This is a genomic window from Brevibacillus agri, from assembly GCF_004117055.1.
Lineage (GTDB): Bacteria > Bacillota > Bacilli > Brevibacillales > Brevibacillaceae > Brevibacillus > Brevibacillus agri.
This window is the reverse complement of record NZ_CP026363.1, coordinates 400001-457380: the sequence shown is the minus strand read 5'-3', so window position 1 is coordinate 457380 and position 57380 is coordinate 400001. Positions and strand designations below refer to the sequence as shown.

54 protein-coding genes, 10 tRNA genes and 1 pseudogene (2 of these 65 running past the window's edge) are annotated in these 57380 nt (G+C 52.9%); 59 read left to right on the top strand and 6 right to left on the bottom strand.

From position 1 onward, the window contains the following. From metG to spoVG, 11 genes are all read left to right on the top strand, one after another. Positions 1–991 carry the final stretch of a methionine--tRNA ligase gene (gene metG / locus BA6348_RS02405; RefSeq protein ID WP_122952826.1) on the top strand. The gene continues 1034 nt to the left of window position 1, outside the view, so the window shows 991 of its 2025 coding nt (coding positions 1035–2025); the start codon falls outside the window, past its left edge; the stop codon is at positions 989–991. Positions 992–1018: 27 nt separating this feature from the next. After that, complete coding sequence (locus BA6348_RS02400) at positions 1019–1789, top strand: TatD family hydrolase (protein WP_005830491.1); 771 nt, start codon at positions 1019–1021, stop codon at positions 1787–1789. A 369-nt stretch (positions 1790–2158) separates the two neighbouring features. After that, positions 2159–3256 (top strand): resuscitation-promoting factor, encoded by a 1098-nt coding sequence (locus BA6348_RS02395; protein ID WP_025848801.1) that lies wholly within the window; start codon positions 2159–2161, stop codon positions 3254–3256. A 177-nt stretch (positions 3257–3433) separates the two neighbouring features. Then, complete coding sequence (rnmV, locus tag BA6348_RS02390) at positions 3434–3982, top strand: ribonuclease M5 (RefSeq protein WP_025848799.1); 549 nt, start codon at positions 3434–3436, stop codon at positions 3980–3982. 3 nt (positions 3983–3985) lie between these two features. Continuing rightward, positions 3986–4882: a 16S rRNA (adenine(1518)-N(6)/adenine(1519)-N(6))-dimethyltransferase RsmA gene (gene rsmA, locus BA6348_RS02385; protein WP_005830486.1), complete on the top strand. Its 897-nt coding sequence runs from the start codon at positions 3986–3988 to the stop codon at positions 4880–4882. A 289-nt stretch (positions 4883–5171) separates the two neighbouring features. Next, positions 5172–5444 (top strand): biofilm formation stimulator Veg, encoded by a 273-nt coding sequence (gene veg / locus BA6348_RS02380; RefSeq protein WP_005830485.1) that lies wholly within the window; start codon positions 5172–5174, stop codon positions 5442–5444. Positions 5445–5563: 119 nt separating this feature from the next. Beyond that, positions 5564–5743, top strand: coding sequence for a small, acid-soluble spore protein, alpha/beta type (locus BA6348_RS02375; protein ID WP_005830483.1), 180 nt, complete (start codon positions 5564–5566; stop codon positions 5741–5743). 233 nt (positions 5744–5976) lie between these two features. Then, positions 5977–6855, top strand: coding sequence for a 4-(cytidine 5'-diphospho)-2-C-methyl-D-erythritol kinase (gene ispE, locus BA6348_RS02370; RefSeq protein ID WP_025848795.1), 879 nt, complete (start codon positions 5977–5979; stop codon positions 6853–6855). A 55-nt stretch (positions 6856–6910) separates the two neighbouring features. Continuing rightward, positions 6911–7744, top strand: coding sequence for a pur operon repressor (purR, locus tag BA6348_RS02365; protein WP_007776362.1), 834 nt, complete (start codon positions 6911–6913; stop codon positions 7742–7744). Positions 7745–7750: 6 nt separating this feature from the next. Then, on the top strand, positions 7751–8134 hold the full coding sequence (locus BA6348_RS02360; protein WP_005828663.1) for a RidA family protein: 384 nt from the start codon (positions 7751–7753) through the stop codon (positions 8132–8134). A gap of 227 nt (positions 8135–8361) precedes the next feature. Continuing rightward, complete coding sequence (spoVG, locus tag BA6348_RS02355; protein WP_005828662.1) at positions 8362–8649, top strand: septation regulator SpoVG; 288 nt, start codon at positions 8362–8364, stop codon at positions 8647–8649. 30 nt (positions 8650–8679) lie between these two features. Here the strand turns inward: spoVG and BA6348_RS02350 are convergent, their stop codons facing one another. Next, positions 8680–9717 carry a CobW family GTP-binding protein gene (locus tag BA6348_RS02350; RefSeq protein ID WP_025848792.1) on the bottom strand — a complete coding sequence of 346 codons (1038 nt, stop codon included), beginning with the start codon at positions 9715–9717 and terminating at the stop codon, positions 8680–8682. Positions 9718–9912: 195 nt separating this feature from the next. On the opposite strand from BA6348_RS02350, the gene glmU reads away from it, so the two are divergent. From glmU to BA6348_RS02290, 12 genes are all read left to right on the top strand, one after another. Continuing rightward, positions 9913–11298 carry a bifunctional UDP-N-acetylglucosamine diphosphorylase/glucosamine-1-phosphate N-acetyltransferase GlmU gene (gene glmU, locus BA6348_RS02345; protein ID WP_005828658.1) on the top strand — a complete coding sequence of 462 codons (1386 nt, stop codon included), beginning with the start codon at positions 9913–9915 and terminating at the stop codon, positions 11296–11298. 22 nt (positions 11299–11320) lie between these two features. Beyond that, the gene (locus tag BA6348_RS02340; RefSeq protein WP_005828656.1) at positions 11321–12271 is read left to right on the top strand and encodes a ribose-phosphate diphosphokinase; all 951 of its coding nucleotides are present in this window, start codon (positions 11321–11323) and stop codon (positions 12269–12271) included. A gap of 91 nt (positions 12272–12362) precedes the next feature. Continuing rightward, positions 12363–12968 carry a 50S ribosomal protein L25 gene (locus BA6348_RS02335; protein WP_007776371.1) on the top strand — a complete coding sequence of 202 codons (606 nt, stop codon included), beginning with the start codon at positions 12363–12365 and terminating at the stop codon, positions 12966–12968. A 112-nt stretch (positions 12969–13080) separates the two neighbouring features. Further along, a complete protein-coding gene (gene pth / locus BA6348_RS02330; protein WP_005828653.1) occupies positions 13081–13650 on the top strand; it encodes an aminoacyl-tRNA hydrolase in 570 nt (189 codons plus the stop codon). Between the two features lie 106 nt (positions 13651–13756). Continuing rightward, positions 13757–13987 (top strand): anti-sigma-F factor Fin, encoded by a 231-nt coding sequence (locus BA6348_RS02325; RefSeq protein ID WP_007776375.1) that lies wholly within the window; start codon positions 13757–13759, stop codon positions 13985–13987. A 154-nt stretch (positions 13988–14141) separates the two neighbouring features. Beyond that, a complete protein-coding gene (gene mfd / locus BA6348_RS02320) occupies positions 14142–17690 on the top strand; it encodes a transcription-repair coupling factor (protein ID WP_005828649.1) in 3549 nt (1182 codons plus the stop codon). Between the two features lie 37 nt (positions 17691–17727). After that, complete coding sequence (locus BA6348_RS02315; RefSeq protein ID WP_005828647.1) at positions 17728–18804, top strand: peptidylprolyl isomerase; 1077 nt, start codon at positions 17728–17730, stop codon at positions 18802–18804. A 238-nt stretch (positions 18805–19042) separates the two neighbouring features. Then, entirely contained in the window at positions 19043–19585 is a 543-nt protein-coding gene (gene spoVT, locus BA6348_RS02310) for a stage V sporulation protein T (protein ID WP_005828646.1), read from the top strand. A gap of 162 nt (positions 19586–19747) precedes the next feature. Next, positions 19748–21382, top strand: coding sequence for a putative polysaccharide biosynthesis protein (locus BA6348_RS02305; RefSeq protein WP_122952825.1), 1635 nt, complete (start codon positions 19748–19750; stop codon positions 21380–21382). Between the two features lie 23 nt (positions 21383–21405). Beyond that, complete coding sequence (gene yabN / locus BA6348_RS02300) at positions 21406–22893, top strand: bifunctional methyltransferase/pyrophosphohydrolase YabN (RefSeq protein WP_122952824.1); 1488 nt, start codon at positions 21406–21408, stop codon at positions 22891–22893. A gap of 2 nt (positions 22894–22895) precedes the next feature. Continuing rightward, complete coding sequence (locus BA6348_RS02295; RefSeq protein WP_122952823.1) at positions 22896–23192, top strand: RNA-binding S4 domain-containing protein; 297 nt, start codon at positions 22896–22898, stop codon at positions 23190–23192. A 124-nt stretch (positions 23193–23316) separates the two neighbouring features. Beyond that, a complete protein-coding gene (locus tag BA6348_RS02290) occupies positions 23317–25476 on the top strand; it encodes a GDYXXLXY domain-containing protein (RefSeq protein WP_242507437.1) in 2160 nt (719 codons plus the stop codon). 31 nt (positions 25477–25507) lie between these two features. Here the strand turns inward: BA6348_RS02290 and BA6348_RS02285 are convergent, their stop codons facing one another. After that, a complete protein-coding gene (locus BA6348_RS02285) occupies positions 25508–26797 on the bottom strand; it encodes an MFS transporter (RefSeq protein ID WP_026556968.1) in 1290 nt (429 codons plus the stop codon). A gap of 107 nt (positions 26798–26904) precedes the next feature. On the opposite strand from BA6348_RS02285, the gene BA6348_RS02280 reads away from it, so the two are divergent. The 15 genes from BA6348_RS02280 to BA6348_RS02210 all read left to right on the top strand — a co-directional run bounded on the left by BA6348_RS02280 (position 26905) and on the right by BA6348_RS02210 (position 43212). Then, positions 26905–28695, top strand: a complete 1791-nt coding sequence (locus BA6348_RS02280) for an SgrR family transcriptional regulator (RefSeq protein ID WP_122952822.1) — start codon at positions 26905–26907, stop codon at positions 28693–28695. A gap of 164 nt (positions 28696–28859) precedes the next feature. Then, positions 28860–30884 (top strand): copper amine oxidase N-terminal domain-containing protein, encoded by a 2025-nt coding sequence (locus tag BA6348_RS02275; protein ID WP_122952821.1) that lies wholly within the window; start codon positions 28860–28862, stop codon positions 30882–30884. Between the two features lie 103 nt (positions 30885–30987). Beyond that, on the top strand, positions 30988–31272 hold the full coding sequence (yabP, locus tag BA6348_RS02270; RefSeq protein WP_005828636.1) for a sporulation protein YabP: 285 nt from the start codon (positions 30988–30990) through the stop codon (positions 31270–31272). Next, a complete protein-coding gene (gene yabQ, locus BA6348_RS02265) occupies positions 31269–31841 on the top strand; it encodes a spore cortex biosynthesis protein YabQ (RefSeq protein WP_005828634.1) in 573 nt (190 codons plus the stop codon). The genes yabP and yabQ overlap by 4 nt, the downstream gene beginning before the upstream one ends. 17 nt (positions 31842–31858) lie before the next feature. Further along, complete coding sequence (locus tag BA6348_RS02260; protein WP_005828633.1) at positions 31859–32167, top strand: FtsB family cell division protein; 309 nt, start codon at positions 31859–31861, stop codon at positions 32165–32167. Between the two features lie 43 nt (positions 32168–32210). Then, positions 32211–32576 (top strand): S1 RNA-binding domain-containing protein, encoded by a 366-nt coding sequence (locus tag BA6348_RS02255; protein ID WP_005828631.1) that lies wholly within the window; start codon positions 32211–32213, stop codon positions 32574–32576. Between the two features lie 292 nt (positions 32577–32868). Next, positions 32869–35343 (top strand): stage II sporulation protein E, encoded by a 2475-nt coding sequence (gene spoIIE, locus BA6348_RS02250; protein WP_026556966.1) that lies wholly within the window; start codon positions 32869–32871, stop codon positions 35341–35343. A 64-nt stretch (positions 35344–35407) separates the two neighbouring features. Continuing rightward, positions 35408–36169 carry a vWA domain-containing protein gene (locus BA6348_RS02245; RefSeq protein WP_005828628.1) on the top strand — a complete coding sequence of 254 codons (762 nt, stop codon included), beginning with the start codon at positions 35408–35410 and terminating at the stop codon, positions 36167–36169. Continuing rightward, positions 36159–37097 (top strand): serine/threonine protein kinase, encoded by a 939-nt coding sequence (locus tag BA6348_RS02240; protein WP_025848767.1) that lies wholly within the window; start codon positions 36159–36161, stop codon positions 37095–37097. Before BA6348_RS02245 ends, BA6348_RS02240 begins: the two co-directional genes overlap by 11 nt. Before the next feature lie 15 nt (positions 37098–37112). Beyond that, complete coding sequence (locus BA6348_RS02235; RefSeq protein WP_005828626.1) at positions 37113–37859, top strand: threonine/serine exporter family protein; 747 nt, start codon at positions 37113–37115, stop codon at positions 37857–37859. 5 nt (positions 37860–37864) lie between these two features. Then, on the top strand, positions 37865–38317 hold the full coding sequence (locus BA6348_RS02230; RefSeq protein ID WP_025848765.1) for a threonine/serine exporter family protein: 453 nt from the start codon (positions 37865–37867) through the stop codon (positions 38315–38317). After that, positions 38289–39716 (top strand): tRNA lysidine(34) synthetase TilS, encoded by a 1428-nt coding sequence (tilS, locus tag BA6348_RS02225; protein WP_005828623.1) that lies wholly within the window; start codon positions 38289–38291, stop codon positions 39714–39716. Before BA6348_RS02230 ends, tilS begins: the two co-directional genes overlap by 29 nt. After that, on the top strand, positions 39713–40252 hold the full coding sequence (hpt, locus tag BA6348_RS02220) for a hypoxanthine phosphoribosyltransferase (protein ID WP_005828622.1): 540 nt from the start codon (positions 39713–39715) through the stop codon (positions 40250–40252). Before tilS ends, hpt begins: the two co-directional genes overlap by 4 nt. Positions 40253–40321: 69 nt before the next feature. Beyond that, positions 40322–42247 carry an ATP-dependent zinc metalloprotease FtsH gene (ftsH, locus tag BA6348_RS02215; RefSeq protein ID WP_005828620.1) on the top strand — a complete coding sequence of 642 codons (1926 nt, stop codon included), beginning with the start codon at positions 40322–40324 and terminating at the stop codon, positions 42245–42247. Between the two features lie 95 nt (positions 42248–42342). Next, complete coding sequence (locus BA6348_RS02210) at positions 42343–43212, top strand: Cof-type HAD-IIB family hydrolase (protein ID WP_005828619.1); 870 nt, start codon at positions 42343–42345, stop codon at positions 43210–43212. A gap of 133 nt (positions 43213–43345) precedes the next feature. Here BA6348_RS02210 and BA6348_RS26480 read toward each other — a convergent pair whose 3' ends face one another. Continuing rightward, positions 43346–43936, bottom strand: a complete 591-nt coding sequence (locus BA6348_RS26480) for a hypothetical protein (RefSeq protein WP_165328971.1) — start codon at positions 43934–43936, stop codon at positions 43346–43348. Positions 43937–43983: 47 nt separating this feature from the next. Between BA6348_RS26480 and BA6348_RS26475 the strand changes: the two are divergent. The 4 genes and pseudogenes from BA6348_RS26475 to nadA all read left to right on the top strand — a co-directional run. Then, positions 43984–44517, top strand: a pseudogene (locus tag BA6348_RS26475) (helix-turn-helix domain-containing protein); the annotation flags it as partial. Positions 44518–44556: 39 nt separating this feature from the next. Next, positions 44557–45360: an ABC transporter substrate-binding protein gene (locus BA6348_RS02200; RefSeq protein ID WP_122952819.1), complete on the top strand. Its 804-nt coding sequence runs from the start codon at positions 44557–44559 to the stop codon at positions 45358–45360. Between the two features lie 41 nt (positions 45361–45401). Then, positions 45402–46157 (top strand): alpha/beta hydrolase, encoded by a 756-nt coding sequence (locus BA6348_RS02195; RefSeq protein ID WP_122952818.1) that lies wholly within the window; start codon positions 45402–45404, stop codon positions 46155–46157. Between the two features lie 135 nt (positions 46158–46292). Further along, positions 46293–47237 carry a quinolinate synthase NadA gene (gene nadA, locus BA6348_RS02190; RefSeq protein WP_007776421.1) on the top strand — a complete coding sequence of 315 codons (945 nt, stop codon included), beginning with the start codon at positions 46293–46295 and terminating at the stop codon, positions 47235–47237. 205 nt (positions 47238–47442) lie between these two features. On the opposite strand, the gene BA6348_RS02185 is transcribed toward nadA, so the two are convergent. Further along, the gene (locus BA6348_RS02185) at positions 47443–47934 is read right to left on the bottom strand and encodes a PCYCGC domain-containing protein (RefSeq protein WP_026556962.1); all 492 of its coding nucleotides are present in this window, start codon (positions 47932–47934) and stop codon (positions 47443–47445) included. A gap of 193 nt (positions 47935–48127) precedes the next feature. On the opposite strand from BA6348_RS02185, the gene BA6348_RS02180 reads away from it, so the two are divergent. From BA6348_RS02180 to BA6348_RS02150, 7 genes are all read left to right on the top strand, one after another. Next, the gene (locus BA6348_RS02180; protein ID WP_122952817.1) at positions 48128–49135 is read left to right on the top strand and encodes a metal ABC transporter substrate-binding protein; all 1008 of its coding nucleotides are present in this window, start codon (positions 48128–48130) and stop codon (positions 49133–49135) included. A gap of 180 nt (positions 49136–49315) precedes the next feature. Further along, positions 49316–50086 carry a metal ABC transporter ATP-binding protein gene (locus tag BA6348_RS02175; RefSeq protein ID WP_005828605.1) on the top strand — a complete coding sequence of 257 codons (771 nt, stop codon included), beginning with the start codon at positions 49316–49318 and terminating at the stop codon, positions 50084–50086. Positions 50087–50123: 37 nt separating this feature from the next. Continuing rightward, positions 50124–50963, top strand: coding sequence for a metal ABC transporter permease (locus BA6348_RS02170; RefSeq protein ID WP_005828603.1), 840 nt, complete (start codon positions 50124–50126; stop codon positions 50961–50963). Positions 50964–51001: 38 nt separating this feature from the next. After that, positions 51002–51427 carry a Fur family transcriptional regulator gene (locus tag BA6348_RS02165; RefSeq protein WP_122952816.1) on the top strand — a complete coding sequence of 142 codons (426 nt, stop codon included), beginning with the start codon at positions 51002–51004 and terminating at the stop codon, positions 51425–51427. A 216-nt stretch (positions 51428–51643) separates the two neighbouring features. Continuing rightward, positions 51644–53266: an L-aspartate oxidase gene (nadB, locus tag BA6348_RS02160; protein WP_005828599.1), complete on the top strand. Its 1623-nt coding sequence runs from the start codon at positions 51644–51646 to the stop codon at positions 53264–53266. Next, on the top strand, positions 53256–54101 hold the full coding sequence (gene nadC / locus BA6348_RS02155; RefSeq protein WP_005828597.1) for a carboxylating nicotinate-nucleotide diphosphorylase: 846 nt from the start codon (positions 53256–53258) through the stop codon (positions 54099–54101). Before nadB ends, nadC begins: the two co-directional genes overlap by 11 nt. A gap of 12 nt (positions 54102–54113) precedes the next feature. After that, entirely contained in the window at positions 54114–54878 is a 765-nt protein-coding gene (locus BA6348_RS02150) for a type III pantothenate kinase (protein ID WP_122952815.1), read from the top strand. 59 nt (positions 54879–54937) lie between these two features. Here BA6348_RS02150 and BA6348_RS02145 read toward each other — a convergent pair whose 3' ends face one another. Beyond that, complete coding sequence (locus BA6348_RS02145; RefSeq protein WP_242507436.1) at positions 54938–55366, bottom strand: GNAT family N-acetyltransferase; 429 nt, start codon at positions 55364–55366, stop codon at positions 54938–54940. Between the two features lie 210 nt (positions 55367–55576). Further along, positions 55577–55705 carry a hypothetical protein gene (locus BA6348_RS27620; RefSeq protein WP_255320432.1) on the bottom strand — a complete coding sequence of 43 codons (129 nt, stop codon included), beginning with the start codon at positions 55703–55705 and terminating at the stop codon, positions 55577–55579. A 451-nt stretch (positions 55706–56156) separates the two neighbouring features. Here BA6348_RS27620 and BA6348_RS02135 point away from each other — a divergent pair. From BA6348_RS02135 to BA6348_RS02090, 10 genes are all read left to right on the top strand, one after another. Next, positions 56157–56249: transfer RNA gene (locus tag BA6348_RS02135), tRNA-Ser, on the top strand. A gap of 11 nt (positions 56250–56260) precedes the next feature. Beyond that, positions 56261–56334, top strand: a tRNA-Glu gene (locus tag BA6348_RS02130). 84 nt (positions 56335–56418) lie between these two features. Beyond that, positions 56419–56494, top strand: a tRNA-Val gene (locus BA6348_RS02125). A gap of 47 nt (positions 56495–56541) precedes the next feature. Then, a tRNA-Met gene (locus tag BA6348_RS02120) sits at positions 56542–56618 on the top strand. A 77-nt stretch (positions 56619–56695) separates the two neighbouring features. Continuing rightward, positions 56696–56772: transfer RNA gene (locus tag BA6348_RS02115), tRNA-Asp, on the top strand. 41 nt (positions 56773–56813) lie between these two features. After that, a tRNA-Lys gene (locus BA6348_RS02110) sits at positions 56814–56889 on the top strand. 21 nt (positions 56890–56910) lie between these two features. Then, a tRNA-Leu gene (locus BA6348_RS02105) sits at positions 56911–56997 on the top strand. A 24-nt stretch (positions 56998–57021) separates the two neighbouring features. Beyond that, positions 57022–57097 (top strand) — tRNA-Gly (locus BA6348_RS02100). A 152-nt stretch (positions 57098–57249) separates the two neighbouring features. Continuing rightward, positions 57250–57323 (top strand) — tRNA-Arg (locus BA6348_RS02095). 16 nt (positions 57324–57339) lie between these two features. After that, positions 57340–57380 (top strand) — tRNA-Pro (locus BA6348_RS02090); it runs 36 nt beyond the window's last position.

The following is a 57380-nucleotide window of genomic DNA, read 5'->3' as shown; positions in this document are numbered from 1 at the left end:
CCAGCGTCTGAACTACGATCTGGCAAACGACATCGGCAACCTGCTGAGCCGTACCACTACGATGATCGAAAAATATTTCGATGGCATCGTGCCAGCCGCACAAGATGCCGGAGAGCCGGATGACAGCCTGATCGGCCTGGCGATGAAAACAAAGGCGCTGGTCGAGGAGCATATGGAAGAAATGCGTTTCTCCAACGCGCTTGCCCACATCTGGGAGCTGGTAGGACGCACCAACAAATACATCGACGAAACGATGCCGTGGAATCTGGCAAAATCGGAAGAAACCAAGGGACGTTTGGCAACGGTCATGTACAATCTTGCGGAGAGCATCCGCATCACCTCCATTTTGATTCAGCCGTTCATGACCAAAGCTCCGGCGAAAATCTGGGACCAACTCGGAATTCTGGGCAACGAGCAGGCAACAAGCTGGGAATCTGCCGGCGTCTGGGGCGGATTGCCTGCCGGAAGCACTGTCAGCCGCAAAGAGCTGCTGTTCCCGCGCCTGGACGTGCAGGCTGAGCTGGCCTTCATCGACGAATCGACAGCAGAAGCGCGCCGCCAAGCAGAGGAAAACAAGAAAAAGCAAGACGCATTGAAAGGGGAAGCACCTGTGAACGAAACGACTGCCAACCAAGCTGAAGTAACGGAAAAACCAGCAGATGCCAAAGACGAGATCGGCATCGACGATTTTGGCAAAGTAGAGCTGCGCGTCGCGCAAGTAGTGGAGTGCGCGAAGCATCCGAATGCCGACAAGCTGCTGATTTTGCAGCTCGATCTCGGCTATGAGAAGCGCCAGGTTGTCTCCGGTATCGCCAAATACTACACTCCGGAAGAAATGGTCGGCAAAAAAGTAATCCTCGTCGCCAATCTGAAGCCAGTCAAGCTGCGTGGCGAGCTGTCGCAGGGCATGATCCTGGCAGCATCCGCAGGCGACCAACTGACGCTGGCGACAGTCGATCCGAGCATGCCAAACGGAGCGATTGTGAAGTAACGAGGGCTAGGAAAGGAAGGACCTATTTTGCTATTTGAAACGCACGCGCATCTGAACGCGAAGGAATTCGACGAGGATCGCGAGGAGGTCATTGCCCGCGCGCGGGAAAACGGCGTCAGCACGATCGTGAACATCGGGTTTAACGCGGAAACCATCCCGACCTGCATGGAGCTGGCGAAAACCTATGATTTTATTTACGCAGTCGTAGGATGGCACCCTCAGGACGCAAAAGATATGACAGACGAGCATCTGGAATGGATCGAGGAGCTGAGTCGTGATCCGAAAGTAGTGGGGCTGGGCGAAATGGGCCTCGACTACTACTGGGATACGTCGCCAAAAGACGTGCAGGCCGAAGTGTTCCGCAAGCAGATTCGTCTGGCGCGAAAACTCGACATGCCGATCATCATCCACAACCGGGACGCTCACCAGGATGTTTTGACGATCCTCAAAGAAGAGAAGGCAGCAGAAGTCGGGGGAATCATGCACTGCTTCTCGGGTAGCTGGGAGACAGCGAAGCAGGCGCTGGACATGAATTTTTACATCTCGTTCGGCGGCCCGCTGACTTTCAAAAACGCGAAGCAGCCAAAAGAAGTAGCGGCCAAAGTACCGCTCGACAAGCTGTTGATAGAAACAGACTGCCCGTACCTCACTCCTCACCCGTTCCGCGGCAAGCGAAATGAGAGTGGCTACGTGCGCTACGTCTGCGAAGAAATGGCGAACATTCGCGGCCTGTCTTACGAAGAAATGGCGCAAATCACGACGGAAAACGCAAGGCGTCTGTTCCGCCTTCAACCGTAAACAAACCGCAAGCAAAAACGGGAAATCACGACATATCACGTGATTTCCCGTTTTTTTGTTCCTCGATCTTGTTGTTCTACTCGTTTTTGGTGGCGCATACCTTGAACAATGTGTCGAACGATTATTGTCCATCCGACACGGCTCCTCGACAGGAATCTGCTACCATTCGCCATCTGTTTTTTGCTAGTCTGTTAGCATTATCGCTTCGGCCAAGGGAGGGTAAATTTGACAAAGCCGGGAAAGTGACATACAATCAAAGCCGACCTTGCTAAGTACTGGCCACTTCCAGAATATTAGTGCAATTACATCGACCCTTACCTGGCTAGACAGGAGAAGCCTCGTGCTTTTCTAGGAAAAGGAGTGTGGGAAATGGAGTTACGCGCGATATGGGAAAGGTATAAGAATCGGGGACTTGTTCTTTTTGGCGTCCTCTCTCTTGTTCTCATTCCCATGATTGGCTATTTCTCTGCCCAGGCTACCCAGCCAAAACAGGTCACTTTTTCGTTGGACGGAGAAAGCCAGACGGTAGCTACCAAAGCGAGTACCGTTGAGCAGTTCTTGACCGAGCGAAACATTACGGTAACGGAAAAGGATTCCCTTCAACCAACACCTGAGACGAAGCTATCAGACGGAGCAATGATTACTTTACATACAGCCTGGTCCATTCCGGTCCAGGTTGACGGGCAGACAAAAACGATACTGACGCTTAGCCGCGATGTTGCTGGCGCGTTGAAGGACAGCGGCATTGCGCTAGGTGAAAAGGACCGGGTGGAGCCGGCCTTGAGCGCCTCGCTGACCAAAGACTCGACAATCACGATCAAGCGCGTCGTCGAGCAGATGGTAAAAGTCGAGGAGCGAGTTACTTTCCAGGAAATACGCAAAAACGATCCAGCGTTAGAGAAAGGCAAGTCCCGTGTATTGCAAAACGGGCAAGAGGGTAAGGCAATTGCACACTACAAGCTGGTTATGGAAGACGGGAAGGAGGTCTCCCGTGAACTGGTGACAAGAGACGTGCTTGTGCCGAAGAAAGACCAGATCGTGGCGGTGGGAACGGCAGTTCCTGCGCTGCAAAACAACGATCCGTCGCAACGGGTCCTGGTCGCTTCAGCAACGGGTATGGTCTCGCGTGGTGGAAAAGTATTTAGGCCGAAAAAAGTACTGAACGGGGTTACCTTGACCGCCTATTCTCCTGCGGGGGGAGGCAAACACCCTAGCTCGCCAGGCTACGGCCGCACGGCGACGGGCGTGAAGGCCAAGGCAGGTCATACCATCGCTGTAGATCCAAAAGTGATTCCGTATGGCTGGTGGGTTTACATCGAGGGCGTTGGGTATCGCCGGGCAGAAGACACGGGCGGAGCGATGCGTGGCGGCAAAATTGACGTGTTTGTAAGCACGGAGGCAGAGGCTGTTCAATTTGGCCGCAAGCGCAACAAAACCGTCTATATAATCGGGCCGCAGAAACCGTAAGACAGGGGCGAACAGCTCCTGTCTTTTGTCTTTGGCGTTTTGGGAATAGTCGTGATAAGCTGTTTGATAGTTAGACGGTTCAAAGCGCAGAAACGTTTCGCGAAACAAGGGCTTTTTGCCTGATTTTTTTGGAACACTATGACCAAAAGCGACATCGTACGAAAGTGGGAGTACATGATGAAGATAAAAGAAGTGATTGTGGTGGAGGGGAGAGACGATACCGCTGCGATCAAGCGGGCAGTTAACGCGGACACGATTGAGACAGGCGGCTCCGCCATCCACGCCAGAACGATCGAAAAAATCCGGCTGGCACAGCAAAAGCGCGGTGTCATTATTTTTACCGACCCGGATTACCAGGGGGAGCGCATCCGCAAAATTATCAGCCGATCGGTGCCGGGCTGCAAGCACGCCTTTATCACGCAAGAGGACGGCACGAAAAAGGGCGATATCGGGGTAGAGAACGCTTCTCCTGACGTGATTGTTCGCGCGCTCTCGGAAGTCCGCACAGAGATGGCGGAAACGGTCGGGGAGATTACGGCTGACGATCTTCTGAAAAACGGATTGACGTCAGGCGGCGACGCCAAGGAGCGGAGAATCAAGCTGGGCGAAGCATTGGGCATCGGATACGCCAACGCCAAGCAAATGCTGCAACGGCTCAATGCCTTTCAGATCAGTCGCGCGGAATTTGAGGCGGCGATAGAAGCCATCAACAAAGAGAGGGAGTAAGCGATGACGCAAGCAACAGGCAAGGATATTGCCACACCTACGCGAACGAAGGAAATTTTGGAGAAGTACGGCTTCTCCTTTAAAAAGAGCCTGGGACAAAACTTCTTGGTGGACACGAACATTTTGCATAACATTGTCGCCGAAGCCGATCTGACGAAGGACAAAGGCGCAATCGAAATCGGGCCAGGCATCGGCGCTTTGACCGAGCAATTGGGACGAGCAGCAGGCAAGGTCATGGCGATTGAGATTGACCAGCGGCTTCTGCCTATTTTGCAGGATACGCTGTCGCCCTATGAAAATATCGAAGTCGTGCATGGAGACGTGCTGGAGCTTGATCTGAAAGCGCTGATTGCCGAGAAGCTCTCCGGGGTAGAGAAGCTGAGCGTCGTAGCCAATCTGCCCTATTATGTGACGACGCCGATTTTGATGAAGCTCCTGGAAGAAAGGCTGCCGCTTGAGAACATCGTCGTGATGATCCAAAAGGAAGTGGCTGAGAGAATCGCGGCCAAGCCCGGAACGAAAGACTACGGCTCTCTCTCGGTAGCGGCGCAGTTTTATGCGGAAACAGAAGTCGCGATGATCGTCCCGGCCAGTGTGTTTATTCCTCGTCCGAACGTCGATTCTGCAGTGATCCGGCTCAAGGTCAGAGATCGTCCGCCTGTCGATGTGGACGACCAGGACGTGTTTTTCCGCGTGGTGCGCAGCTCGTTCGCCCAGCGCCGGAAAACGTTGTTGAACAACCTGATGAACGGTCTGTTTCTCAAAACACAAAAGGATGAAGTAATACAGATGCTCGCCGACATCGGCATCGAACCGACCAGACGCGGCGAAACCCTCAGCATCGAAGAGTTCGCCCGCCTAGCCAACGAAGGCTTGCGGCGCGGCCTGATTGGGCAATAAGACAAACTTGGCCTCCGTTTTTGTGCTGAAAAAGCCAAAAACGGAGGTTTTTTTGTCGATTTTGGCGTAAAAAAAGGCTTCGCAGCGGGCAAGCTATCACCGGAAAGCGTTGCGGGAGCAAGGTTTTGCAAAAGCCTGCACATACTATGCAGAAGTGGTGACAAATATCTACTTTTTTTATGAAAAAAACCCCGTTGACAAAATATCTACAGGGTTGCTATAATTTTTTATTTCTTTGACAAAATATATGTGAGCTGTTATAATAGATGTAAGCGAGGTGGATGGAACAATGGCAAGAAACGCGTTACTTGACATTAAACGCAGTTTAGACGGGCACATTGGTGAGCGCATCCTTCTGAAAGCCAATGGAGGTCGCCGAAAAACCGTCGAACGAAGTGGCATCCTCGAAGAAACATACCCATCTGTGTTTGTGGTAAAGCTTGATGACGATCAACTCTTTGAGCGGGTCTCTTACAGCTACGCTGACATCTTGACGGAAACAGTAGAGTTGACGGTGTGCCGCGAAAACGAGCACATCCGCATCACATTTGTACAACAGTAGAGCCCTTTTGGGTTCTACTGTTTTATTTTTGCTATCAAAAGGTTGTAAATATTTGGGTGACAAGATGAAAAGTCTGGACTTGGAGCACACTATACCTGTCAACGGGAAGGGAGGATGCTATGGGTCGCAGACGAGGAATGATGTCGGAGCAGTTCAAGATGGAACTCGCCAAGGAGCTTGGCTTTTACGACAAGGTACAAGCAGAAGGTTGGGGAGGCATCACGACGCGTGACGCGGGAAACATGGTGAAGCGGGCTGTACAGCTTGCTGAAGAGGCGCTGGCCGCAAGACGGTCATAGCCCGGTGTTGGACGCAGGCGGACACATCCAATCTCACGGAGAATACCATACAGACTCGTTGACAGGGCCGGGGCTTCCCGGCTTTTTTGCTGCCGAAAACACTGCTGAATTTTCGAAATAACCATAATGATCTCGATCCTGTTCTTTTTGGGGGGTTCAAGTGGCAGGAGAGAGATTGGCTATGCTACAATAAGAGACTAGGAAATTTAGTAAAGTAGGCAGAGGTGAACAACGTGCGTATCTCGGTCAAAGCTCCGGCCAAAATCAACCTGACCCTTGATGTGCTTGCCAAACGGCCGGACGGTTATCACGAAGTAGAAATGGTGATGACTACCGTCGACTTGGCAGATCGTGTAGACCTGACTCTGCGCGAAGATGGTGAGATTACGCTGGACTGCTCTGCCAGCTTCGTACCGGATGATATCCGCAATCATGCTTATAAAGCGGCAGTGCTTTTAAAAGAACGCTATCAAGTGCGCCAAGGCGTACGATTGTATATCGACAAACAGATCCCGGTCGCAGCCGGACTGGCGGGCGGCAGCAGTGATGCGGCAGCGACGCTGCGCGGTTTGAACCAGTTGTGGAATCTCGGCTTGACCGTGGACGAGCTTGCGGAAATCGGCGCAGAAATCGGTTCTGACGTCCCTTTTTGCGTCTATGGAGGAACCGCGCTGGCAAAAGGGCGCGGCGAGCAAATCACGCATCTGGAAACGCCCGCTCCTTGCTGGGTCATCCTGGCGAAGCCGCCAATCGGCGTGTCCACTCCTGATGTATATGGAAACTTGCGTGTCGACAAAATCGACAATCATCCCGATACAAAACAAATGCTCCGGGCTGTTTCCGAGCAAGATTTTTCCCTGATGTGCCAGTCGCTCGGAAACGTGCTGGAAAACGTCACGCTCTCGCTCTATCCGCAAGTGCGGCAAATCAAGGAGCTGATGATCGCTTCCGGAGCCGACGGAGTATTGATGTCCGGCAGCGGACCGACAGTATTTGCCCTCGTGCAAAAGGAAGCGAAAGTGCATCGGATCTACAATGCGCTCAGAGGATTTGTCAAAGATGTGTTTGTTGTCCGAATGTTAGGCTCCCAAGAAGGGGAAATACTTGCATGAACACGTATAAAAATGATACATTAGCAGCATAATATTCGGTTTTGGAGGAAGAGCCATGAAGAAATTGCGCAGAAGTGCACGTCTGGTAGACATGACGCAGCACTTGCTCGCCCATCCCCATACGCTGACTCCTCTCACTCTGTTTGCGGAACAGTACGGCGCGGCGAAATCATCCATCAGTGAAGACCTGTCGATCATCAAGGAAGCGTTTGAGGTTCAGGGTGTCGGCTTGTTGAAAACGGTGGCGGGAGCGGCAGGCGGAGTGAAGTATATTCCCCAGGTAAAAACGGAAGAGGCTCTTCACTTCATGCGCGAACTGATCGAGCAATTGGCCAATCCGGAAAGACTTTTGCCAGGCGGATATTTGTACATGTCCGACATTCTCGGCAATCCAGCGACTATGGCGAAGATCGGCAAGCTGTTTGCCACCGCTTATGCGGACAAAAACGTCGATGTCGTCATGACGGTGGAGACGAAGGGGATTCCGCTCGCTTATGCGACCGCCATGTTTTTGAACGTGCCCGTTGTCATCGTGCGTCGTGACAACAAAGTAACGGAAGGTTCTGTGGTTAGCATCAATTACGTATCTGGTTCGAGCAAGCGGATTCAGACGATGTCTCTTGCTCGCCGCGGATTGGCCGAGCAGTCCCGCGTCCTGATCGTGGACGACTTCATGAAGGCGGGCGGCACGCTGCGCGGCATGATTGATCTGCTCCAGGAGTTCCGGGCGACTGTCGTAGGCTGCGGAGTGCTGGTAGAGACGACCGCAGATGTTTCCGAGCGTTTGATTGATGAATACGTGTCTCTTGCCAAGCTGCAGGATGTCGACTTCAAGGGCAAGCAGATTGAAATTGAGCTAGGCAGTTTTTTTGAAAATAGAGGGGAGTAGATAAGAATGGCAATCTCTTTTGTTTCAACTGACAAAGCTCCGGCAGCAATCGGCCCGTACAGCCAGGCTGCAAAAGTTGGTCCGTTTCTGTTTGCATCCGGTCAAATTCCGCTGCGTGCAGACGGCACTCTGGTAGAAGGCGACATCGTGGAACAAACCCACCAAGTATTTTCCAATATCCAAGCCGTCCTGGCGGAAGCAGGAGGAACCCTTTCCAACGTGGTGAAGGCGACTGTTTTCATCAAGGACATGAACGACTTTGCGCAGTTGAACGAAGTGTACGGCCAATATTTTGGCGACCACAAGCCAGCTCGCTCCACCGTAGAAGTGGCACGCCTGCCGCGCGACGTAAAGGTCGAGATCGAAATTGTCGCTTATATCGAGGCGTAAACATAACCCGGTCCAATCAATGAAAGCATGAAACAGCCTGATGCAGTTGCGTCAGGCTGTTTTTGCGTTGGATATACCATTAGTAGTACGAAGAAGCATGTGTAAAGCGGTGATGTTATGAACATATTTATATATTTTTTTAAAAATTGCATAACATCAGCAGGAATATTTACCCAGAGGGTGGAAATACTCCTAAACGCGTTTCATAGATAAAGGGAGTGAACTAGATGGAAGTTACAGACGTAAGACTGCGCCGAGTGAATACGGATGGTAGGATGAAAGCGATTGCATCCATTACAATTGACCATGAGTTCGTGGTTCATGATATCCGTGTCATTGACGGAAACAACGGTATGTTTGTTGCAATGCCGAGCAAACGTACACCTGACGGAGAATTCCGCGATATCGCCCATCCGATTTCTTCGACTACCCGTGAAAAGATCCAAGCTGCTGTCTTGACCGAGTATGAACGCGTGGGTCAAGAAGAAGAGAGCACGATCGAAGCGGGTGCGTAAATAGTACCCCCATACAAAAGCACCCTGTCATTACTGGCAGGGTGCTTCGGCGTCTGGTTGGGCGTAACATTTGGATAAATTGTTTTTTATTTCCTCCTGATCCATTCCTTCCCCAATAAACACGGCGACCATTTTCGGCCCGAAGTTCTCAAATGGAAAGAACAGTACCTGATTGTCCGTGTGCTGGAAGGAGATCAGTTCTTTTTTTCCGTGGAAGAGCACGTACCCCTTTGCCCGATACACGTTTTTGGGCAGATCGTAGAGGAAGTCCTCGAATTTTTTCTCGTCTACTGGACCTGTGAAGGTGTAGGAAAAAGTTTCAATACTATTGTACAGGGAAGGCGTGCTTGTTTTCAGGCCGAGCGATTGTTTGAGCCTGTCCATGGTCGACATGCGGCCGATTGTTTTTTGCACAGGAACAGTGGGTACTGCTTCGGCATCGCGCACATGCTCGAATCGCTTGAGCGATTGCAGCCGGTTGAGGTCGATATTCGCCTGAACGGCTGTGTGGATCGGCGCCTGCGGGTTCAGCTCGATGAGCTTCTGTTTGACGCGCTGGAGCTGTTCATCGCTGACCATATCCGTTTTGTTCAGGAGAATGAGGTCGGCGTACTTCACCTGGTTGCGTACCGTTTTGACCAGCGAGCCAGTGGAGGAAAAGCGCGAGTTGAGGTCCAAAAAGCGGGACGCGTCCACGACGCTGATCGTGCCCTTCAGCTCGATGCGATCGTACAGCTCCGGATGGGTCAGCGTGTCGATCACGTCGATCGGGTCTGCGACTCCCGTCGTTTCGATCAGGATGCGATCCGGCTGCAACGAGTTCAAAATTTCGCGCAAGCCTTCTGTCAGCTCCCCTTTGATCGAGCAGCATATGCAGCCGTCGAGCAGCTTTTTGACAGGGAAACCAAAGCCTTGCAACTGTTCGCCGTCGATATCTTCCTCGCCCATCTCATTCATCAGGACGACTACGTTTTCGTTCTGGACGCGTAGATGAGTCAGCCATTTTTGCAAAAGGGTCGTTTTTCCGCTGCCCAAATATCCGGTCAGCAAGTAGACATCTGCTGGCATTCCTTCCTGCCTCCTTTTCAAAACCTCTTTCGCCCATCAATATATCATTTTTTATCAGATTATTAAATGTTGTCTGTTAGATGAACAACTTTCAGGCAATGTCAGGGAAACGGCGATAATCCTGCATCGATTGTCTTGAAATCCACATATGATTAAGATATAGTCATTGTGGAACTTCTACGATGGAGGGTTGACATGTCTAAGATCCATGCCGTGGTTCTGGCCGCTGGTCAGGGTACGCGGATGAAATCGAAGCTGTACAAGGTCCTGCACCCTGTTTGCGGGAAGCCAATGGTCCAGCATGTTGTGGATACGCTTGGCTCCATGCAGGTTGAGGACATCGTTGTCGTCGTAGGTCATGGTGCTGACGCGGTCCGCGCCAAACTAGGCGAGGGCGTCACTTACGCACTGCAAGAAGAACAGTTGGGAACGGCACATGCCGTTTCGCAGGCAGCGCCGTTTTTACAAGATAAAGAAGGCACTACGTTTCTTTTGTACGGAGACGTCCCTCTCTTGTCTGCACAGACGTTGTCCGCCTTGCTGACCTATCACGAAGAGCAGCAAGCGGCTGCGACTGTATTGACCGCCGTGCTCCCCGATCCGACAGGCTACGGGCGCATCGTGCGCAACGAGGCGGGCGAAGTATTGCGAATCGTGGAACATAAGGATGCGACTGAAGCGGAACGGGCGGTCCGCGAAATTAACACAGGCATATACTGTTATGACAATCGCAAATTATGGAAGGCCTTGGCGGAAGTGAAAAATGACAACGCGCAAGGCGAATACTATGTCACAGACGTTGTCGGCATTTTGCGAGAGGCAGGCGAAAAGGTAGTGGCGTACGAAGCCGTTGACCCTGACGAGACGATGGGCGTCAATGATCGTGTGCAGCTATCGGAAGCGGAAGCGTACATGCGGAAGCGGATTGCCACCAGACATATGCGCAATGGAGTCACCATTATTGACCCGGCCTCTACGTATATTGAAGCCGATGTTGTCATCGAGGCAGATACGGTAATCCAACCGGGAACGATTCTGCGCGGGCGGACAACCATTGGTGCCGATTGCGTGATTGGGCCGCAGGCTGACTTGACGGATGTGCAGGTTGGCTCTGGCGTTACCATTTCTTATGCGGTCATGGTAGAGGCAAGTGTGGAAGCGGAATCAACCGTTGGGCCATTTGCCTATATTCGTCCGGGAACACAGATCGGCCGCAAAGCCAAGATCGGAGACTTCGTCGAGTTGAAAAACGCCAAAATCGGCGAAGGCTCAAAAGTACCTCACCTCAGCTATATTGGTGACGCGGAGATTGGCGATGGTGTGAACATCGGCTGTGGAACGATCACCGTCAACTACGACGGGGCCGTCAAGCATAAAACGACCGTCCAGGACGGGGCGTTCATCGGCTGCAACACCAATCTGGTAGCTCCGGTTACCGTTGGACAAAATGCGTATGTAGCAGCAGGCTCGACCATTAATCAGGATGTTCCAGACAATGCGCTTGCGATCGCACGCGAGCGTCAAGTGAATAAACCAGATTACGCTAGCAGAATGCCTCGCAAGGGCAAAAAGCAATCATAACGGGAGGTTCTAAGAGAAGATCATGGCTAATTACCGCGACCCCAAACTGAAGGTATTTACGTGCAACGCAAACCCTGAATTGGCAAAAGAAATCGCTGAACACATCGGCGTGCCGCTCGGTAACGCGCAAGCTGTGCGTTTTAGTGATGGCGAGTGCCAAATTAAATTGAACGAAAGCGTTCGCGGTTGTGACGTATTTGTTATTCAGCCAACGTCTGCTCCCGTTAATGAGCATTTGATGGAGCTTTTGGTAATGGTCGACGCATTGAAACGCGCTTCCGCAAAAAGCATCAACGTCGTGATTCCTTATTATGGCTACGCGAGACAAGATCGCAAGGCGCGCGCACGCGATCCGATCACAGCCAAACTGGTTGCCAACCTGATCGAAACCGCAGGAGCGCAACGCGTGATTACCATGGATTTGCATGCGACGCAAATTCAAGGATTCTTCGACATTCCTGTCGATCATCTGCTGGGTGTGCCGATTTTGGGCAAACACTTCTCCGAAAAAGGCTTGAAGGATATCGTCGTAGTGTCGCCTGACCACGGCGGCGTTACGCGTGCCCGCAAGCTGGCCGAACGTCTGGAAGCGCCGATTGCCATTATCGACAAGCGCCGTCCTGAACCAAACGTAGCGGAAGTCATGAACATTGTCGGTAACATCGAAGGCAAGACAGCGATCATTATTGACGATATCATTGATACAGCGGGAACGATCACGCTGGCAGCCAATGCGCTCGTGGAAGCAGGTGCGCGTGAAGTTTACGCATGTTGCACGCATCCGGTGCTGTCTGGTCCTGCGATTGAGCGGATTGCCAACTCGAAGATCAAAGAGCTGATCGTCACCAACTCGATTCCGCTCACCAAAGAGCAACTGATTGACAAAATCACCGTTCTGTCCGTGGCGCCGATCATTGGCGAAGCGATCATTCGCGTACACGAAGAGCTGTCTGTCAGCAAGCTGTTCGATTAAGGCAAGCATCCCCTTTTTGGGGGATTGAAATAAACCTCCTTTGGACAAGCTAGAAAGGAAACTTTTACTAGCGGCCCAAGGAGGTTTTTTTGTGGAAGCGATTCAGGCTCAAGTACGAAATCAGACGACAGGCAATTCTGTGAGGATGCTGCGTCGAGAAGGCTGGGTGCCAGGTGTTGTGTACGGAAGTGACGTGACCAGTCAGTCGATTCAAATCAATGGCCGTGAGCTGGATGCCGCCCTGCGTCAGCAGACGACAAACAAGCCGTTCCGACTGGTTGTGGATGGGACCACTCATGATGTGATGGTGAACGAATTGCAGCGTCATCCAGTCATGGGCAATATTTTGCACGCTGATTTCAAGAAGATCAATATGAATGAAAAAATACACACCTCTGTGCCTGTGCTCATGACAGGCGACCCGGAGCTTGGCGTAGCGACGCTCGTGCGCCACAACGTCGACGTCCACTGCTTGCCTGGCAACATCCCGGAGTCTTTTTTGGTGAATGTCGACGGCTTCAACATTGGAGACGTCGTACTGGCAGCGGATCTGGAAGTTCCGGCGGGCGTAGAGCTTTTGGTTGAGCCTACGGAAGTGCTGATTAGCGTCCTGCCAGTGAAAGCCAAGTCCGAAGAGTCCATCGAAGCCGAGCAAGAGGCTGAGGCTGTAGCAGAAAAAGCGGTAGCTACCGAATAAGGCAAAAGTCGAATCACGGCGAAAGGGTCCGGGTATTTTACTGCCGGGTCCTTTTTCTTTTGTTCGCGATACCATTCTAGTACAATGGGGGAGAGAGTAGGAGGGAATGAACGTGAAAGTAATCATCGGATTGGGCAATCCAGGCAAAAAATATGAAGACACAAGACATAATGCGGGCTTTATGGCCATAGATAAGATTAGCGACAAATGGGGCATTCCCGTTGCGCAAAACAAGTTTCGCGCGCTTGTCGGAGAAGGCAGGGTGGAAGGCGAAAAGGTGCTGCTCGTCAAACCGCAGACGTACATGAATCTTTCCGGGGAATCAGTCGCTGAAGTCCTGAAGTTTTACAAGCTGACTCCAGATGAGCTGGTCGTCATTTTCGATGACCTCGACCTGCCAACGGGGCAGTTGCGCTTGCGGGAAAAAGGCAGCGCAGGCGGCCACAACGGCATCAAGTCGATGATTCAGCATTTGGGGACACAGGAATTTAAGCGCATCAAAGTCGGGATCGGGCGTCCGGAGCCGGGGCGAAGCGTGAGTGATTACGTGCTCCAGTCGTTCCCAGCGGCGGAAAGACCGCAGATTCAGGAAGCGGTGGGGCATGCTGCCGATGCGGCGGCCATGTGGACAAGAGAGCCTTTTATCAAGGTCATGAACCATTTCAACAGCTTGCAAAAATAAGCGGGGCGTTGCAGCAGTCAGGATGGCGCGGATGTATTGCGCTAGTATGATTTTCCACCCAACCGACCATACTAAGCGATATGAAAGGTATGGGGGTGGCATATACATGAGCATACGCTACACGTGTCGCTGCTGCGGCATGAAGATCGCGGAATTTGACGAATCGCAGGTGACAGAAGCGCGGCTCGGGTTTGATTTCTTGACCCCGGAGGAACGTGCTCTTATAATATCGAGAGAACAAAGTGGAGATACGGTCGTCAGCATCACGTGCGACTACTGCCGTGAAGCGCTGATTCAGCATCCAGAGCTTTCGCTAGTCGGAAATCCACTTCAATAAACAGGAGTGGATACTCGTTAGGAAGGCTTGCACTGACAAGGCCTTAGCTTGGGGAGCTAAGGCTTCTTTTCGCATGGTCGACCTGCGGCAAAAATCGCACGTCCAGTCAGGCTCTGGCTGCAGATGACAGAAGAATTAGAGAGGGGATTAGTGAATGCAAGTCATCATTAACCCGATGAAACAAGACTCGAACGTCGGGACAATTGTGGCTGGTTTGGAGAAAGGTCTGCACGAGCAGCTCGTCTCCGGTCTGGCAGGTTCGGCCCGGCAGGCACTGATGGCGGCACTGAAGCAAATAACCGGACGCCCGGTCTGTGTCGTCACGCATAACATGTACCAAGCGCAAAAAGTTTACGAGGACCTGATTGAGCTGGTTCCCTCCGATCAAGTGCTGCTCTATCCCGGAAACGAGCTGATCGGCTCCGAGCTTGCCATCGCCAGTCCGGAGATGCTGGCGCAGCGCATTCATGTATTCAACCGTCTGGCCCAAGGCTTTACGGGTTTTTTGGTTGCGCCGTTTGCAGGGTTGCGCCGTCTGGTCGTCCCGCCGGAGGTGTGGAAAGAAGCGCAGATTACGCTGTCAGTCGGTGACGAGCTGGATGTTGAATCGTTTTTGTCCCGTTGTATCGAGCTTGGCTACGAGCGCGTCGATATGGTCGAGCGAAAAGGCGAGCTGAGTGTCCGCGGCGGCATTATCGACTTGTATCCGATTGATTCGGAGTGGCCTGTGCGCATCGAGCTGTTCGATGTGGAAATTGACTCGATCCGCACGTTTGACATGCTTTCCCAGCGCTCGCTGGAATCCGTCCAGACCTATATTTTGGGCCCGGCAAAAGAAATGATCGCGTCTACGCAACTGCTGATGGAATCGGCTGTCCGCTTAGAGCAGAAGCTCGGTGAAACCGTTGCCAAGCTGAAAGATAGCGCAGCCAAGGAAAAAGTAGTGGAGCGCATCGGTACCGATATTGAACGGATGAAGGAAGGGCAACGCTTTTCCCAGTTGTACTCGTACATCTCGGTGATCTATCCGTCGCAGGACACGCTTTTGTCCTACATGCCGTCCGAGACTCTGCTGATTATGGATGAGCCTTCCCGCGTCCTGGATACGGCTGCCCAGTTGCAAAAAGAAGAGGCGGAGTGGCTGACGGGACGAATCATCCAGGGCGAGTACATGGCTAACCTCAGCTTGTCCCGCACGTATGAAGAGATTGTCTCCCACAAAAAACGGCAGATTGTCCACCTGTCTCTGTTCCTCCGGCAGTCGCCGAAAACCCAGCCGCAAAACATCGTCAACCTGACCTGTCGCACCATGCAAAACTTCCACGGGCAGATGAACGTGCTGAAGACAGAGCTGGCCCGCTGGAAAAAGTCCCAGGATCAGATTGTGTTCGTCGCCGCCGATCTGGAGCGCGCAAAGCGTCTGGAACGCGTCCTGCACGATTATGAGATGGAGGCGGACGTGTTGACGGAAGCGGTCGAGGTAGTGCCGCCAGGGCGGCCTACGATCATTCTGGGGAACCTCCAGACAGGCTTCGAGCTGCCGTTAAACAAGCTGGTCGTTATTACGGAAGGCGAAGTATTTACTGCGAAGCAGCGCAAGGCGCGCAAAGTGCAGCAGACGATGAACAACGCCGAGCGGATCAAAAATTATTTGGAGCTCAAGCCCGGCGATTTCGTGGTGCACGTGAATCACGGGATTGGAAAATACCTCGGAATTGAAACCAAGGAAATACTCGGAATTCATAAAGATTACCTTCACATTCAATATGCGGCAGGCGACAGCCTGTTTGTCCCGATCGACCAGATCGACCACGTGCAAAAATACGTGGCGAGCGAGGAAGCGCAGCCGAAAATCTACAGCCTGGGCGGTACCGAATGGAAACGGGTCAAAAACAAAGTCCAGTCTTCCGTCAAGGACATTGCCGAAGACTTAATCAAGCTGTACGCCGCGCGCGAAGCAGCCGTTGGCCACGCTTTTTCTCCCGATACGACCGAGCAGCGGGAATTTGAAGCGATGTTCCCGTATCAGGAGACGCCGGACCAGCTTCGGGCAATTGCAGAGGTCAAAGCGGATATGGAACGCAGACGGCCGATGGATCGTCTAGTATGTGGGGACGTAGGCTACGGAAAAACCGAGGTCGCGATTCGCGCAGCGTTCAAGGCTGTCATGGACGGCAAGCAGGTGGCGGTGCTGGTGCCGACGACGATTTTGGCCCAGCAGCATTACGAGACGTTCCGCGAGCGTTTTGCCGAGTATCCGATTCGCGTCGAGGTGCTCAGCCGTTTCCGTTCGCGCAAGGAACAGAACGCGACGCTAAAAGGATTGAAGGAAGGCACGGTCGATGTCGTCATCGGGACGCACCGCCTGCTCTCCAAAGACTTGATGTTCCGCGAACTGGGACTGCTCATCGTCGACGAGGAGCAGCGCTTCGGTGTGAGCCACAAGGAAAAGCTGAAGCAAATCAAGACAAACGTCGACGTCATTACGCTGACAGCGACGCCAATTCCGCGTACGTTGCACATGTCGATGCTCGGCGTGCGCGATCTGTCCGTCATCGAAACGCCGCCGGAAAACCGCTTCCCGGTACAGACCTACGTCATGGAATACAGCCCTGCGCTGGTGCGCGAAGCGATCGAACGCGAGCTGGCGCGCGACGGCCAAGTCTTTTTCCTCTACAACCAGGTACAGGGCATTGAGCAGATGGCGGAGCAAATTTCCATGCTCGTCCCTGATGCGCGCATTGCGGTTGCGCACGGGCAGATGAACGAAAGCGAGCTGGAGGGCGTCATTCTCGACTTCCTCGAAGGCAATTTTGACGTGCTCGTCAGCACGACGATCATCGAGACAGGGGTCGACATCCCGAATGTCAATACGCTCATCATCTACAATGCTGACAAAATGGGCTTGTCCCAGTTGTATCAGCTTCGCGGACGGGTTGGCCGTTCGAACCGGATTGCCTATGCCTATTTCACGTATCAACGAGACAAGGTGCTGACAGAGGTCGCGGAAAAACGTCTGCAAGCTATCAAGGAGTTTACGGAGCTTGGCTCCGGCTTCAAGATCGCGATGCGCGACTTGTCCATTCGCGGTGCGGGGAACCTGTTGGGCGCGGAGCAGCACGGGTTTATCAACACGGTCGGTTTTGACCTGTACAGCCAGATGCTCAAGGAAGCGATTGACGAGCTGAAGGGCGAGGTCAAGCAGGAAGCGGTGACGCCTGTGGAGATCAATCTGCAGCTCGATGCATACATTCCTTCCATGTACATTACCGACAGCCGGCAAAAAATCGAGATGTACAAAAAGTTCGTCGCCGTATCCACGCTGGAAGATGTCGACGATCTGGCTGAGGAATTGCTTGACCGTTTCGGCCCTGTTCCGAAGCCGGTCGACAACCTGCTGACCATTTCCCGTTTGCGGGTCTACGCCCTGCAGCACCACATCACCGAGATCAGCCAAAAAAATCCGGACGAAATCAAGCTCGTTTTGCATCCTAGCCAAAACAACAACATTGACGGCGGCGCTCTGTTCGCGCTTGCCAGTAGTTGGAGTCGCAGGCTGGGGCTCTCGGGTGGACAACAGATCACCATTACTGTTAAAGTAAAGGGGTTAAGAGAAGACGAGGGCGTACAGCTTGTTGAAAAACTGCTGCGCCAATTTCATCAGGTGCGTAAAGACACCGGTACGGAAAGCCCTGTGTCCTAAGGGACAGGGGGGCTTGCCGGGAAGGGAGATTCCTACTATGAAACGTTCTGTAGCGATTTTATCTTCTGCTGTTCTGGTCGTGGCGCTCATGACCGGCTGCGGAAAGGCAGAAGATAATGCGCAGCCGAATCAAAACGCAGCCAGTCAGACAGACGGAAATAAACAAGGAAACGAAGCTGCCGATGCCAACGATCCACTCACACAGTTCCCCAAGCTGACCCTGCCATATACAGGAGATGCGAAGGCTGCTTTTGTCGAGTATCAGGGCGGCACGGTGACAGGCCAGGAGTTCGAAGAGTTCCTGCGCGTCATCAACTTCATGAATCCGCAGCAAGGCACCATGATCGAGGCAGCCGACAACGAAGCGCTGAAAGCTTTTGCGCGCGAGTACACGGCGACCAAAATTTTGGCGAGCCGCTCCGACGATGCCATGAAGAAGGAAGCCAAAGACTTGGCGGATAAAACCTTTGAGAAAATCAAAGGCCAGTACATGGGCTTCTTGGGCAAGGACGAGGCCAAGTTCAACAAGCTGATGGAAGGCCAGGGCGTAACCAAAGAAATGGTGACCAACCAGATGGCGCTCATCAACGAATCCATTACGGTGCTGAAAAAGAACATCAGTGACGATACATTGAAGCAGAAGTATGACCAAATGGACAAAGCGTCCCGCACAATCGCGTCGGTGCGCCACATCCTGATTTCCACCGAGCAGCGCAAGCCTGAAGAAGCGCTGAAGATCGCCAACGACCTCGAAGCTCGTCTGAAAAAGGGCGAGGACTTCGCGAAGCTGGCGAAGGAGTTTACCGATGATCCGGGCAGCAAGGAAACCGGCGGCCTGTACGAAAATGCCGACGTAAGCCAATGGGTGCCTGAGTTCAAGGATGCGGCTCTGACACAAAAAGTCGGGGAAGTGGGTCCTCCGGTAAAAACAAGCTTTGGCTACCACATCATCAAGGTTGAAAACCGCAAGGAAAAAACCTTCGATGAAATGAAGGAAGAGCTCCGTGCAAACGCGCTGGAGGCTGGCTACGATGCTTTTGGCAAAAACGAGCTGGACAAGCTGATCGTGAAGTACAACCTGCCGCAGTCCAAAAACGAGGCAGCGAAAAAGTAAAAACCGTTTGGAGCGAAAACAGGGAATTCATTTCCCTGTTTTTTCGTTTTCTCGCATATTCTTGAAACAAGGGCAAATACTATAATCACTCGCTACCACCCGGGGGAGAGTAACTGAAGCAACTGGTAAAAATTGATGCAAGCACCCATAGTTAAAATTAGAATTTGAGGAAAAAATACAAGTAACCAACCACCATTTATTCACTACCCACTTCTCAGGGAAAGCGAGGCAACATGACATGAAAGCAACTGGTATCGTTCGTCGAATTGACGACCTCGGTCGGGTCGTGATTCCTAAGGAGATTCGTCGTACACTGCGCATTCGTGAAGGCGACCCGCTTGAGATTTTTGTGGATCGTGACGGAGAAGTCATTCTCAAAAAGTATTCACCGATAGGAGAACTGGGTGATTTTGCAAAAGAATACGCTGACTCCTTGTATGAAAGCTTGAATCATACCGTATTGATCTCAGATCGGGATACCGTCATCGCCGTAGCTGGGGCATCGAAAAAAGAGTACCTGGAAAAAGCCATTGGCAGCATTGTGGAAAAATGTTTGGAGGAACGCAAAACCCGACTGGAGAAAAACGCCGGTACTTATGAGATTTGCCGCGATATGAACGAGACATACGGCTCGTTCGTCGTCGCTCCTATCGTGGCCGGGGGTGACCCGATCGGTTCCGTGATTCTCCTGAACAAAAACGAATCGACCAAGATGAGTGATCTGGAGATGAAAATGGCGGAGACCGCAGCCGGTTTTCTGGCGAAGCAAATGGAGCAATAGCAAGCATGCATGAGAACAGCCTCGATTTTGCCGGGGCTGTTTTTTTGCTGCTGACAAGCTTGCCTCGTCTGTTGCGAACGAGCCTTCCCAAATTTTTTCTCGCCGATTTCCTTGTGGTATAATGGACGAAGTTTCAGGTTGGAGAGGAGAAATTTCACGCACATGGCTCAAGAAAAGGCATCTGTTCAATTTGTGAAAGGCGCCGCGATACTCGGGGTTGCCGGTCTTGTCTCCAAGCTGCTTGGCGCAGTATACCGCATTCCATACCAAAACATTGCCGGAGATATCGGCTTGTACGTATATATGCAAGTATACCCGCTATACACCACGTTATTGATTCTGGCGACGGCTGGCTTTCCTATCGCCATCTCCAAAATCGTCTCGGAGCGCATCGCAATCGGCGATGCGCTGGGGGCGCGAAGAGCGTTCCGCGTTGCCAGCATTTCGCTGGTCGTGCTTGGCTTGTTTTTCTTTTTGCTGTTGTACGGAGGCGCTCCGCTCATTGCCCGGTTCATGGGGGACGAGCATTTGACGACTCCGCTGCGGGCTGTAGCCTGGTCTTTGCCGCTCGTGCCGATGGCAGCGATTTTGCGCGGATATTTTCAGGGGCACCAAAACATGATGCCGACAGGAGTATCGCAAGTCATCGAGCAGTTGGTTCGGGTTATTTTCATCTTGCTCGCGGCTTTCTGGGCGATGAACGTTTACCAGGACGCCTATCTCGCAGGGACCGGAGCGGTATTTGCCGCTTTTCCTGGGGGCGTGGCCGCTATTCTCGTCTTGCTGTGGTATTGGAGAAAAGACAAGCAGGGCGCTCAACTGATCCCCGAGCAAACACAGCGAGCAGGAGTGGGGGCCTGGACCAACCGTCAGGTGCTGCGCAGCCTGTTGATGTACGCTGTTCCGATCTGCATGGGAGCGCTGGTTTTGCCGCTCGTTCCGCTGGTCGACTCCATTACCGTCGTCAACATGCTGCAAGTAAGCGGCACACCGGAAGATTTGGCCAAGCTGTTAAAAGGGGCATTTGACCGCGGCCAGCCGCTCATCCAGTTCGGTACGTTCTTTGCGACGTCGCTGTCTTTGGCGCTTGTGCCTGCGATCAGCGAGGCTGTGGCGCAGAGGCAGCATCACATGATCGCGAACCGTTCCGAAATCGCCATTCGCCTGACCTTTTTGCTGGGACTCCCGGCCTCGTTCGGCCTCGCTTTGCTCGCGGAGCCGATCAACGTCATGCTGTACGGCGACAAAAACGGAACCGAAGCGCTCGCCGTACAATCGTTCACGATTATGTTTGCCACGTTGAGCATCGCCAGCGCAGGCATCCTGCAAGGGCTGGGGCGCGTTATGCGGCCAGCGCGCAACCTGTTTATCGGCGTCATGGTCAAGCTCATTTTAAACCTCGCGCTCGTCCCGCTATGGGGGATTGCCGGTGCGGCCTTGTCTACGGTGTTTGCCTATCTCGTGGCGATGGGGCTGAATGTGCTCGCAGTTAAAAAATATACGGGAGCGCAAATTGGATTGCGCCAAACGGTTCATAAGCCGTTTTTGTCTGTCATTGTCATGTCGGTGGTCGTTCTGCTTGTAGAATGGGGAGCAAGCGCCCTGCTCGGCAAGACAGGAATGTCCGAGCGCTTGTATCAAACGTTGGTCGGGCTGATTTCCGTTGGCGCCGGAGCGGTCGTTTACTTGCTGGCCCTGTTAAAGACAGGCGGCCTGACGCGCAACGATATTCATTTTTTGCCAAAAGGAAAGCGAATTGCAGCGCTGTTGACACGGTTCCAGCTTCTTCCTAAATAAAAGGCATGTCGGAGGCGAAACGATTGGATACGAACAAGAAAACGATTACCGTAGTCGGGCTGGGCGCAGGCGATCTCGACCAGTTGCCATACGGCATTTATCGGACGCTCAAGCAAGCCAACCAGCTTTATTTGCGGACAAAAGAACATCCGGTGGTGGCTCAACTGGCCAGCGAGGGCATCGCGCTGACGTCGTTTGACGAGGTGTACGAGCAGCACGACAGCTTTGCCGAGGTGTACGCCGAGATCGTGCAGCGGCTTTTTGCCAAAGCAGAGGAAGCGGGCAGCATCGTTTACGCTGTTCCGGGACATCCTCTGGTGGCGGAGCGCACCGTTCAGCTTTTGCTTGCCGAAGGGCCGGGGCGCGGGGTGCAGATTGAGATTGGCGGAGGGCAGAGCTTTATTGACCCGCTCTTTGCCCGTCTGCACATCGACCCGATCGAAGGCTTCGCCCTGCTGGACGGAACGGCGCTGGCTGCCCATCAAGTATCGCCGGGCCTGCACACGATTATCGCCCAGGTGTACGACGCTTTTGTCGCCTCTGACGTGAAGCTGACCTTGATGGAAGTGCTGCCGGATGATTATGTGGTGACAGTTGCGACAGCAGTAGGGGTAGCCGGACAAGAGCGCATCGAGAGCGTGCCGCTGTACGAGCTGGATCGAGTCGATCATTTTGGCAACTTGTCTTTGGTGTACGTTCCGCCGACTACGGACGAGACGGTATCGTACCGCCAGTTTTCCTATTTAAAAGAAATCGTCGCGATTTTGCGCAGCCCGGACGGTTGCCCGTGGGATCGCGAGCAGACGCATCAGAGCATTCGCAAAAACTTGATCGAAGAAACGTACGAAGTGCTGGAGACAATCGACGACGAAGACCCGGACGCGATGTGCGAGGAGCTGGGCGATTTGTTGATGCAGATTATGCTGCACTCGCAAATGGCAGCGGAGGACGGGTATTTTACTGTCGACGATGTGGTTGCGACCTTGAACGAAAAGCTGGTTCGCCGCCATCCGCATGTTTTCGGGGAAAAAAGCGCGAACGACTCGGACGAAGCGCTCGCGAACTGGCAGGAGATCAAAGCCCAGGAAAAAGCGGCAAAAGGCATTGACGTGGCCGCCGTGTCCAAGCTGTCCGGCATTCCGCGCGATCTCCCTGCCCTGATGTACGCCTACAAGCTCCAGAAAAAAGCGGCAGAGGTCGGCTTCGACTGGGACGATATTGCAGACGTCTACAAAAAGGTAGAAGAGGAATACCGCGAGCTGCGGGAAGCTTCCGAAGAAGAACGCGCGGGAGAACTGGGCGATCTGCTCTTCGCTGTCGTCAATCTCGCCCGTTTCCTCAAGCTTGATCCGGAGGAAGCGCTGGCCTTGACGAACAACAAGTTCAAAAAACGCTTTGCCTATATCGAAAGCAAGCTGCAAGAGGCGGGTCGCACGTTTGAGCAGACAGACCTGCAGGAAATGGACAAATGGTGGGAGGAAGCCAAACACCAGACAAAAGGGAGAGGGTAAGGATGAGACTGGATAAATATTTGAAAGTATCCCGCCTGATTAAGCGCCGCACGCTCGCCAAAGAAGTGTGCGACAAAGCCCGGGTAGAAATCAACGACCGTCCGGCCAAAGCGTCCAGCAACGTCAAAATCGGCGACAAGCTGGCAATCTGCTTCGGACAGAAGATCGTCTCCGTCAAAGTGGAAGACATCAAGGAAAACCCGCGCAAAGAAGAAGCGGCTTCGCTCTACACCGTCATCGGCGAAGTGCCTGTACCGCGTGACGAGAAGGAAGAAGACGCTTATCTCAAAGGACAATAAAGTGCAAGCGTTGTTGTGCAGACTGCCGTTAGGGGCAGTCTTTTTTTCGACATGATGGCAGGCATAAAAAACCCCAGGACGCTTTTGCCCAAAAGAAGGATATAATGGGAGTACATGAAAGCAAATGAGAAGGGATGTGGTGCAGATGGAGCAAAAGGCTGTTCAGACGGGATACTTCTTGGCCATTTCACTTTTGCTTTCAGCTTTGTTCTACTTTTTTGCCTCCAACTGGCCTGTGATGGACCGATGGGAGAAAATTGGCGTCAGTGCCGCCGTATTGGCTCTTTTTTATCTGTCTTCGTATGTGGCCTCGCTTGTATGGAAACGTCATTCGTTTCTCAGCAACTGGCTGCTGGTTGCCGGAGGTCTGGCATTTGGCTTGTGTGTCGCTTTATTGGGGCAAATCTACAATTCCCACGCGGATAGCTACATGCTGTTTGTCGTTTGGCTCATCCCCAATTTGCTTTTCGCCATTTTCACGCGCTACCAGCCGTTTTATGTTATCAGCTACGTCCTTGCGCACCTCGCGCTCGGCTTTTTCCTCGATCCTGCCGTCGTGCATGTGAGCCATGAAGAAGAGTGGTGGTACATGATTTATTGGCTGATCGCGCTGGGCAACATCGTGTTGTTTTACTTGACCGCTACACGGAAGCTGCAGTCCCGGCCGATCTACTATTTGTCCTTCCTCGTCTTTTCCGTCAGCCTGTTCTGGTCGGCGTTTGTCGACGTGTACGGAGCGCTGCCGGAAACGCTGTACCTGTTGATGGGGGCACTCCTGTTTTTCGTCTTTCTGAAATGGCGGCCCAATCGCGGCATGCTGATTGTCACGGCTTCCTTGCTGGCGCTGTTTGTGCTCGGGAAGTTTTTCTGGTTTATGCTGGAGTATTACTCCGAAGGCTTTTTCCTCATCGCGCTTTTGGCCGCTGCGGGCATCGTCTGGGGAGCGGTCGTCGGCATCAACTGGCTGCGCAAGGAATCCGCCCACCAAACAAGCAAATGGGTGCAGTTTTTTCAAGAGGCTTTTACGGTACTCGTGACGACAGTCGCGGCATCAATCGGAGCGATCTCGTTGACCGGACTGCTCATGCTTATTTTCGAAGATGAATCGGTCGTCTACTTTCTCTTCTTCCTGTCTCTGATCGGATTTGTTGGTCCTGTCCTCTTCATGGAAAAGATGAATTCGACGGTGCGCTACACGTTGCTCACGATGGGCTACATGCTTGGAGTCGCTTCCTCGCTTTATTTGGAACAGTTGTTCTGGATATTGTTCCTCGCCGTTTTGCTTTACGTATGGAAGGCAGTATCAAGCATTCCCGCGCGGCTTTTGACTCAGTTCGCCTTTTTGCTGGTGCTGTTTTTCAAGCTGACGAACTTGCATGTGCCGGAAACGACGGTCTTGCTGATCGTATTTGTGTTTCAAATGGCGATGTACTACGTCAAACGCTTGCCTGCTGTCTTGCAGAACAGCTCTCTCGTCTACGCATTGCTCGCGCTGATTGCGCTGACCAAGATGCATTTTGACGCGTTTGCCACGAATCTGCTGGTCAATATCGGATTTTTCGCCTTCACCACCTACTTGCTGTACCAGACCTTGCGCAAAAAAGGGAAGAGCGCTTTCGGGATCGTCCTCGCCTTCTGGTTTGCCTTCCTGCTGATGAAGTACTACGACCTGCTGTGGAGCTTGCTGCACAAGTCGCTGAGCCTCTTCCTTTTGAGCGTCGTGTTTTTCCTGGTCAGCTACTGGCTGGAACGCCGGATGCAAGGAGAGTGGGCTGCACCGACGCCAGCCGTATTCACGCGCCGGCCGATGATCCTTGTGCCGATTATTTTGCTGCAATTTATATTGGCTGGCTACCAGGTATACAGCAGCGAGTCGATCCTGTCCAAAGGAACGTCTGTCAAGCTGGAGCTGGTTCCGGTTGATCCGCGCTCGCTTTTGCAGGGCGATTACGTCAGGCTCGGCTACACGATCTCGACACTGGCGGACGAAGATTTTTCTTCCGGAGAAAAAATTCGCGTGGTGCTGAGAAAGCAAAGCGATAACGTGTACAACTACGGCGGCTACTACGAAAAAGAAGGAAAATGGAACAAACCGTATGCGGCTGAACCGACAGATGTCATCATCAACGGGAAAACAGTCGGGGCAAGCCAGGTCGAGTACGGGATCGAGAGCTACTTCGTCCCGGAAGGAACCGGCCTGGAGGTAGAGCGAAATGCGAGGTTTGCCACGATTAAAGTCGGGGCCAACGGAGATGCTTTGCTGGAAAGCCTGTCGCCGCAATAAATCGAGAAAAGCAAGAAGCTGCCCGACAGCATTATCGGGCAGCTTCTTTTGCGTGAGCGAGAGGAAAACGAGTGTGTTCCAACTGCGATACGACATGGCGAACGATCAGCAGACCTGCGACCCCAAGCAGGAAAAACAGCAGCGCCATCAAGTAAGACGGCAAAATCGCTCCCAGAGTGATGCCTACGGCTCCCATGATTTTGGCTCCTTGCAGCACAAGCCCGTTTACCGCCATGTAAGAGCTGCGGGCATCGTCGCGGACGATCTGTGCCAGGTAGGTTTGCCGGGTCGGAACGTGAATCAGCTCGCCCAGTGTAGCGATCAACGCAGCCGCCATGATGATGACGAGCGAGTTGCTGTACAAAATCACCGCATAGCCGGATATATACAAAAGCCCGCCAGCGTACATGGACGAAGCTTCTTTTCCATGCTGGATCAGCCGGGTGATGAACAGCGAGAGCAAAACGACGAGGATCGTATTTTCCACTTGAATCAGACTGAACATTTTCACCCCGGTCAGTTCCAATGCGAACCAGTCGAAAAGCCGGATGTGCTGGACAGGGAACTCCTGGGCCAGCCTCACTGCGACGTAATTCGCAGTCTGGAACTCCAGCGAGAAGAGGAACAGTCCTCCGAGCGAAAACAGCAGAAATAACCGATCCGTCAAAACGTGCCTGTAGCTGCGCATCACGTCCAGGATAACTCGTGTACCTGCAAAAGATACCCGGGCGGCACCATCGTTTTGCGGAAAAAACGATTCTTGCATGCGTACCACAATCATGTACAAGGTAAACAGGCTAACCAAAGTCAGGACGAGGAGCAGCTCAAAGCGGTGCGTCGCAAACAGCAGTCCGCCAAGAATCGAGCCGATCGCAATCGACAAATTGCTGGCCCAGTAGTTGATGCTGTACATGAAGGGGCGATTTTCCCTGGTGCTCACATCAATCAGCATCGCATCGGCGGCCGGACTTATCATCCCGTTGCTCGCGCTTTGCAAAAGCATCATGGCAAACGTGAGCCAGGCCGAATCGAGCCAGGGGGAATTGGCGATGGTCATGACGACGAAAGCGACGCATTGTGCCCCTTGGCCGTAAGCCATCACCTTTTTTCTGCCCCACCGATCAGCCAGATAGCCTCCGTAAAAGCCGAGCAAAATCTGCGCGCAAATGGTCAGGCTGAGCAAAACGCCAGTCAGCGCCTGCCCGAGCCTGGCAGAAAAGTAAATGGCCATGAACGGAAAAATCATCATTCCTACCAGCCGTGTCAGAAAGGAAGTCACAATGCGGATGCGGATATTGGGATGCAGTTGTAAAAAGTTCATAGGCGACCACCTTTCCCTTTCGTTTCTTTCCTAAATTGTAGCTGTCAAAAGGAGAAGAAAAAGGGTAAGATCGGAATAATAATTTCACCTTTTGGGGATGGATGACCATGAAAAGCCATGAACACTTTCTGCAAATGCTGCTCGGTCTTCCCGAGTGGGAGCCAGGGCTTGCGCAGCGGATCGGGATCAAGGAATTGTCCGAGCTGCTTTGCTGCACGCCGCGCAACGTGAAGCTGATTTTGCGCAAATGGGAGAAGGAAGGGCTGCTGAAGTGGCAGCCCGGAGTAGGAAGAGGCCATCATTCGACGCTGACGATTCTTTGCGACGTCGGTCAGTTTTTGAGCGATTCTTTTCAGCAGTTGCTGGCAGAAGGCAGCATCCGGGAAGCGGTGGAGCTTTTGCAGCATAAAAGCTTGCCTGTCAACGTCAAGCTGCGCTTGCAGGAGGTGTGGAACGCTCAGTTCGGTTTTGTGGCTGAAGAGGGCGAGGCCAGGCGCCAGGACGTTTTGCGCATTCCGCGGGAGCGCGCTTTTTCGACCGTTGATCCGGCATTCGTCGCGGTATCGGCCGAGAGCCACTTCATCCAGCAAATTTGCCATACGCTCATCATTTTTGATCCGGCTACCCAAAGCTTTCGGCCGCAGCTCGCCCACGCGTGGGAAAGCGACCGGGAGATGACCTCCTGGACGTTTTATTTGCGAAAAGGCGTCCGTTTTCATCATGGGCGCGTGCTGACCGGAAAAGATGTAGCTTACACGGTGCAGCGACTCATCGACCTCGATTCGCCCTATCGCTGGCAGGTCGAGGATATTGCCAGCATCGAGCATCCCGACGATTATACGATTATCTTTCATTTGCGCGAGCCAAACGGATTTTTTCTGCATTTGGCGGCGTCGATCGCCCTGTCGGTTTTGCCGTACGATGTGCCGTTTTCCGAGCAGGCGATTGTGGGGACGGGACCTTTTCGCATGATGGAATTTACGGAGGACAGACTCGTCCTGGGCGCATTTGACGATTACTACCGGGAGCGGGCTATTCTGGACCGGGTAGAAATATGGCGCGTAACAGCCGCTGAGCAAACCGGGATGCGCTACCAGCTTCCGGAAATGCCGGCATCGTCGTCCGCCACTCGCGAGTGCGGGGACAGCCTGAATATCGAGTTTCAGGAGATCGGCTGCCATTATATGAACTTCAATTTTCGCAAGCCGGGCATTCAGCACGACTTTGCTTTTCGCCAGGCGATCAAGCATTTGCTCGACCCGGTTCAGATGATTGCGGAGCTGAAAAAAGAGCATTACTCCCCGGCAGGCAGCTTTTTGCCGGAAAGAAGCCGGCAAATGACTTTTGCGCCCTCGACGTTGGAAGAAGCGGCTGCGTGGCTGCAAAAAAGCGCCTATCAGGGAGAGGCGGTTGCGCTTTTTTACGGCGAAGGCAAGAAGTGCGAGGAGGAAGCGAAGTGGCTGCAGCAACGTTGTCAGCAGATTGGCATTCGGCTGGAGCTGAGAAGCATGACGAAAGCCGAGTTTTTGTCCGAGCTTCCCGATCGGCACGCCGATATGTGCATGATGGGAGAAGTGCTGCAACGTGATATCGAGCTGGGCTTGATCGAGGTGTACAAAAACAAATGCACGATGGTCCACCGCTTTTTGGACGACGAAAATAGAGCGAGGATGGATGAACGTCTGTCAGCAGTGCTCAGCCTGGGCAAGCGTGACGAGCGGATGGAAGCGTTGGCCAAAATTGAGGATGAGTTGAAGGACGAGCTGTGGCTTTTGTTCATTTACCACGCCAAACGAATCGATCGCTATCACCCGGCACTGCGAGGAATTACGCTTGATTCCTTTGGCTGGATTGATTTTTCCAAACTGTGGGTAAAGTCGTTCGTTACCAGTCTGTAACCCTTTCTTGCCGAACTTTTCCTATCATAGAAGGAATTGCAGAACACGGTCATCACCATGTGCTGCAGGCCGCTTGCGGTCACATCCATATTTGAAAAACGGCGAGCTGTTCGCCCCCCGAAACGAACCGGGAAAGTTTTTCACAGGAGAAGGAGGCGTTACCGTTGAACAAAAGCGCGAAGAAAGGTATCTCTGTCCTGCTGGCGACTACGGTGCTAACAAGTCCATTTGTGATGGAGCCAAAAGCCGCTCATGCTCTTTCCATTGAGGAGGTTTCGGCAGACGATACAGACGTGGATGAAGAAACCGAATATACGATTGAGTTTGAAATCGCCAAGGAACTGGCGTCGGGAGACCTCATCTACGTCCGTTTCCCTTCCGACTTTACCGTTGACAAAAAGCTGAAAAAATCCGACGTATCGCTGAAGGACGATGGCGACAAGGTCACGATCGACAGCGTATCCGTCAACAAAAACGTGGTGGAAATCGAGGTCGGGGAACGCATCAAAAAAGGCTCCGTAGTCACCGTGACGATCGACAACGTCACCAACCCCGAAGACAAGGGAAGTTATTCGATTGAAGTCAAGACAAGCAGTGAAAGCACGTACAAGAGCAAAAAAGTCACGATCGGAAAGTCGTCATCCAGCAGCAGCAAGGGAGACTTCGAGGCTTCGCACAGCAACAAAAATGCAGAAGAAAGTATTTCCCTGACGCTGGGCAAATTCACGCTGGCGTCAAAAAGCAGCAAGCTGAAAGAGGGCAAGTACATTTACGTTGATTTCCCAACCAAAGACATGCTGCCCAAAAGCATCAGCAAGTCGGATGTGAAAGTGAACGGCTACAAAGCCGAGTACGTCTCGATTCTCGACAGCGATTCGATTCGCATCGAAATTCCGAGCGGCGCGGATGGCGACAACTACATCAAGCTGGAATTCAGCTCATCCGCAGGAATCGTCAACCCGTCCACTCCCGGCAAGTCCTACTACTACACCGTCGAGTATGACAGCAAGGAGTACAAATCCAAGGATGTAGAAATTACGGGTGCAAGCAGCACGCCGTTCTCCGTCTCCTTGTCCGACAATTCGGCAGGAGCGAGATCCAGCTACACGTTTGACATTGACCTGGCTTCCAAGCTGTACAGCAATACAGAAATCCAGGTAGAGTTCCCGAACTGGGAGATGGTGCCGCCTGTAATCACTAACTCTAACGTAACCGTCAACGGCGATCAGGTGACGGGACTTAGCGTGAACGGGAACAAGGTGTTTTTCCGCACGCCCAGCGGCTTTTCCAGCACGAACCGCCTGACGATCAAATTCGCTTACGAAGGCTACCTGACCAATCCGAAGTCGTCGGGAACCTATAACATTACGGCAAAAATTGATAACAAAACGTACAAATCCAAAGATTTTCAAATTACCGGCGTAACCGCACCTGTGCCTGTCGACAATACGCTGGCAACTATCGGCCTGACCCGAGCGACTGCATCGACACCGGCAGGCTTGCAGGTAGGCATCAAAGGAATCGGCGTCCCGATCGTGCGCAACCAGGGCTTCATCGAGATCGTGTTCCCTGTCGGATTCCGCGTGCCGGCTTACGTGCCAGCCAATACGGTAACAGTGAACGGCGTAGCCGCAAACTACGTAGGCGCGCGCGGGCAAAACCTGATTATCGTTCCTTCGACGGACATCCCGGCGCGAGCAGCGGTGCAAGTCAACATCGCGGAAACAGCGGGAATTGTGAACCCGGCCACTCCGGGCGTGTACAGCATCGGCGTCTACACGTCCGAGGAAAAAGGCTTGATCTTTGCACGTCCGGCCACTGTCGTCGCGCTGAACGGCGTGAGCTTCAAAGCCAATGTCGCTTCGTTTACAAAATCAGGAAAAACGACAGCGCTGGCAGCCGCTCCTTACACAGTCAATGGCCACACGCTCATCCCGACGACGTTCTTCCGCGACGCGCTCGGCTTCTCGGTCAGCTATACGAAAACAACGGCCAAAGTCGTCAGCGGCAACACCGTGATGCAGTTCAAGGTCGGCTCCAACATCATGAACGTCAACGGCCAAAACGTCACCTTGCCGACAGCGGTTCAGTTGAAAAACAACATCCCGGCCTTGCCGCTCAAAGCGATTGCGGATCGCACCGGCTACAAAATCATCTACGTAAACGGAAACTACACGGTGTACAAATAAGCTTGAACAGAAGGAACCCCGCTTCCCCGCGGGGTTTTTTGTTCTAAAAGGACATCCCCCTCCATACGATGGTACAAGAAGGGTACGTAAGGGGGGAGTAATCATGAACGAGCACACGAAGCGGCCGCGCCACGAAATCGTGATGATTAATCGACGCAGTTTGGCGATTTCGGGAGTAAAAAACGTCGAAAGCTTTGACAGTGAAGAATTCCTCTTGGAAACGGACGGCGGCTTTTTAACCATACGAGGCCAAAACCTGCATATGAAAAATCTGAGTCTGGAAACCGGAGAAGTAGCGATCGAGGGCCTGGTTCACGAAATGGCCTATCTCGAGCAGGGGCAGGCCGGGGATCGGTCGAGAGGATTCTTCGGCAAGTTGTTCAAGTGAATATCATCCTTCAACTGCAGACGGTTTTGGCCATGTCGACGTGCGGAGCGCTTATGGGGATGGGTTTTGATACGTACCATGTGTTCAAAGGGAAGAGCAGGCTGCCGCTCTGGCTGGTCTTCTTCTTTGATATCCTGTTTTGGGTAGGCAGTATGGGGGCGGTCTTCTGGATTTTAGTGAAGGTAAACGACGGAATTATTCGCTTCCCCATCTTTTTTGGAATGATTTTCGGTGCGTGGCTGTATTTTTTATTAGGCAGTAAGAAGTATATCCTTTTCCTACACCGCATGATAAAATTCTGTCAGTGGTTATACCGAACGGTGCTGCAAATCATTGACACCCTGGTTGTGCGTCCTGTGCTCTTTCTTTACCGAGTGATCCTCATGGTACTGACATTTTTGTACTCCATGTTGCTCATGATCCTCGGCTTTTTGTGGAAAGTGACGCGTTTTGTCACCGCTCCTTTTGCCAGATGGGGTCAACATTTGGGGAAAAAAATGTTCGGAAAAACAACAGGAATCTGGACCAATTGGAAGAATTGGTTTCACTCAAAGAGAAAGCGGGAGTAAACCGAGGTGGCGAGATGATGAAAGAAGCAAAAACCTCTCCAATCAATCGAAAAGGGCAAAGACGGAGAATGCGGCTCTTTTTCTTTTTTATCCTCTGCTTTTTCGTCTGGACTGGCTATACGCTTTATTTGCAAAGCGGAGTGCTGGCCGAGAAGAAAAGCGAGCTGGAAGCTCTCAAGCAGGAAGCGGTTGTCCTGCAGCAAAAGCAAGAGGAGCTGACTTACGAGGCAAGCCGGCTGAACGATCAGGAATACCTGGCGGAACTCGCGCGCAAACGGATTTATTACACGAAGCAGGGCGAGAGCATTTACGTGATTCCGGAATAAGCTCACAGTGTGATCTTCTAGGAGAGGGAGGCTTTCCACGTACATGGGAGTCGAGATCGGGAGCAAACTGGAAGGAAAAGTCACAGGTATCACGAAGTTTGGCGCGTTTGTAGAGCTGCCGGGGAATGTGACCGGACTGGTGCACATCAGCGAGATTGCCGACGTCTATGTCAAAGATATTCATCAGTTTTTGAAAATCGGCGACATCGTAACGGTCAAGGTCCTCAGTGTCAAAGAAGGCAAGATTGGACTGTCGATCAAAAAGGCACAGGAAAAGGAACGGCAGCCCCGTCAGCCGCGGGAGCGAACGGAAGGCTTTGAGGATAAGCTGAACCGCTTCCTCAAAGAAAGCGAAGACCGCCTGTCCTCTCTGAAAAAGAGCGGAGACAAGAAGGGACGCGGTCGGTAGAATATCATCGGAAAATTATGACTTTTATTTTTTTGCCAAAAGCGCATTTTGACAGAAAAAAGAGGAAGGTCATTTGAAAGTAGTGACGAATAAGGTATCGTAAGCCCGTTTCGCAAAGCGCGAATCACCTGTCAGCCGACGTTATCCGCCATAACGTCGGTTTTTTTTGTCCAAACTCGCGGGTTAATTTGTCGCACGATTCTGTGAATACGCGCTGGTTTTTTGACAAATTTTACAATCCCACCTCCGTATAATGGAGAAACACATTGAACAAGAACGGGGTGGAGCTAAAATGATCGCAAACAAGAATGTGTCCCAGGCTGGTCAAGCATGGGCGCGCCAAGTGTCTGACCGAATGGATACTACCGCACGAACATGGGGAGACAAAGTCGCTGACGCCGTACAGAGATGGAATGTGCTTCCACTTTTGATGGGGTTTTTGCTCGGGCGGGCCTTGATCTTGGAAGAGCTGACGCCTTTTGCTATACCGTATTTTATCGTCATGTTCTATCTTCGCAGGGACTGCCTGCTCATCACGGGACTGGCGCTTGTTCTCGGGGCCTTTACCCAATCGGTTCCGATCGGGCTGCAGACGATCCTCAGTATCGTGCTGGCCCTCTTTGCTTGCAAAATGATGGAGCGGCTGCGCAGGAAAGACTTTTCGCGCACGCCACTGCTCGTCGTCATCACAATCTTCGTCAGTCGGCTGCTGTACGCCACGCTGACCAACCAGGTGAACACGTATGAGCTGGTCATGGTCGCTGTCGAAGCTGTACTCGGCTTCGTGCTGACGCTCATCTTCATCCAGTCGCTGTCGATCATTCACTTGGCCAAGCCTTACGAGCCGCTGAAAAATGAGGAAATCGTGTCGCTCGTCATTCTCCTCGCCTCGCTGATGACAGGCACGGTCGACTGGATGGTAGAAGGCATCTCGATGGAACACGTCCTCTCCCGCTATTTGCTGCTCGTCTTCGCCTTCGTCGGGGGCGGGACCGTAGGGGCCGCTGTTGGCGTCGTAACCGGGCTTATCCTCAGTTTGGCAAATGTAAGTGCCCTTCTGCAAATCAATTTGCTGGCGTTTTCCGGTCTTTTGGCAGGATTGCTCAAGGAAGGCGGAAAAGTAGGCGTCTCCGCAGGTCTGCTGATCGGGACGGCCATCCTGGCAATCTACGGCGGTGCGGAAGAGACGCTGTACTACTCCTTGATTGAAACCTCCTTGGCTATTGTTGCCTTCATCCTCACGCCTGCCGTGCTCTGGAAAAAGGTAGCCCGCTTCATTCCAGGCACGCCCGAAAATTTGCAATCCCATCAGGAATACATGCGCAGAGTCCGCGATGTGACGGCGGGCAAAATTCAGCAGTTCTCCGATTTGTTTACCCAGCTCTCCCGCAGCTTTGCGCAAACGGCAGACCAGGAGGAAATCGAGGAGCAGGCAGATGCGTTCCTCAGCCGCGTCTCGGAGTTCACGTGCCAAAAATGCTGGAAGAAGGAACAATGCTGGGAAAAGGACACGCAAGCCACATATGAAGGCATGCGTTATCTCATGGACAAAGTGTACGAAAACGGCACACTCGCGGGTGTAACCCCGCCGCGCGACTGGGAGCGAAAATGCGTCAAGACGGAAAAGGTGCTGACCGTGATGGAGCAGGAATACGACCGCCAGCAAGCTTTTGACCAGTTGAAAAAGCAAGTGAAGGAAAGCCGCAAGCTGGTGGCCGATCAGCTCTCGGGCGTTTCTCGGGTCATGAGCGACTTTGCCCGCGAAATCCAGCGGGAAGGGATGGAGCTGTCTTTTCAGGAGAAGCAAGTCTCGAAGGCGCTGGAAGGCTTGGGGCTGTCCGTGCGCCGGGTGGAGATTCACAGCCTGGAAGAAGGCAAGGTCGATATCGAAATCAGTCAGCCGACTTGCTACGGGCATGACGAGTGCGGCAAAATCGTCGCGCCGATGCTGACGGAAATTTTGGGCGAGAACATTGTGGTACGCGAGCGGCAATGCGAAGCGCAAAAAGACGGTTCATGCACGATGTGCCTCGCTTCCGCCAAAACATATGAAATCGAAATCGGCGTGGCTGGCGCTGCCAAGGACGGCAAGCTGCTGTCCGGCGACAGCTTCCGCACGATGGATCTCGGCAATGGCAAGATGGCCCTGGCGATCAGTGACGGCATGGGCAATGGCGAGCGGGCCTTTTTGGAGAGCCAGTCCGCCCTCGACATGCTCCAGCAGTTGCTGCGCTCCGGTATGGACGAAAAAATTTCGATCAAGACGGTCAATTCCATTCTGGCGCTGCGCTCCACAGACGAAATGTTCGCGACGGTTGATTTGGCGCTGATCGATTTGCAGACAGCCCACACCCGTTTTATCAAAATCGGCTCCACGCCGAGCTTCGTCAAACGCAAAAGCGATGTCATCACGATTACAGCCAACAACCTGCCCGTCGGCATTCTCGAAGAAATCGAGGTCGACGTCGTGTCGAGAATGCTCAAGCCGGGCGATCTGCTGGTCATGATGTCCGACGGCATCTACGAGGCGCCGCGGCATATCGAAAACAGGCAAGCGTGGATGAAGCGGATCATCGGCGAGCTGGAGACAGACGACCCGCAGGAAGTCGCCGATCTGCTCCTGGAAAAAGTCATTCGCCAGCACTCCGGCAAAATTGTCGACGACATGACCGTCCTCGTGGCGCGGATTGACCGCTTTGTGCCGCAATGGTCCGCCATCCAGGTACACGGGATGGAGAAGCTGGAGCGGCCGCGGATTGTAAGCTAGGGGTATGTTTTCCCATCAGAGCGTCGATACTGTTGCTAAAACAGGCTGAATGGGGAGATTATTTGTGAAAGAAGCGACACTTCGTCAAATTCTGGTCGTAACAGACGGCTGCTCCAATTCGGGGATGAGCCCGGTTGCAGCCGCTGCTCTTGCCCGCGAGCAAGGGATTACGGTAAACGTCATTGGCGTCATTGACAAAAGCGAACTGGGCGAAAAAGGGGAGCGTGAAATCCGCGAAATCGCCGAAGCGGGAGGCGGGCTGTGCGACATCGTCTATCCGCAGCAGCTTGCGCAGACGGTGCAGATGCTGACGCGCAAGGCGATGACGCGAACCATCCATCAAGTGGTCAATAAAGAATTGAAGGAGATTTTGGGCGATTCCGGAATAGAGGAGCTGGCTCCCGACAAGCGCGTGCAGGTGGCAGGCATGGTGGACGAGCTGGGGGAAAAAAGTAGCCTGAACGTCGTGATGTTGGTCGATACATCGGGCAGCATGAAGCCAAAGCTGTCGGCGGTTCAGCAAGCCATTCACGATTTTAGCATCAGCTTGCACTCCCGAAGCGGGAAAAGCAGAATGGCTGTGGGTTCATTTCCTGGGAAACAAAAGTATTTGGATATACGCATCCCGTGGACAGACAAGGTGGAGCAGGCGCATCAGTTGACCAGCGATTTGGCCATGAGCGGAATTACCCCGACTGGGCCTGCGATTGTCGAGGCGATTGCCTTGTTTGAGCAGGATAAACTCCCAAGCTCGCTGCAGGAGCGCTATCGCGACGAAGAAGAAAATGACGACATGAACGGAAGTTTGCGCGACCATGTCTTCTAAGGCAGCGACTCCCGATCTGCCCACACATTTTCAGGGCAAATGGAACCGGAGGTCGTACCACGTTCTGCGGGAGTTGGGGCGTGGTGCGAACGGCACCGTCTACCTCGTTTCCCAGGACGGCGTGCGTCGCGCTGTCAAGGTAGGCGTGGAAGGCATGGATATTTTAATGGAAGTGAACGTGCTGAAAAGCATACAACAGGGGCGGGATTCCAAAGTGGGACCGCTCCTGTGTGATGTGGACGACCTCGTCGTGAACGGCAAGCCGTGTACGTTTTACGCCATGGAGTACCTGGAAGGCGAGCAGTTGGACCGATACATCAAAAAAGAAGGGGCGGAATGGGTGCCCGTCATGATCGTCCAGCTTTTGGCGAGGCTGGACGTCTTGCACAAGCACGGCTACATTTTCGGTGACCTCAAGCCGGAGAACATCATGGTGAGCCAGACGGACAAAACGGTGCGGCTGATTGATTTTGGCGGCGTGACGAAGCATGGAAATGCCGTCCGCCAGTTTACGGAGGAGTACGATCGGGCTTTTTGGCACGCAGGGGACAGGCGGGCCGAAACGGGCTATGATCTGTTTTCCGCAGCCGTCATGATGGTGCGTCTGACTGTTGGAAACGAGACGTGGAAAAGCAGCCTCAGTGAACCGCGTCACACGGGATTGCTCTGTGATATAATACGGAAAAGTGACAGCCTTTACCCTTATCGAGTGCCTTTGTTGAAGGCTTTTCACGGGAAGTTTGCCACAGCCCAGGAAATGAGATCCGAGCTGTTGGCGGTGCTTCGGGAGCGAACGGTCGCGAAGCCGCAAAAGAAGGCTCCGGCTGCCGCCGGGAAAGCGGGGAAAGTAGGCGGAGGCATTAGCGGTTTGTTCGTCGCCTCGCTCTTGCTGTTGGCTGGCACTTTGTATTATGCATGGTTCATGTGAAGGATGTGACGGTTTGTGTCCTCGGATTTGGTGATGGATACTTGCTTGTTGGCAGGATCAATTATATTGAAAAATGGTGGTGAAACATACCGGACGGAAGAGACGATGACATTGATCGCGGAGGCGGCGGGCATGGATGACGTCAACAGCTCCGCTACGCCAACGAGCATCATTTTGTCTTTCCGGTGCAGCGGGCTCGATCATACCCGTATGGTGCGGACCCCTAAGCGGACTACCAATTTGAATAAAATTACACTCGTAAACGATGTGTCCCGCAGGTTCGTCGGCGGAAAAATCAATTTGGAGCAAGCGTATCGACTGCTGCGCCAAATCGACCAGGAAAAGCCGATTTATCCGAAATGGATGCAGCATATCGCAGCCGCTATCGCCAGCGGCTCCTTCGCCATGCTGGCGGGCGGTACATGGTTTGACCTCATCCCGTCCGCATTGGCGGGGCTGATCGTCAATCTCAGCCTTGAATATTTGGAACAGTTTGTTCGAATGAAGTTTTTTACGGAATTTTCGGCTGCCTTGCTGGGCGGGCTGTTCGCCTTGCTGGCCGTAACCGTCTTTCCACAGTTGCACATTAGTATCATTATTATCGGTGCCATGCTTCCGTTGTTCCCAGGGATCGCGATCACCAACTCGCTGCGGGATTTGCTGGCGGGTGATCTGGTTGCAGGTGTGTCACGGGGAGTCGAGGCCATGTTGACGGCCGTCTCCGTAGCGGTAGCCACAGCGATTATTCTCTGGGTGGGGTGAGAAGTATGTTTTTTCAAGGTTTGGCGCTGAGCTTCGTCTCGTCAATGGCGTGGTGTGTGCTGTTTAACGTCCCGGTCCGCACGATTTTGGCCGGCGGATTGGCAGGTATGGTCGGTTTTTGCGTGTTCTCGCTGTTGCCGGTCTTGGGCGCGGAAGTGTTGCTTTCGACATTTGCTTCCGCGGCGATCGTCTCGTTGCTGAGTCAATTTTTATCCATCTTGCTTCGCGTTCCTTCGACCAACTTTAGCGTTGCGGGCATCATCCCGCTCGTTCCGGGGTCTTTGGCTTACAAGTCGATGCTCGCTTTCGTGAACAACAACTACGTGGAAGGCATTACCCTGGCGACCAAGACGATGATGGTGGCCGGAGCTATCGCATCTGGACTTATTTTTGGTATTTCCGTCGTGACGATCTGGAAAGGAGCCCGCTATGCTGGCAAGCGTACACAACGAGATTGAGGCTTCCGGGCTTTTGCTTCCCGGGGAAACGATTGTGGTAGGGGTTTCCGGCGGCAATGATTCTACAGCTCTTTTGCATATATTGGCTTCTCTCAATAAACAATATCAATACGGCTGGAAGCTGCATGCCGTACACCTGAATCACGGCTTTCGCGGAGAGGAGGCCAGGCTGGACGCACAGTACGCAGAGGCGTTGTGCAGCGAGCTTGGCGCAGTTTTTCACCTGTTTGCGTACGATGTTCCCTCCTATATGAAAAAGACGGGAAAAGGGAGCCAGGAGGCGAGCCGCGAGCTTCGCTACCGCTTTTATCGCGAGGTAGGCAGCGCGCACGGGGCGAGCAAGCTGGCATTGGCGCATCATGCAGACGACCAGGTCGAGACGATTTTGTTTCGCCTCGTTCGCGGCAGCAGGCTGCAGGGACTTACAGGCATGCCGCAGCGTCGCATGCTGGAGGACAGCGAGATGGAACTGGTGCGTCCTCTTTTGCATAAAACGCGTCAGGAACTGGAAGCCTATTGCCAGGAAAATCGTCTTGTCCCGCGTGAGGACAGCAGCAACCGATCGCGCAAGTACAAGCGCAATTTGCTGCGTCTTGACGTGATGCCGTTGCTTGCCGAGGTGAACGAGAGGTACCGCGAGCATATTCTCGATCTCGCCAGGGCGATTTCGCAGGATGAAGCTTTTTTGACACGGCTGGCCCGCGAACGTCTGGATGAGGCCACGATCGAAAAGAAACAGGAAGCATTTATGATTGACAAAGACAAGTTTCAAACTTGTGACGTTGCTTTACAAAGGAGAATGATTACTCTAATATTAAGTTATCTCTCAAAACATACCGAATGGTCTTCGCAGCATGTGGAGACCGTTTTGCACATGCTAGGGGGGAGTCGCCCTTCTGCGGAACTGCATTTGCCCGACAACATGGCGGTAAGCCGGATGTACGGACGAGTACTTTTTAGTCGTAGGAAGCGGCAAGACTGCATACATACCTATAGTTACGAACTCGCAGTTCCAGGGGTGACCCGGATCGACGAGAGCAATGCCACGGTACATATTTCTTACCTTGAAGGTCCCATGGATTGGGGGCGACTCCCGGGCAATGAAGCGGTGTTTGACGCCGATCAGCTTCCAGGAGCGCTGTATTTGCGTAACCGGAAACCAGGAGACCGTCTCACCCTGTTTGGCTCGGCAGATGGAAAGAAGCTGAAAGATCTACTCATTGATGCCAAAATTCCGCGAGCATGGCGGGACAAACTTCCGCTCTTGACGGCGGGCGATGAGGTAATTTGGGTACCAGGCGTGCGCCGTTCCGCCGTGGCGCCGGTAAATGGACAGACCAGGCGTTTTCTACACGTGCGGGTAGAGTTTGGAGAAGATTGGCGGGAGGTTTTTTCATGAATCAAGACATCGAGAAGATTTTGCTATCAGAAGAAGATATTGCAGGAAAGGTAAAGGAATTGGGCAAGACACTGGCTGCCGAATACAAGGACAAAAATCCGTTGGTGATTTGCGTTCTGAAAGGCGCGGTTGTTTTCATGGCTGACCTGATCCGCCACATGGATATTCCGTGCGAAATGGATTTCATGGCGGTTTCCAGCTACGGAAGCGGAACCGAGTCCTCCGGCATGGTGAAAATTCTGAAGGACCTTGATACCTCCGTGCAAAACAGACATGTGCTGGTAGTAGAAGACATCATGGATAGCGGATTGACACTGAGCCGATTGGTAGAGCTGTTGCGCCATCGGGAAGCTGCCTCTGTGAAAGTCGTGACACTCCTCAACAAACCGGAGCGTCGCAAGGTGGATATTTCGCCAGACTACAGCGGTTACGATATTCCGGACGAGTTTGTCGTCGGATACGGTCTGGACTACGCCGAGCGGTATCGTAATTTGCCGTACATCGGGGTATTGAAGCCTGAAGTCTACACCAAGTAGCTTTGTTGTGGAGACTCGGCAAAATATGATAAAATGTGAAAAGTGTCTGTTCGTGAGAGGAGGTAAGGAATGAATCGCTTTTTTCGTAATACCGGGTTCTACCTGCTGATTTTTCTTGTCACGGTCGGGATCGTGAATTTCATCCTCTCCGGTACTGATAAGGTTGGGAAACTTACATATCAGGATTTCCGGGTACAGCTTAAAGCTGACAATGTTACAGAACTATCCATGCGCCCTGAAAATGGTACATACAGGGTAGAGGGTACACTAGCTAAAGCTATTCCGGGACAGGAAAGCAACAAATTTTTTACCAACGTTCCTTTGTACGACTCTGATGTTGTAAAGCTGGTCGAGACGAAAATTGATGAACAAAAACTGAAAAAGGTAGAGTTCAATCCAGCGGAGGGCAACAGCATTTGGCTCACGTTCCTGACCTCGATCATTCCTTTTGTCATCATTTTCATCCTGTTTTTCTTCCTTCTGAACAATGCCCAGGGTGGCGGCAGCCGAGTGATGAACTTCGGAAAAAGCCGCGCGAAGCTGTACAACGAAGAGAAGAAGCGCGTTACGTTTGACGATGTAGCGGGTGCAGATGAAGAAAAAGCGGAGCTGGAGGAAGTCGTTGAGTTCCTGAAAGACCCGCGCAAATTTAACGCCGTTGGTGCCCGTATTCCAAAAGGGGTCCTGCTCGTAGGTCCTCCAGGTACTGGTAAAACCTTGCTCGCCCGCGCTGTTGCTGGTGAGGCAGGCGTTCCGTTCTTCAGCATTTCCGGTTCTGACTTCGTGGAAATGTTCGTCGGGGTGGGTGCATCCCGCGTGCGTGACCTGTTTGAAAACGCGAAGAAAAATGCTCCGTGCATTATCTTCATCGACGAGATCGACGCCGTAGGTCGCCAGCGTGGAGCTGGTCTCGGCGGTGGTCATGACGAGCGCGAGCAAACCCTCAACCAGTTGCTCGTAGAGATGGACGGTTTCGGCGGCAACGAAGGCATCATCATGGTGGCTGCGACCAACCGACCTGACATTCTCGACCCGGCGCTTCTGCGTCCAGGACGTTTTGACCGTCAAATCACAGTGGATCGTCCCGACATCAAAGGCCGTGAAGCGGTGCTCAAGGTTCATGCCCGCAACAAGCCGCTTGGCGACGACGTGAAGCTGGATGTGATTGCCCGTGGTACTTCGGGCTTCACAGGTGCTGATTTGGAGAACTTGCTGAACGAAGCTGCTCTCCTTACTGCCCGCAAAAACAAAAAGCAAATCAGCATGAAGGAAGTGGACGAAGCGATCGACCGCGTCATTGCTGGTCCGGCGAAAAAGTCTCGCGTTGTCAGCGAGGACGAAAGACGCCTGGTTGCTTTCCACGAAGCCGGTCACACCATTATCGGCTATCACCTGAGAAATGCAGAAATGGTACATAAGGTAACGATCATTCCGCGCGGCCAGGCTGGCGGATACACCGTGATGCTGCCAAAAGAAGACCGTTTCTTTGCTACCAAAACAGATTTGCTCGACAAAATCGTCGGCCTCTTGGGTGGACGAGTGGCTGAGGAGCTGGTGCTCGGGGATATCAGTACCGGGGCACACAATGACTTCCAGCGCGCGACCGCGATTGCCCGCAGCATGATTACCGAATACGGGATGAGCAGACTCGGTCCGATGCAGTTCGGCAAGAGCCAGGGACAGGTATTCCTGGGCCGCGATTACGGCAACGAGCGCAACTACTCCGACAAGATCGCCTATGAGATTGATCTGGAAATGCAAAACATCATCAACGAATGCTACGCCAAGTGTAAAGAGTTGCTGACCAAGCACCGCGATCAGCTCGATCTGATTGCGAACACTCTGCTGCGCGTAGAAACACTTGATGCAGATCAGATCAAACAACTGATCGAGACGGGCAGAATGGACAACGATCCAGACAATCCGGATAACGGCGATGTGGTCGTCAACATTCAACCGAAGCAAGACGAAACAAACGAAGAACCGAAACAATAAGGGGCGCCTCAGGTGCCTCTTTTCTTCATAAAAGGACAAGAGGTTTGCTTTCGCAAAATCATAATCAACCGAATCGATCTGGAGGAGGAGAAATGATGCTGCTTACACCGGGAATGGCTGCATTTGATATGGACGGTACGTTGTTGAACGAGGCATCACAAATGACAGAAGGGACGAGAGCGGCACTGTTCAAGCTGCAAGAAAAGGGCTGCAAGCTGGTGCTGTCGACAGGCAGAATGTTCGGCTCCGCCCAAGTCCCGATTGACTCGTTTCCATTTGACGGATACGTATGCAGCAACGGGGCAGCGATTTATGAAAAAGACGGCACGCTGGTTCGCCGCTTTTACTTGTCCAAGGAAATGGTGATTGATGCGATCCATGCGCTGCGACAAGAGCCGATTTACTACGAACTGCATGATACGAACAGCAACCGCTGGATGGTGCAGGAGGATCGTGAGCGTCTGGAGGCGATCATCGAGCAGGATGCATCGGTGGAGGGAGTCTCCATGCGGCAGTTTGCGTTTTACAGGCTCGCCCGCGTCGCGCCGCTTGCGGAAATGCTGCAAAAAATCGAAAGCGGAGAAGCGGAAATCGTCAAGTTTTTCGTCTGGGACAACAATCCGGAACGGCTGAAGCGGGTTGCTGAGCAGTTCAACCCGTGGCAGGAGCAGGTGACGATCACTTCGTCCGGCAAGCAAAATATCGAGGTCATTCCCCACGGCGTTTCCAAATGGGAAGGACTGCTGTATTTTTGCAAGACGTGGGGAATAGCGCCCGAACAGGTGATGGCGTTCGGCGATGCGGAGAACGATCGCGAGGCGTTGACCGGGGCTGGCTATTCGGTGGCGATGGAAAACGCAACGCCTGCGATCAAGCAGATTGCCAAATATATCGCGCCGCATCATAACGACGATGGCGTAGCCCGATTTATTTTGGAACGCGTGATTGGCGAGCCGACGATATAGCCGACAAAGTGGAATCATAGCTGTAAAAGTCTTTAAAAGCGGTAGCAAAACTCTCTCTGCCGAGAAACCGTCCTTAGCCTGGGCGGTTTTTGTTGTTGTTGTTGAGAATGGTTATCAATTATAATGAGCGTAGCTATTCGGAGAGGAGAGAGTACCCCCTATGATGCAAAAAGAGCTTTTTCTTCTGTGGAATCACGCTTCCGTCAAAGTCATGGACGTACGCCACCAGATTGTGCGGCCAGGGGAAAAACAGAGGTTTGATCCGCTCCCTTCGAGTGTGTTTCTGTATTTCATTCGCGGTCGCGCCGAGGTGTTGCTGGATGAGCTGGCGTATTCTGTGCGCAGCTTTCACGTCATTCACGGCGGCAAGGGACTGACGCTCGAAATCACGGCCTGCGAAAACGACGCGGAATACTACATTCTTTTTTATAAAGCGGTTATTTCTTTGCCATGCCGCCAGGAAATCATGCAGCTTTTGGAGCGGCGCAACTGGTTTTTGGCTCCGTATGCCTTTATTCCCCAACAGTCTGTCGCCCTGTTCGATCAGGTGGAAAAGCTGCACGCAGTTTGGCAGGCGAACGACGCCGATCCTGTGCGGCAACTGCGGGCGAGAGGGCTGTTTCAGCTTTTTGTCTCCGAGCTGTTGCGGCAAATGGACGAAGAAGCGCGAGGCTACGGAAAAGCCGACCTTGTTTCCCAGGCGAAGCAGTTCATCCACACGCATTACAGCAAGCCGATTACGCTGGAGACGATGGCGAAAAGCTTACCTACAGCATTCCGTATTTGTCCAGGCTGTTCAAGCAGCAGACGGGGCACAGCCCGATCGACTACCTCATCAGCGTGCGGCTGGACAGGGCAAAGGCATTGCTCGCGCAAACCGATGCCTCTTTGCAGGAGGTTGCCGAAGGCGTCGGGTACAGCGACCTCTCCTACTTTATCCGCGCGTTCAAAAAACATACGGGTGTCACGCCGGGACAGTTTAAGGAACAGGCGGCCAGCGTGCGTGCAGGCTCAGAATATCCTGTGAAAAGGCTAAGATCATCCCTTGTACGAATCTCCCCGCACAACTACAATCTGTTTAATAATGAAAATCATTATCGAAAAGGTGAGGGAGAGAAAGTGCAGCTATTCAGAAATGGAACCAAAGGCAAAATGCACAAGCTGATGCTGGGGCTCGCGTTGCTTTTGAGTGCATGCTCCAGTCCTGGGAATGGCGGGGCAGTCAACAGCAGTCCTCCGCAGTCGACGCAGCAAACAACAGAAGCTTCGGCCGCAGCGAATGCCCAGCAAGCGAAGCAGCAGTAATGGCCGCGAACCTATGTGGATGCGACAGGAAAAGAAGTGGTGATTGCCAAGCAGCCACAGCGTGTTGCCGTTACTCACTTTGGAATGATGGAGTATTTCTTTGCGCTGGAAACACCTCCGATCGCCTCTACACTGGCAGAGCGCATGCTGGGATCGTTTGAAACGTTGAAGCCTTACGCCAAAACAGCCACAGTCAAAGATATCGGTGAAGTGACTACACCGAATCTGGAGCTGATGACGGAGCTTGAACCGGATTTGATTGTAGCTTTTTCCGGGACGCACAATGACGTCTACGAAGATTTGAGCCATATTTCCACCGTTGCGATGATTAACAATACAGAGGAGCGAACCTGGGCAGAGACGCTCCGCGAATACGCCAAACTGATCGGCAAAGAGCAGTTGGCCGAGGACTATATCACGAAGCTGGAAGCGCTGATGGCAGAAGCCGGAGAAAAATTGGCCGCGAAAAAGGACAAAACCGTGACGTTCCTGCGGGCATCGGGTGACGGCAGCACTTTTTACGTGCTCGATGACAATGACGTCTCGTATGCTTTCGATGAAAAATCCGGGCTGGGCCTCAAACCTCCCGGCCAGTACAAGCTGGAGGGCGACGTCGTTTCTTTGGAAGGCATAACAGTGCTCGATCCCGACTACATTTTCCTCGTCGATTATTTGGACAATATGGATACGACGCTTGCCGAGCTGAACAAAAGCAAAGTGTGGCAGTCGCTGAAGGCTGTAAAAGCAAACCATGTGTATCCGCTTGATGTCTCAATCAGTACAAAAGGTCCGTTGGCGGTTGAGTACACGACGAAGGAGCTGCTCCGGGTTCTTGCGGAATAGCCTCCAAAATCAATCGCATGGACGGAGAGGAGAGCGGGCAGATGAGTCAGCCTAGCGTGCTACACGATACGTTTAACGAACGACAGTTATTGATTTACTTGCCTGACGGTTATGCGGACAGCGACCAGCGTTACCCTGTCGTCTATTTGCAGGACAGCGGAGATTTGATTGAGCCAAACGATAGCGACACCTTGCTGAAAGTGCGGGAGCTGACGGCGAAGGGCGAGTTGCCAGGCATGATTTTTGTCGGAGTGGCTTCGTTTGATCGCAACGACGAATACACGCCGTTTGTTTCGCCCAACGTGTTTGAGCCAGGCAAGATGTTTGGCGGCAATGCATCCGTCTACGCCCGTTTTCTGGCGAACGAGCTGAAGCCGTACATCGACAGTAAGCTGCGGACGCTGCCGGACAGAGAGCATACGGGGATTATGGGCTTTTCGTTTGGCGGGCTTATCTCCGTCTACACGGCGTTCTCGTATCCGGATATTTTTGGGCGAATCGGGAGCTTTTCCGGCTCCTTCTGGTTTCCGGGCATCATCGAATGGCTGGAGCAGTTGCCCATCCGCCAGACAGGCCAGCGCCTCTACATGAACCTGGGACATGCAGAAGGTGCAGGCCGCACGAACGGACAACAGTGGATGGTGCCCAACAGCAAAAAGGTGTATGAACTTTTGCTGCAAAACGGCTTTACCGAAAGCACGGTGCGCCAGGTGATTTACGAGAGCGAGTACCATTCCTTCGATCTGGGGGTGCAGTACGTCCCGGAGGCGCTGCAATGGTTGTTCCGGGCAGAGTAGACGAGAGCGACAGGCTCATATCCTTTTTAAAAGGAAAGGATAGGCAAATCATGTAACAACGCTTACATTGACAAGACCCAGTAATCAGCTTACAATGACCGTAAATTATGACACCACCGTAGGGGGATTTTTTCCATGGACGCTTTAGCGTTAGAAAAAAAAGCCCAGCGCAACGCTGAGTTACGTGAACGACTGATGCAGTTGAAGAAAGAACGTAATGCCATCATTCTTGCTCATTTTTACCAACGTCCTGAGATTCAGGAAGTAGCCGACTTCATTGGAGATTCCTTTGGACTGGCACAAAAAGCAAAGGAAACCGATGCAGATGTGATCTTGTTCTGCGGAGTTCACTTCATGGGAGAAAGTGCAAAAATTCTCAATCCCCAAAAGAAGGTTATCATTCCTGATGAGCGCGCAGGCTGTCCAATGGCGGACATGGTGAACGTAGAGGGGCTGCGCAAGCTAAAGGCACAGCATCCGAATGCGAAAGTAGTGGCGTACATCAACACTTCTGCTGACGTCAAGGCAGAAACACACATCTGCTGTACGTCGTCTAACGCAAAGCGAGTGATCGAATCTGTGGACAGCGAGGAGATCATCTGGGTTCCGGACAAAAACCTGGGCCACTACGTCTCCCAGTTTACGGACAAAAAAATGATTATTTGGGAAGGCTACTGCAATACGCATGACCAGTTGTCCGTCGAAGACATCATGACGTTGAAGCAGCAGCATCCAGAGGCAGTGGTCGTCGTGCATCCGGAATGCCGCCCGGAAGTGGTTTCCTTGGCCGACTACGTAGGCTCCACAACCGGAATCCTCAAATACTGCCGCGAATCGTCCCACAAGGAATTTATCATCGGGACCGAGGACGGTACACGCTACATGCTGGAAAAGGACAGCCCGGACAAGACGTTTATTTTCGCGTCCAAATACCTCGTCTGCCCGAACATGAAGGTGAACAACCTGAAAAAATGCGTCGAGGCGTTAGAGACCATGAAGCCGGAAATCTACGTGCCAAAAGAAATCGCAGACGCGGCGCGCGCGTCGCTGGAGCGGATGCTGGAAGTAGCTCCGGCGTAAGCGGATGGCCTGTTGATCGGCAATCATTTTTATGAAAAGAGAGAAGGGAGCAGAGCTTGTTGCAAGCTTTGCTCCCTTTGTTGCTGTCTCGCGTGCGAAGCAGTCTACGACTCCGCCAGAGGCTGAAATCCTTTCTGCTATCCCCAAAAAGCTCCCTCGTGAGGAAGCGACAGCGTGCCAGTCCCTGATGAAAACTGCCCGATGCTCAAGACGGCATAGGAGTCGGTGTCGGTTTTCCGTAGCCTTCTTTGTAGGTGTGGTCGATGTAGTCGCGGATTTCTTTTGTCGATTTTCCAGCCTGCTTCAGCTTGGAAGAAATAACGGCAATCTCCATGCAGACGCCGCAGCGTGTCCCGTGGTCATCCCAGACGATGGAGCCATCCGGCTTTTCCTCTTTGATAAAGCAGTTGCCGTTGTGCAGATGTCCAGCGCTCTCTCCGCAGCCGCAGTAGCAAGGGATGGATTTGAGCAGCTCGCGGTTGGTGCCGGCGATTTTGTACGATTCGATAATGACGGGGTCTTGATTATCTAAAAACTTCGGAAGCTGATCGACGGAAGCTGTCATTTCCTGCAGGTCACCATTCGGAGCGTGCTGTGCGTGATTCGCGTGATCCTGACCAGCTTGATCGTTAGAGCCACAGCCAGCAAGCAGAGCTGCGGTGATGAAACTGATCGCTAACCATGATTGTCGTTTCATTTTGGACATACCTCCTGCCTTTTATCTTATCATAACGGCATGGAGAAATTGTGAAGCTATGATCGACGTTGCAAACAAATGACAATTAAATCGGAATAAATCCTATTTACTTTTTGGGCTTCAGTCCTTATAATGAAAAACGATCATGAAACTAAATCGGAATCATTTTGAATTGGGTAGGAGGAGCACAGAGATGAAAAAGGGCCTGATGGCGATCGTTAGCCTGATTGCAGCGGTCAGCATTGCCGGATGCGGCGCAGCCGATCAGACAGCAAGCACACCTCAAACCGGCGGCGATGCGAGTGCCAAGCCAAAAGTATATACGACTATTTATCCGCTCGAATACGTAGCCAAGCGTATCGGGGGCGACCATGTGGAAGTGACCAACATCATTCCGCCCGGAGTGGAGCCGCACGATTACGAGCCAACTGCAAAAGACATGGTGGCGTTGGCGAACGCAGACATTTTTGCCTACAACGGCAGCGGCCTGGAGCTTTGGGTCGATAAAGCGGTAGGCAACCTCGACAAAAACAAGACTGTGATCGTCAATGCGTCGGAAGGTCTGGACTTGCTGAAAGCGACAGAACATGAACACGAGCACGAAGGGGAAGCAGCGACGGAAGAAGGGCACGAGCATGAGGGAGAAGCCGCGACCGAGGAGCACGGCCATGACCACGGCGAATTTGACCCGCACGTCTGGCTGGACCCTACGAAGCTGAAGGCGCAGGCGGAAAAAGTGAAAAATACGCTGGTGCAAAAAGACCAGGCGCACGCTGCCGATTATGAGAAAAACTACGCGCAATTGGCTGCCGACCTGGATCAGTTGGACCAGGAGTTTAAAAACATGGTCTCGCAAGCTGCCAAAAAAGAATTTATGACCTCGCACAGCGCATTCTCCTATTTGGCGAATCGGTACGGACTGGAGCAAGTATCCATTTCCGGGCTGAATCCGGCTGACGAGCCGTCGCCAGCAGAATTGAAAAGTCTGGTCGATCATGTGAAGGAGCACAACATCTCCTATGTCATGTTCGAAACGCTCGTCTCGCCAAAAGTAGCGGAAGTGATCGCGAAGGAAGCCGGCGTGAAGACGGCGACGCTCAATCCGCTTGAAGGTTTGACTGAGGAGGATGTAAAAGCTGGACGTGACTACTTGTCCATCATGCGTGACAACCTGGAGACTTTGAAAGTCGCATTGAAATAAGCTTGCAGCAAAAATGTCGCTATCTACAGCGGCATTTTTTTCTTTGCCTGCCCGCGATTTTGTCCTGATAGCCGGGCTTCAGGCGTTTTTGCCAAATAGGAGGGTTGTGGTTCGGGCAAAATCGTAGTAGGATGAAAGGTAACAAATCAGAACAAATCCGATTTAAAGGATGATTATTGCATGGAACCAATGACCCAAGGAGTGCCTGTGGTAAAGCTCACGGACGTCTCCTTTCAATATGAAGACAAACTGGTTCTGGACGGGGTGGAGTTTTCGCTGGAACGAGGAGAGTTTGTCGGGATTGTCGGCCCGAATGGCTCGGGAAAATCAACGCTGATGAAGCTGATCCTTGGGCTGCTCACCCCGAACAAGGGAAAAGTCGAGCTGTTCGGTCAGCCTCTGTCCAAATTCCGCGAATGGAACCGGATCGGGTATGTAGCACAGCAGGTAGCTCACGGAGCTGGCGGCTTTCCCGCGACGGTGCAGGAAGTCGTGGCTTCCGGTCTGGTGGGGAAGGTCGGCCTTTTCCGCAGACTGAACGCCCAACATCATGCGAGCGTGCGGGCTGCCGTCGAGCGTGTCGGCTTGGCGGAAAAGCTGAATCAGCGCATCGGCAGCCTGTCTGGCGGGCAATTGCAGCGCGTATTCATCGCGCGTGCGCTCGTGGCGGAGCCGGAGCTGTTGATTCTCGATGAGCCTACTGTCGGTGTCGACCAGGAGTCGATTGAGCAGTTTTACGGTCTGCTTCGCTCGCTCAAAGAGGAAAACGGCCTGACGATGATGATCGTGAGCCACGACGTCGGCGTCATGTCGCAATGGGTGACAAAAGTAGCTTGCGTGCAGAAGAAGATTCATTTTCATGGAACGGCTCACGAGTTTGAGCACAATCAGGAAAAAATATTGCAGAGCATGTATGGTGATTCTGTCCGGCTTTTGTCTCATCACCATTAAGCCGTTGCAAACGAGATAACAAAGAAGGAGTATGAACATGCTGGCTGATTGGTGGCAGTATGATTTTTTGCGGTACACCCTGTTTTCGGGGATTTTGATTGGCCTGATTTGCCCGTTGCTCGGGACGTTTCTCATCGTCCGGCGCTTGTCGATGATGGCCGACGGACTTTCTCACGTCACGCTCTCGGGCGTGGCGGCGGGGATGCTGGTCTCGAAAAAAATTGCCTTTTTCTCGGCAGTAAACCCGCTGTTTTTCGGGATGCTTTTTGCGGTAGTCGGCTCTTTGTTCATTGAACGGCTGCGCAAAGTGTACAAAGCGTATCAGGATTTGGCGATCCCGATCATTTTGTCCACAGGTCTGGGGCTGTTTACGGTGTTAATCAGTGTGGCGGACGGATTCAACGCTGACCTGTACTCGTATTTGTTCGGGAAAATTGTCACTGTCTCCATCGAGGACTTGTATGCGCTGATTGGCGTAGCAGTCGTTGTGCTGGGCACCGTCTTTTTGATTTACAAGGAGCTGTTCGCCGTCTCCTTTGACGAAGAGTTCGCCCGGGTGTCCGGTGTCGCGCGCAGATCGATCAACCTGTGGTTCATGGTGCTCGTGGCGCTTACGATTGCCGCTTCCATGCGGATTGTCGGCGTGCTTTTGATTTCCGCGCTGATTACGCTTCCGGTTGCGGCGAGCCTGCAAATTGCCCGAAGCTTTCGCCAAACGATCTTTTTCTCGATTCTGTTCGCAGAAATCTCCGTGTTGAGCGGTTTGTATTTTGCCTATCTCTTCGATTGGGCATCTGGTGGTACAATTGTGTTGATGGCCGTTTTGATTATGCTCGTTGTCTTGGGAGTCAAAAAGCTGCGTGTGATAATGCGATAGAGTCATCAGGTTAAGACAAAAGGAAGGAGTGTTTGTCGATGAAAGTGGAAGAAGCCCTGCAAATTTTGAAGGAGCACGGGTACAAATATACCGGCAAGCGGGAGGAAATGATCCGCATCTGCGCAGCCGAAAAGCGCTACTTGTCTGCCAAGGATATTATGGAACGAATCAAGGAGCAGTATCCGACGCTCAGCTTCGATACGGTTTATCGCAACATCTCCACTTTTGTTGAGCTGGGGATTTTGGAGGAGACGGAGCTGGAGGGAGAAGGCCGTTTTCGTCTCGCTTGCTCCGCCGACGGGCATCACCATCACCACGTCATCTGTACGGAATGCGGGAAGACCTCTTCCCTGCCAGGCTGTCCGATGAACGTCATGGCGGCTGTCCCGGAAGATTTCCAGGTGACCGGGCACAAGTTTGAAGTGTGCGGAACCTGCAAGGAATGTGTCGCCCAATCCAACTGAAGCTAGTTTGCCTGCAAAGAGTGTTCGCCTGAGGGCGGGCGCTCTTTTTTTGCAAGAACAGCCTTTCGCCAAAACGCGATCGCTCATCCTTGAGAAGTCTTTCGATACAGGTTTTCTTACGCCTGAAAAGGAACTCTTCCAATGTAGTTTTCATCCGGTCGGTATTTGCTATAATGGGTGGGAAATCATCAGTTACGGAGAGAAGGGACAGCAGCCATGATTCCCCGTTATATCGCGGATTTTGATTTGCAGTCGTTGCCTCGATTGAAAACAGACGTAGCCGTTGTAGGAGCAGGGATAGCCGGGTTGTATACGGCATTGCAGACGAGTGAGTTTGCGGATGTAGTTCTGATTAGCAAAAAAGGGCTGGATGACAGCAATACCCGCTGGGCACAAGGGGGGATTGCCGCCGTTACTGCCAAGTCGGATTCTCCTGCCTTGCATCGTCAAGATACGCTGATCGCCGGAGCTGGACTTTGCTCGTACGAAGCGGTGGAAGTGCTCGTACACGAAGGCCCTGATCGCTTGAAAGAACTGATTGCATATGGGACGGAGTTCGATCGGGATGAACAAGGCCAGTACGAACTGACGCAGGAAGGGGCGCACAGCAAGCGGCGCATTTTGCACGCAAACGGGGATGCAACCGGAGCAGAAATCGTCCGCGCTCTGTCCAAGCGGGTGATGGAGCAGGGGAACATTCGGGTGCTGGAGCATCATTTTGCCATTGATGTGGTCACACAGGATGGAGAGTGCGTGGGGGTCATCGTGCAAAAGCCGGAAGGGGACATGTTTTTCCTGGAGGCAAAAGCAACCGTGCTGGCGACCGGGGGAGCGGGGCAACTGTACCGCTACACGACCAATCCGGAAATCGCCACCGCTGACGGAATCGGCATCGCCTACCGGGCCGGGGCGCGCATTAAGGATGTGGAGTTCATCCAGTTTCACCCTACGGCGCTGTACTATCCGGGGGCGCCGCGCTTCCTGATCTCCGAGGCCGTACGGGGGGAAGGCGCGATTTTGCGCAACAGCAACGGCGACCGCTTCATGGACAAGTACCACCCGCAAAAAGAGCTGGCGCCGCGCGACATCGTAGCCCGCGCCATCGTCTCGGAGATGGAGCAGACCAAATCGTCGTTTGTGTATTTGGACATCACGCACGAACCGGAGGAGCTTATCAAGCGCCGTTTCCCGACGATCTACAACTTTTGCCTGCAATACGGACTGGACATGGTGACGGACTGGATTCCGGTTGCCCCTGCGTGCCACTACATCATGGGCGGCGTCCAGACCGATCTGAACGGCGAGACGACGACAAAACGGCTGTTTGCCTGCGGGGAGGCGTCCTGCACAGGGGTACATGGAGCCAACAGGCTGGCGAGCAATTCGTTGTCGGAAGCGGTCGTGTTCGGACATCGTATCGCGCAGCGGATCAAACAGTTGCCTGCGCTGCCTGACATTCGTCCGGTTCGGGCTGTATCTGCAGATCGGGATGCGCGCACGTTTAGTACACGTGAACAAAGAGTGAAGCTGCAAAAGCTGATGCTGCGGCATGTCAGCGTCAAACGCGACGAAAAAGGCTTGTTGAAAGCGCTGGCAGAACTGGAGCGAATGGAGCGGTTTTACCAGTACGCGGCGCAGGACCGGGAGGCGTTCGAGTTTTTGAACCTGTTGAACGCAGCGGTGCTGACGACGAGAGCCGCATTGCTTCGCGAAGAAAGCCGCGGCGGGCACTATCGCAATGATTTTCCGAATAAAGACGATTTGTTATGGCGCAAGCATTTGATCCAGACGTTTGAAGACGGCGTCCAAGAGGAGTGTGGAAAAAACGATGTGGAATAAACGGGAGCTGGAGCGAAAAATCGAAGAGTGGCTGCAGGAGGATCTGGGCTTTGGCGATGTGACGACGCTGAGCACGATCCCCGAGTCCGAGCAAGGAACGGGAATTTTGTACGCAAAGGAAGCGGGAGTGGTAGCCGGGCTGCCGATTGCCCGGCAAGTGTTCGCGACGGTTGATCCCGCGCTTGTGTTTACGGCAAAAGTAGAAGAAGGACAGCGGGTGGAAGTCGGTCAGGAGCTGGCAGAGGTGCGCGGCTCCGTGCGGTCCATCCTGAGCGGCGAGCGGCTTGCGCTCAATTTAATGCAGCGCCTGTCCGGCATCGCGACGAAGACGAGCGAATACGTGGCAGCGGTAGCGGGAACGAAAGCGCGGGTAGTGGATACGCGCAAGACGACTCCGGGACTGCGTTTTCTCGAAAAGTACGCCGTTCGCGTCGGAGGCGGCCACAATCACCGTTTTGCCTTGTACGATGCGGTGATGATTAAAGACAATCACATCAAAGGAGCGGGCGGCATCGCACAGGCGGTCGCTTCGGCGCGGGCAGCGATTCCGCACACGATGACGGTAGAGGTGGAGGCGGAGTCGCTGGACCAGGTGCGTGAAGCATTGGAAGCGGGCGCGGACATTATCATGCTGGACAACATGTCTTTGGAAACCATGAGAGAAGCGGTGGCGCTTATTGATGGCCGCGCGGTTGTCGAGGCTTCCGGTGGCGTCAACCTGGAGACGATCGGAAATATTGCCAAGACGGGCGTGGATGTCATCTCTGTCGGCGCTCTGACCCACTCGGTCAAGGCGTTTGATATCAGCCTGGATTTGAATACGCGCAAACGGTAAGGAGCGACCTGTATGCTACTGGTGATCGACATAGGCAACTCCAACATCGTCCTCGGTTTGTACGAGGGCGAGGTGCTGCGGCATCATTGGCGGATTGCCGCCGACCGGAACAAGACAGAAGACGAGTACGGCATGCTGGTAAAAAGCTTGTTCAGCAGTGCCGGTCTGACGATGGAGCAGGTCAGGGGAATTATCTTTTCCTCAGTCGTGCCGCCGTTGAACACGGTGATTGAGCGCATGTGCCGCAAATATTTGCGCCAAAAACCGCTGATCGTCGGGCCGGGGGTCAAGACCGGGCTGAACATCAAATACGAGTATCCGCGCGAAGTAGGCTCGGACCGAATCGTCAATGCGGTGGCGGCCATCCACGAATACGGGGCCCCTTTGATTGTTGTTGATTTTGGGACGGCGACGACTTTTTGCTATGTGGACGAGCGCGGGCAGTATTGGGGCGGAGCGATTGCGCCGGGCATCGGAATTTCCACGGAGGCGCTGTTCAGCCGCGCGGCAAAGCTTCCGCGCATCGAAATCACAAAGCCGGCAAGCGTCGTAGGGCGAAATACGATTGCGGCCATGCAGGCGGGCATTTACTACGGTTTCGTGGGCCAGGTCGAGGGGATTGTGCGCCGGATCAAAGCGGAGTACCAGACGGAGCCGACGGTAGTAGCGACAGGAGGGATGGCTTCGCTGGTAGCAGACGAGACATCCTGCATTCAAGTGGTCGATCCTTATTTGACATTAAAAGGGCTGCGCCTGGTTTATGAGCGCAATCAGTGAATTGGTGAAAAACAGCCGTGGCAGGCAAGCGCTGCGGCTGTTTTTGATTGGAGATTTTGCTACACCATTTTGCAATAAAACAATTCCGGATCACCAGGGTCCAGGTGGCTGATGGTTCCGCTGTACTCGTAGCCGAGCTTTTCGCAGAGCTGCTGCATTTTTTTGTTCGATAGGTTAGTGGAAGTGAACAGCTTTGCGGTAGGGCATATTTTTTCCATGTGGAGCATCAGGGCTTTGCCGATCCCTTTTTGCTGATGCGTGGGATGGACGACGACGAGGTGGATAAAGCTTTGCTGAAAAAACGATTGGTTCATGATGGCGAAGCCTGCGGCATGCATGTCCAGGGAAGCGACATGACAGTGACCGGCTGCAATAGCGGATTGCAGCTCTTGCTCGCGACTGGCGGAGCCTAGCACGGCGGCATCTATTCGACAGACAGCGTCGATATCGTGAGACGTTGCTGGACGAATCGTTACTATGGCTTTCACGTCCTTCCATCATTTTTTGAGCCGTTTCCTTTCTTGTATGAAGAAGGGCAAGGGTGTTAAACTGGGAGTATAGACTTTGCGTTTTTCGGCATACGATGAAAAGGAGCCAACGCCGTTGCAGCGGCATTGGACTCCCGGGACAAGAAGCTGTGGCACACCCACGGCGCGCATGATTACAAAACCAGCGAACCCACCGTCGGGCGGTCAACCTTAGGCGGTGGGTTTTCGCTTGTTACGCCGTTTTCTTGCCCATTGGTACAGCTTTCTGCCACTAAACCAGAGGCTGAGCAGCGTTGCCAGTACTTTCAGGCAAAGGTAGAGCGTGCCGAGCGAGACCATCAGCGTCACCTCCTTTGCAGGAAGCTGCGCCGCGGCCTTCCACCGCCAATCTTGTCCTATGGTAAAGTATACCATTGTTTGGTGTGGCAGCCATCCCAAAAAGCTCGTTTGCTCTGTCCTATTTGGTGTAGGCGCGATTGCAGGCGTGCCTGTGAAAGATGGATGGATAGTTCATGGAGTAAAATTCGGTTTCGCGGGCAATTATAAATGCGTAGCTCGCAAAGGGGGCGTGACGTAATCAGAGAAAAAGAAAACGGATTTTGTTATTTTTTCGTTGACAGCGCGTGGCTCACGCGCTAAAATGGCTATTGTGCCTAGCAGAAAAGTTATATGACAGTGAACTTTTTAAATGAAATCAAAAAACTTCTTGCCAAGTCGATGAGCTTGTGATAACATACGAAGTCTGAAAGGCAAACAAGGTGGATCGCTTTGATCTCTTTCATATGTACATGGATGGATGTCCGAGCGGCCGAAGGAGCACGATTGGAAATCGTGTAGGCGGGGTTGACCCGTCTCGTGGGTTCAAATCCCACTCCATCCGCCATTAATTCTCATGGCCCGTTGGTGAAGCGGTTTAACACAGCAGCCTTTCACGCTGTCATACAGGGGTTCGAATCCCCTACGGGTCACTTATACACCCACCTAGTTGTTGGGGTCCCCGCAAAGTACTCGGTGTTGCTACAACGCAATCTCTTCTCTTTGTGGGGTACTTTGGAGGCTTAGCTCAGCTGGGAGAGCATCTGCCTTACAAGCAGAGGGTCGGCGGTTCGATCCCGTCAGCCTCCACCACTCTTAATAGTACGATCACAAAGCTAAGGCTTGATCGTTCAAATCGTCGCGGGATGGAGCAGCTCGGTAGCTCGTCGGGCTCATAACCCGAAGGTCGCAGGTTCAAATCCTGCTCCCGCAACCAAATTTTCTTTCTCCCTGTTTCCTGGGTCGATGTTTTGATTCATCACTTGGAACGCATTGGGCGGAGCGACATAATATGGAGCTGTGGTGAAGTTGGAGTTCACGCCGGTCTGTCACACCGGAGGTCGCGGGTTCGAGTCCCGTCAGCTCCGCCATTTATAACCTATCTCGGTTATGTTGGCGATTTTAATAGCACGAGCCATTAGCTCAGTTGGTAGAGCATCTGACTTTTAATCAGAGGGTCGAAGGTTCGAGTCCTTCATGGCTCACCAGTATTTTTGACAAGTGGATATGCGGTCGTGGCGGAATTGGCAGACGCGCTAGATTCAGGTTCTAGTGGTGGCAACACCGTGGAGGTTCAAGTCCTCTCGACCGCACCAACCCATCCTATGTTGGATGAAAATGCGGACGTAGCTCAATTGGTAGAGCGTCGCCTTGCCAAGGCGAAGGTCGCGGGTTCGAGACCCGTCGTCCGCTCCATCAATGTTCTCGGGTCTCTCACCCGTTCCGGGTTTACCCTCGCAGAACATCAAGGAAGAGTGTCACGGGCACTTCCGATCTGGCTTTGCAGGCAGCGTTTTGACGCAGCAGCGCCAGAAAGAAGCGAGACCCGTCGCCCGCTCCATTATCATGTGCCCTTAGCTCAGCCGGATAGAGCGTTTGACTACGAATCAAAAGGTCGGGAGTTCGAATCTCTCAGGGCACGCTTTTCTTTATATAGTCGGGAAGTAGCTCAGCTTGGTAGAGTACTTGGCTTGGGACC

Excerpts from the sequence above, each read along its gene's own strand:
- BA6348_RS02395 (WP_025848801.1), top strand. The coding sequence starts at position 2,159 with ATGGAGTTACGCGCGATATGGGAAAGGTATAAGAATCGGGGACTTGTT.
- rnmV (WP_025848799.1), top strand. The coding sequence starts at position 3,434 with ATGAAGATAAAAGAAGTGATTGTGGTGGAGGGGAGAGACGATACCGCT.
- rsmA (WP_005830486.1), top strand. The coding sequence starts at position 3,986 with ATGACGCAAGCAACAGGCAAGGATATTGCCACACCTACGCGAACGAAG.
- veg (WP_005830485.1), top strand. The coding sequence starts at position 5,172 with ATGGCAAGAAACGCGTTACTTGACATTAAACGCAGTTTAGACGGGCAC.
- BA6348_RS02375 (WP_005830483.1), top strand. The coding sequence starts at position 5,564 with ATGGGTCGCAGACGAGGAATGATGTCGGAGCAGTTCAAGATGGAACTC.
- purR (WP_007776362.1), top strand. The coding sequence starts at position 6,911 with ATGAAGAAATTGCGCAGAAGTGCACGTCTGGTAGACATGACGCAGCAC.
- BA6348_RS02360 (WP_005828663.1), top strand. The coding sequence starts at position 7,751 with ATGGCAATCTCTTTTGTTTCAACTGACAAAGCTCCGGCAGCAATCGGC.
- spoVG (WP_005828662.1), top strand. The coding sequence starts at position 8,362 with ATGGAAGTTACAGACGTAAGACTGCGCCGAGTGAATACGGATGGTAGG.
- BA6348_RS02350 (WP_025848792.1), bottom strand. The coding sequence starts at position 9,717 with ATGCCAGCAGATGTCTACTTGCTGACCGGATATTTGGGCAGCGGAAAA.
- glmU (WP_005828658.1), top strand. The coding sequence starts at position 9,913 with ATGTCTAAGATCCATGCCGTGGTTCTGGCCGCTGGTCAGGGTACGCGG.
- BA6348_RS02340 (WP_005828656.1), top strand. The coding sequence starts at position 11,321 with ATGGCTAATTACCGCGACCCCAAACTGAAGGTATTTACGTGCAACGCA.
- BA6348_RS02325 (WP_007776375.1), top strand. The coding sequence starts at position 13,757 with ATGAGCATACGCTACACGTGTCGCTGCTGCGGCATGAAGATCGCGGAA.
- mfd (WP_005828649.1), top strand. The coding sequence starts at position 14,142 with ATGCAAGTCATCATTAACCCGATGAAACAAGACTCGAACGTCGGGACA.
- BA6348_RS02315 (WP_005828647.1), top strand. The coding sequence starts at position 17,728 with ATGAAACGTTCTGTAGCGATTTTATCTTCTGCTGTTCTGGTCGTGGCG.
- spoVT (WP_005828646.1), top strand. The coding sequence starts at position 19,043 with ATGAAAGCAACTGGTATCGTTCGTCGAATTGACGACCTCGGTCGGGTC.
- BA6348_RS02305 (WP_122952825.1), top strand. The coding sequence starts at position 19,748 with ATGGCTCAAGAAAAGGCATCTGTTCAATTTGTGAAAGGCGCCGCGATA.
- BA6348_RS02295 (WP_122952823.1), top strand. The coding sequence starts at position 22,896 with ATGAGACTGGATAAATATTTGAAAGTATCCCGCCTGATTAAGCGCCGC.
- BA6348_RS02290 (WP_242507437.1), top strand. The coding sequence starts at position 23,317 with ATGAGAAGGGATGTGGTGCAGATGGAGCAAAAGGCTGTTCAGACGGGA.
- BA6348_RS02285 (WP_026556968.1), bottom strand. The coding sequence starts at position 26,797 with ATGAACTTTTTACAACTGCATCCCAATATCCGCATCCGCATTGTGACT.
- BA6348_RS02280 (WP_122952822.1), top strand. The coding sequence starts at position 26,905 with ATGAAAAGCCATGAACACTTTCTGCAAATGCTGCTCGGTCTTCCCGAG.
- yabP (WP_005828636.1), top strand. The coding sequence starts at position 30,988 with ATGAACGAGCACACGAAGCGGCCGCGCCACGAAATCGTGATGATTAAT.
- BA6348_RS02260 (WP_005828633.1), top strand. The coding sequence starts at position 31,859 with ATGAAAGAAGCAAAAACCTCTCCAATCAATCGAAAAGGGCAAAGACGG.
- BA6348_RS02255 (WP_005828631.1), top strand. The coding sequence starts at position 32,211 with ATGGGAGTCGAGATCGGGAGCAAACTGGAAGGAAAAGTCACAGGTATC.
- spoIIE (WP_026556966.1), top strand. The coding sequence starts at position 32,869 with ATGATCGCAAACAAGAATGTGTCCCAGGCTGGTCAAGCATGGGCGCGC.
- BA6348_RS02240 (WP_025848767.1), top strand. The coding sequence starts at position 36,159 with ATGTCTTCTAAGGCAGCGACTCCCGATCTGCCCACACATTTTCAGGGC.
- BA6348_RS02230 (WP_025848765.1), top strand. The coding sequence starts at position 37,865 with ATGTTTTTTCAAGGTTTGGCGCTGAGCTTCGTCTCGTCAATGGCGTGG.
- tilS (WP_005828623.1), top strand. The coding sequence starts at position 38,289 with ATGCTGGCAAGCGTACACAACGAGATTGAGGCTTCCGGGCTTTTGCTT.
- hpt (WP_005828622.1), top strand. The coding sequence starts at position 39,713 with ATGAATCAAGACATCGAGAAGATTTTGCTATCAGAAGAAGATATTGCA.
- ftsH (WP_005828620.1), top strand. The coding sequence starts at position 40,322 with ATGAATCGCTTTTTTCGTAATACCGGGTTCTACCTGCTGATTTTTCTT.
- BA6348_RS02210 (WP_005828619.1), top strand. The coding sequence starts at position 42,343 with ATGCTGCTTACACCGGGAATGGCTGCATTTGATATGGACGGTACGTTG.
- BA6348_RS26480 (WP_165328971.1), bottom strand. The coding sequence starts at position 43,936 with ATGCGTGTGGATGAACTGCTTCGCCTGGGAAACAAGGTCGGCTTTTCC.
- BA6348_RS02195 (WP_122952818.1), top strand. The coding sequence starts at position 45,402 with ATGAGTCAGCCTAGCGTGCTACACGATACGTTTAACGAACGACAGTTA.
- nadA (WP_007776421.1), top strand. The coding sequence starts at position 46,293 with ATGGACGCTTTAGCGTTAGAAAAAAAAGCCCAGCGCAACGCTGAGTTA.
- BA6348_RS02185 (WP_026556962.1), bottom strand. The coding sequence starts at position 47,934 with ATGAAACGACAATCATGGTTAGCGATCAGTTTCATCACCGCAGCTCTG.
- BA6348_RS02180 (WP_122952817.1), top strand. The coding sequence starts at position 48,128 with ATGAAAAAGGGCCTGATGGCGATCGTTAGCCTGATTGCAGCGGTCAGC.
- BA6348_RS02175 (WP_005828605.1), top strand. The coding sequence starts at position 49,316 with ATGGAACCAATGACCCAAGGAGTGCCTGTGGTAAAGCTCACGGACGTC.
- BA6348_RS02170 (WP_005828603.1), top strand. The coding sequence starts at position 50,124 with ATGCTGGCTGATTGGTGGCAGTATGATTTTTTGCGGTACACCCTGTTT.
- BA6348_RS02165 (WP_122952816.1), top strand. The coding sequence starts at position 51,002 with ATGAAAGTGGAAGAAGCCCTGCAAATTTTGAAGGAGCACGGGTACAAA.
- nadB (WP_005828599.1), top strand. The coding sequence starts at position 51,644 with ATGATTCCCCGTTATATCGCGGATTTTGATTTGCAGTCGTTGCCTCGA.
- nadC (WP_005828597.1), top strand. The coding sequence starts at position 53,256 with ATGTGGAATAAACGGGAGCTGGAGCGAAAAATCGAAGAGTGGCTGCAG.
- BA6348_RS02150 (WP_122952815.1), top strand. The coding sequence starts at position 54,114 with ATGCTACTGGTGATCGACATAGGCAACTCCAACATCGTCCTCGGTTTG.
- BA6348_RS27620 (WP_255320432.1), bottom strand. The coding sequence starts at position 55,705 with ATGGTCTCGCTCGGCACGCTCTACCTTTGCCTGAAAGTACTGGCAACG.